Genomic DNA, 55,804 nt, shown 5'->3' on the forward strand with positions numbered 1-55,804 from the left:
AACGACGCCGTCTCCGAGGTGAACCTGTCACCCGTCAGCTGCATACCGTCACCGGAGTCACCGGCGAACCGGATGATCACCCGATCGAGTCGGCGGACTTCCTTCTCGTCGCCGTGGTGGGGCGCCGCCGGGGCTGTGCGCTGCTCCCCGACCAGGGCCTCACCGGCCTCGCTACTGACCTGGCTGGTCACTGAACTGGACCTCCCTCGCGGCAAGGGTCTCTCCGCCAGAGGCGGGAGAAGGCTCGCGGGGCGGACGGAGATCCGCCCGGCCCCGTGGCCCACCCTACGACGGTGGGATGGCCCTCCCCGGGACTTCTCGCATCGTGGACCTCGTTTTGAGATGCCGTTGTGCCATGAATCGTCACGTTCTGTCGCCCCCCAGAGCATTCCGGAAAGTCGCGTTCCGCTCGTTCTTCGGTCGTAGGTCCGAATCCAGCCATCTGACAGGGTGTCAGGTAATCAGGAATTCAGGTAGGTCAGCACGGCGAGTACCCGACGGTGATCCCCCTCACTCGGTGACAGGCCCAGCTTCAGGAAGATGTTGCTGACGTGCTTCTCCACCGCGCCGTCGCTCACCACCAGCTGCTTCGCGATCGCCGAATTCGTCCGGCCCTCCGCCATCAGGCCCAGGACCTCGCGCTCTCGCGGGGTCAGCTTCGCCAGGACGTCCTGCTTGCGGCTCCGGCCCAGCAGCTGCTGCACGACCTCCGGGTCGAGGGCCGTACCGCCCCGCGCCACCCGGACCACGGCGTCCACGAACTCGCGGACCTCGGCCACCCGGTCCTTCAGGAGATAGCCCACGCCCCGGCTGGATCCGGCCAGGAGCTCGGTGGCGTACTGCTCCTCCACGTACTGCGAAAGGACCAGGACACCCACTCCCGGGTAATCCTTGCGCAACCGCACCGCCGCCCGTACGCCCTCGTCGGTGTGCGTCGGGGGCATCCGTACGTCCGCGACCACCACGTCCGGCAGCGCGTCCTCGCCCGCCAGCTCGGCCACGGTCTTCACCAGGGCCTCTCCGTCGCCCACACCGGCGACGACCTCGTGCCCCAGGTCGGTCAGCAGTCGGGTCAGGCCCTCGCGGAGCAGCACTGAATCCTCGGCGATGACCACACGTACCCTGTCCGCCACGTCTTCCACGACCCTGAAGCCCCCATGTTCCGCTGATCGATGCGGGTTCCAGCATCGCATTCCACCGCCCAGTTGTGGGCAATCGCCGAGGTCGGGGCGACTCCCCGCCACCGCCCCCGCCGTGAGGGGGCAGCCGTCAGGCCGGGCGGATGACCCCGCCCGGCCTGACGACCGCCTCGGGCACCCCGGGACCGCCCCGTACCGCCCCCGACCGGAAGGCTCACGCCCTCCAGGGCAGCTCCGCCGTGATCGTCGTCGGGCCGCCCGCCGGCGAGTCGACGGCCAGGATGCCGTCGACCGCGTCGAGCCGCTCCGTGAGCCCGGCGAGCCCCCGGCCCGCCGCCACGTCCGCGCCGCCCCGGCCGTCGTCCCGTACCTGCAGCAGCATCCGGTCGCCCACCCGCCACACGTCCACCCACGCGCGCCGGGCCCCCGCGTGCTTGGACACGTTCTGGAGCAGCTCGGACACGGTGAAGTACGCGATGCCCTCGATCGCGGGCACGGGCCGGGACGGGAGGTCCACGTCCACGGAGACCGGGACCGCGCAGCGCGAGGCGACCGCCGAGAGCGCCGCGTCCAGACCCCGGTCGGTGAGGACCGCCGGGTGGATGCCCCGGGCCAGGTCCCGCAGCTCCTGCAGGGCGGTCTTCACCTCGCCGTGCGCCTCGTCGACCATCCGCGCCGCCGCCTTCGGGTCCTCCGCGAGCTTCTCCTTCGCGAGCCCCAGATCCATGGCGAGCGAGACGAGCCGGGCCTGCGCTCCGTCGTGCAGATCGCGCTCGATCCGGCGCAGATCGGCGGCGGCGGTGTCCACGACCACGCCCCGGTCCGACTCCAGCCGGGCGACGCGCGTCGCGAGCCGCGACGGGCCGAGCAGCCCGGAGACCATCAGCCGGTCCACCGAGGCCAGGGCGCGGATGACCCAGGGCCCGGCGAGCACGAAGAGCAGGCCGACGACGCTGGTGACGGCGATCTCGAAGGGGGAGTCCAGGTAGAAGGCGTGCGTCCGGTCCCCGTACAGCTGGATGCCGTCCTGCCCCGCGTACATGGGGAAGACCCACTGCCACAGCGGGTACGTGAACAGGGCCCAGCCCCACGCCCACAGTGCCACCGAGACCGTGAAGGCGAAGATCGCCCACGGCATGTGCAGGAGCGCGTACAGCAGGTGCCGCCAGGACGCGCCGCTCTTGAGCGTCGCCCCCATCCACGACATCGGCCCGCCGGTACGGCCCCGGGCCGGCTCGGGCGGCGCCACGTCGAGCCCGAGCAGCCCGCGCGCCCTGGCCCGCTCCACGGCGCCGAAGCCGCGGCAGAGCGCGAGGACGCCGGCCAGGACCGGGATGCCGAGGAAGGTGACGAGGAGACCGGCGCCCGCCGCGACGAGGGCGACGGAGAGGGAGAAGTAGACGCAGCTGAGCGGCAGTCCGAGCACCAGATAGCCGAACTCGCGCCAGGTGCGGCCCTCGAACGGCGCGCGGATCGCGGCGGGGAGGCGGGAGGAGGCGGCCATCGCGGTGGTCCGTTTCTGCTCGGGGAAGAGGGAGGAGATGGAGGGAGACAAGAGAAGAGGAAGGGCTACGACACAAGGTTTCCGCGTGGGCGGGCCCGCGACCATGAGGGAGGTGGGCCTCTCGTTCCGGGGGTTTTCCCTACCAGGGGTGCGGCTGGGGCACCGGAGACCGCAGACCGCAGACCGGAGACCGAAGGCCGTAGACCGGAGCCCGGAGACGCGGACAACGCAGCGGCCCGGACCCCGACGGAGCACCGCCGCTGCCCGGGCCCGGGCCACCACTCCTGCCTCGCGCTACGCCACCGCGGGCCGGGACCGCCACGGCAGTTCCGCCGTGACCGTCGTCGGGCCGCCCTCCGGCGAGTCGAGGACGAAGAGCCCGTCGACCGCACCGAGGCGCTCCGCGAGCCCCGACATTCCCGTACCGCCGTCGAGCCGCGCGCCGCCGCGCCCGTCGTCCTGCACCTGGAGCAGCAGCCGGTCCTCGCGCCGCCACACGTCCACGGAGGCGGAACGGGCCCGCGCGTGCTTGGACACGTTCTGGAGCAGCTCGGACACGGTGAAGTAGGCGATGCCCTCGATCGCCTCGGCGGGCCGCTCGGCCAGGTCGACCGTCACCTTCACCGGGACGGTGCAGCGCGCCGCGATCGACGAGAGCGCGGCGTCCAGGCCCCGGTCGGTGAGGACGGCCGGGTGGATGCCACGGGCGAGGTCCCGCAGCTCCTGCAGTGCGAGCTTCACCTCCCCGTGGGCCTCGTCGACCATCGTGGCCGCCGCCTCCGGGTCCTCGAGCAGCTTCTCCTTCGCCAGACCGAGCCCCATCGCGAGGGCGACGAGCCGGGCCTGCGCGCCGTCGTGCAGATCGCGCTCGATCCGGCGCAGGTCGGCGGCGGCGGTGTCCACGACCACGCCCCGGTCCGACTCCAGCTCGGCGATCCGCCGCTCCAGCTCGTCCGAGGGCGACAGCAGACCGCGCACCATGGCCCGGTCGGCCGTCGACAGACCGCGCGCCACGAACGGCAGCAGCGGCCAGAGCACGATCAGCGAGACGAGGGTGACGGTGAACGTCACGATGCCCCAGGGCAGTCGGATGAAGCCGTACAGCATCGTCCGCCACCCCACCGGGTCCTTCAGCGCCGTCCACAGCCAGTTGAAGAAGCCGTGGCTGCGCGGGAGCGGGCTGGGCTCCTCCACCCGTACGCCGAGCAGCGCACGGGCCCTCGCCCGCTCGGACCTGCCGATCCCGCGCGCCCCGGCGAGGCCGAGCGCGAGCAGCGGCAGACCGATCACGGTGACGGCAAGGCCCACGCCGATCGCGACCGCCACCACCGTGTACACGAAACCGACCAGGGTGGTCAGGAGGTTGGTGAGGAGGAAGGAGATCTCCTTCCAGGTCTGCCGGCCGTAGGCGGGGCGGACGGGCGGCAGCGGGGTCTCGGTGTCGACGCTCATGAGCCAAGCGTGCCGGTCGGGGGGCGCGGCACGCCATGGGGCTCGTAGGTGAAGGGGAGTAGGGATATCCCCACCGCTCAGTCCGTGACACACCGCTTACGGGATCTTTAGCAGGGCCTAGACTCCCGTGCGTACAGATCGTCGAAACGGGCAGGAAGCGAGGGGTGGACGTGCCGGATCCGACCGTGCGGGCGGGAATCGGACTCGCGGCGGACTACTTCGAGTCGTACTCCGTCGTCGGACTTCTCGCCGTCGTCGGCGTGCTCTTCGTCGCCGTGGCGTTCGGCGCGGGCCGGCTGCTGCGGCCGGTCGTCCCGACGCCCGAGAAGCTCCTGACGTACGAGTGCGGTGTCGACCCCGTGGGGGAGGGCTGGGCGCACACCCAGGTCCGCTACTACGTGTACGCGTTCCTCTACGTGATCTTCGCCGTCGACTCGATCTTCCTCTTCCCGTGGGCGACCGTGTTCGCCGCGCCCGGGTACGGCGCGACGACGCTGGTCGAGATGTTCATCTTCCTCGGCTTCCTGGCCGTGGGCCTGCTCTACGCGTACAAGAAGGGCGTCCTGACATGGACGTGACCCCGACCTCGAACCCGGCTTCCGCCCCGACGCCGCTCCCGGACCCGCTTCCGGCTCCGAAGCTCGGCCCGCTGGCCCGCCTCGCGCCCGAGCCGATGAAGGTGGTCCTGAACTGGGGCCGCCGCTACAGCCTCTGGGTCTTCAACTTCGGCCTCGCCTGCTGTGCGATCGAGTTCATCGCCGCGTCGATGGCCCGCCACGACTTCATCCGGCTCGGCGTGATCCCCTTCGCGCCGGGGCCGCGCCAGGCCGACCTGATGATCGTCTCCGGCACGGTGACGGACAAGATGGCGCCGGCGGTGAAGCGGCTGTACGAGCAGATGCCCGAGCCCAAGTACGTCATCTCCTTCGGCGCCTGCTCGAACTGCGGCGGGCCGTACTGGGACTCGTACTCGGTGACGAAGGGCGTCGACCAGATCATCCCGGTCGACGTGTACGTGCCGGGCTGCCCGCCGCGCCCGGAGGCGCTGCTGCAGGGCATCCTCAAGCTCCAGGAGAAGATCGCCCGCGAGTCGCTGGCGGCGCGCTACTCGGGGCCGTCGGTCGGCCAGTTGACCAGCGGTCTCGTGGAGCCGCCGAAGCCGGGCGGTGAGAAGTGACCGGGAACGCGTACGACACCCTCCCCGAGGCCGTGACCGAGGTCTTCGGCGAGGAGGCGACGGCGGAGCGGGCGTACGACCTGCTGACGGTGGACGTCCCGATCGGCTCGTGGATCGCCGCGCTGGAGATCGCGCGCGACAAGCTGGGCTGCACGTACTTCGACTGGCTGAGCGCGGTGGACGAGCCGGGCGTCGGCTTCCGGGTGTGCGCGCACGTGGTGGCCCTCGAGGGCGGCGCGGTGCGTCGGCTGCTCGTGCGGACGACGGTGAGCCACGAGGCGCCGGTGCTGCCGACGGCGATCCCGGTCTACGCGGGCGCGGAGTGGCACGAGCGGGAGACGCACGAGATGTTCGGCGTCGCGTTCACGGACCACCCGAACCTCGTACCGCTGCTTCTGCCGGAGAACTTCGAGGGCCACCCGCTACGGAAGGACTTCGTGCTCGCGGCGCGCGTCGCGAAGGCGTGGCCGGGCGCGAAGGAGCCGGGTGAGTCGGACCACGGCGGCCCGAAGCGCCGCCAGATGCTGCCCCCGGGCGTCCCCGACCCCAACGACTGGGGCCCGATGAAGGGCCAACTCCCGCCGGCCCCTGCCCGCCCGGCCCGGACGCCTCGTGCGGCTGGGGCGGCGGGTGCGGGTGGTGCGGCTGGCGCTGCTCGTGGTGCGGGTGCGGGTGCGGGTGCCGGTGCGGGTGCCGGTTCCGCCGTGGAGCGTCCGGTCCGCCGTGCTCGTACGGCCGCCGGGGGCTCGGCGAGCCAGGCACCCGAGGTGCCGACCCCGGAGACGCCGGCCCCGGAGACGCCGGCTCCGGAAACGCCGGCTCCGGAGGCGACCGCGCCCGCGCGCCCGCCGCGCCGGAGCCGCTCGGCGGCGGACGGCTCCGCGAGCCAGGCCGCGCCCGGTGTCGAAGCCGAGAGCGCCCCGCCGCCGCGGACCCGGAGTTCGGACGCCCCCTGGCACCACGCCCGCCCGGCGTTCGACGACGGCGCCGCCCCGGCCCCCGAAGCGGATGCCGAGGCACCGAAGGCGGCACCCGCCCCCGAGCCCACCGACACCGGCAGCGGCACCGAGCCCACCGAGACCGGCGAGGCCGGCGAGACCGGCGAGCCCACCGAGACCGGCGAGACCGACACCGACCCGACCCACCCCGCCGGAGGCGATCCCGCGTGAACGACGTACTTGACGTCGCCCTCCGGCTGCTCGTCGTCTTCGCCGTGTTCCTCGTGCTGCCCCTCGTCGTCGGGCAGACCGAGCACAAGGTCATGGCCCACATGCAGGGCCGCCTCGGGCCCATGTACGCCGGTGGGTTCCACGGGTGGGCCCAGCTCGTCGCCGACGGGGTCAAGTTCGCGCAGAAGGAGGACGTGGTCCCGGCCAACGCCGACCGCCGCGTCTTCCAGCTCGCCCCCGCCGTCGCCCTCCTCCCGTACCTGCTCGTCCTCGTCGCCATCCCCATCGGCCCGAGCGAAGGCGCCGTCGGTCAGGTCCTCGACGCCGGCATCTTCTTCGTGCTCGCCGTCATGGGCGTCGGCGTCCTCGGCAGCCTCATGGCCGGCTGGGCATCGGCCAACAAGTTCTCCCTGCTCGGCGGCCTGCGCACCGCCGCCCAGCTGCTCGCCTACGAGCTCCCGATGCTGCTCACCGCCGCCTCCGTTGCGATGGCCGCAGGCACGGTCTCCCTCCCCGGCATCCTGAACGCCTTCGAGTGGTGGTGGCTGCCCTGGCAGATCGTCGGCGCCCTCGTCTTCTTCGTCGCCGGTCTCGCCGAGCTCCAGCGCCCGCCGTTCGACATGCCCGTCGCCGACTCCGAGATCATCTTCGGCGCGTACACCGAGTACACGGGACTGCGCTTCGCGCTCTTCCTGCTCGCCGAGTACGCCGGCATCGTCGTCCTCTGCGGCCTCACCACCGTCCTCTTCCTCGGCGGCTGGCACGGCCCCTTCGGCGCCGAGGGGCTCGGCTGGGTCTGGACCCTCCTGAAGACCGCGGTCCTCGCCTTCGTCGTCATCTGGCTCCGCGTCAGCTACCCGCGGCTCCGCGAGGACCAGCTCCAGAAGCTCGCCTGGACGACCCTCGTCCCGCTCGCACTCGCGCAGATCGCGCTCACCGGCATCGTGAAGGTGGCGATCAACTGATGTCCCGCCCGTCGCCCGACCACCACCCCTCGACGACGCCCTCCGGGCGGCCCCGGTCATTCCCCGGCTCCGGCCTCGCCAAGGGCCTCGCCGTCACGCTCCGCACGATGACGAAGCGCTCGCACACCGCGCAATACCCCGACAAGCAGCCCGAACTCCCGCCCCGCACCCGCGGTGTCATCGGGCTCTTCGAGGAGAACTGCACCGTCTGCATGCTCTGCGCCCGCGAGTGCCCCGACTGGTGCATCTACATCGACTCCCACAAGGAGACCGTCCCGGCCGCCACACCGGGCGGGCGCGAGCGCAGCCGTAACGTCCTCGACCGCTTCGCCATCGACTTCTCCCTCTGCATGTACTGCGGTATCTGCATCGAGGTCTGCCCCTTCGACGCGCTGTTCTGGTCGCCCGAGTTCGAGTACGCCGAGACCGACATCCACGAACTCACCCACGAGCGCGACAAGCTCCGCGAGTGGATGTGGACCGTTCCGGAACCGCCCGCGCTCGACCCGCGCGCCGAGGAGCCGAAGGAGATCGCCGCGGCCCGCAAGGCGGCGGAGAAGGCCGCCGCCGCCGCGGTGGCGGAAGCGCAGGAGGGCCAGGAGTGAACCTCGCCGCCACCCACCTCGCCGCAGCCACCACCCCCGGCTTCCTCTCGCCCTCCGGCGTCGAGATCGCCTTCCTCCTCGTCGGCCTCGTCACCCTCGGGGCGGCCCTCGTCACCGTCACCACCCGCCAGCTCGTGCACGCCGCGCTCTGGCTGGTCGTGGCGCTCGGCGGGCTCGCCGTCGAGTACCTGCTCCTGACCGCCGAGTTCATCGCCTGGGTCCAGGTGCTGATCTACGTCGGTTCCGTCGTCGTCCTCCTCCTCTTCGGGCTCATGCTCACCAAGGCGCCCATCGGGCGCTCCCCGGACGCCGACTCGGGCAACCGGCCCGTCGCCCTCGCGGTCGCGCTCGCCGCGGCCGTCGCTCTCGTCTGGGTGGTCGTCGACGCCTTCCGTACGACCTGGATCGACCTGGACGGACCGGCCCAGGGCTCCACCGAGGTGACCGGCGAGATGCTCTTCCGGCACTGGGTGCTGCCCTTCGAGGCGCTCTCCGTCCTGCTGCTCGCCGCCCTCGTCGGCGCGATCGTCCTGTCCCGCAAGAACGCCAAGGAGGCCAGGGACTGATGCATCTCGCCTATCCCGCCGTCCTCGCCGCCCTGCTCTTCTGCGTCGGCCTCTACGGTGTTCTCGCCCGCCGCAACGCGATCCTGGTCCTGATGTCCGTCGAGCTGATGCTCAACGCCGTCAACCTCAACCTCGTCGCGTTCGACGTCTGGCTCCGCGACGCCCTGCACGCCGGCCAGGCGCTCACCCTCTTCACCATCGCCATCGCGGCGGCCGAGATCGGCATCGGTCTCGCGATCGTCCTGATGGTCTACCGCAACCGCGGCACCTCGGACGTCGACCGCCTCCGCGACACCGCGGAGGGGCCGGCCTCCGGCACGGACGCCGACACCGACGCCGAGCCCCGGACCGCCGGGACCGACGAGAAGGCCGAGGCCACCGCGTGACCACCACGACCCTCGCCGTCCTCGTCCCCCTCCTCCCCTTCCTCGGCTCGGCCGCAGGCCTGCTCCTCGGCCGGACCGCCCCCGGCTTCGTCCGCCCCCTCGCGGTCCTGCCGACGCTCGCCGCCGCCGTCCTGGCCGCGCTCGTCGCCGTCCGGCAGGGCGGCGGGGAGACCATCGAGGCCGCCACCCAGCTGACCCCCACCGGCTCGGTCTCCATCGACCTGGCTCTCTACATCGACGGCTTCGCCGCCCTCGTCGCCGTCCTCGTCGGCGTGGTCGCCACCTGCGTGCAGGTCTACTCGACCGGCTATCTCCGCGACGACCCGCGCTACCCCTCGTACGCCGCGCTCGTCTCCCTCTTCACCTCCGCGATGCTGCTCGTCGTCTACTCCGGCGACCTGATGGTGCTCCTGGTCGGCTGGGAGATCATGGGCATCTGCTCGTACTTCCTCGTCGGCCACTACTGGGAGACCCCCGAGGCGCGGGCCGCCTCCCTCAAGGCCTTCCTGGTCACCAAGCTCGGCGACGTCCCCTTCCTGATCGGCCTGTTCGCGCTCGCCACCGACGCGGGCACGTTCCGGATCGACGGGATCCTCGACGCCGTCGAGCGCGGCGCCCTGGACCACCCCACGCTCATCGCGCTGCTGCTCCTCGCGGGTGTCGCGGGCAAGTCCGCGCAGTTCCCGCTGCACACCTGGCTCCCCGACGCGATGGCCGGCCCCACCCCCGTCTCCGCGCTCATCCACGCGGCGACGATGGTCGCCGCCGGTATCTACTTCGTCGCCCGGCTGCTGCCCGTCTTCGCCCTGTCGGCCGCGGCGATGACCGTGCTCGCCGTGATGGCCGCCGTGACGATGGTCGGCTCGGCGCTCGCCGCGCTCGCCCAGGACGACATCAAGCGCGTCCTCGCCTACTCGACCATCGGCCAGCTCGGCTACATGGCCGGCGCCCTGGCCGTCGGCGACCGGGGCGCCGCCGTCTTCCACCTCCTCGCGCACGGCGCCTTCAAGGCCCTCCTCTTCCTCGCCGCCGGCGCCGTCATCCACGCCGCCGGTACGAACTCGCTCTCGGCCATGTCCCGGATGAGCGGCCTGACGAAGCGGATCCCCGACGCGTACTGGACGATGACCGTCGCCCTCCTCGCGCTGGCCGCCCTGCCCCCGTTCACCGGCTTCTTCTCCAAGGAAGCCGTCCTCGTGGCCGCCGAGCACACCGCCCTCGGGGACCGGACCGTCGCCCCCGCGGGGGCCGGCTGGACCGTCCTCGTCGCGGGCCTGCTCACCGCCCTGCTCACCGCCGCGTACGCGATGCGGCTCTGGCTCCTGGCCTTCCGCGGCCGCGGCGCCGAGGTCCCCGACCACGGTCGCCAGCCGCTCGCCATGACCGCCGTGCTGTGGGTGCTCGCCGTCCCCTCCCTCGGTTTCGGTCTGACCGTCACGTACCTGGACGACTGGTTCGACAGCCACGCCCTCACGCCGACCGTCACCACCGCCGTCCTCGGCACCGGCATCGCCCTCGTCGGCGCCGTCGTCACGTACGCGGTCTGGCGCACCCTCGCCACGAAGGCCGGCAAGGCCCCCGCCCCCGCCCGCGAGGCGGTCGCCGCGCACGTCGCCCACCCCGACGCCGAGGCCGGCCAGGTCGAGGCCGAGGCGCTGCACCTGCCGCACCCCGCCGAGGACCCGACCGACCCCGGTCGCGCCCTGCTCGGCCCCCTGCACCGCCCCGCGGCCGCCGGCTTCCACCTGGACGCCCTCTACGCCGCCGTGTTCGTCCGGCCCGTCCTGGCCGCGGCCTCCCTGGTCCGATTCCTGGACCGCGAGGTCGTCGACACCTACGTGCGCGGCGCGGGCACCGGCACCCAGTGGCTCGGCTGGCTCGTCCGGCGCGCCCAGACCGGCAACGTGCAGACCTACCTGAGCGCCCTGCTCGCCGGCTCCGTCGTCCTGGCGATCGCCGCCGTACTCGTCGCCGCCGGAGCGTGAGACGTGATCGATATCAGCGAATCCGTGATGCAGTTCCTTCTGGCGTTGATCGTCGCCGGCCCGCTCCTCGGTGCCGTCGCCGCTCTCCTCCCCGCCCCGCCCGGGCTGAAGGGGAAGTCGCCCGACCAGGCCGTGCTCCGCCACGGCGTGGTCGTCACCGGCGTGATCCTCGCCGCCGCGATCGTCCTCACCCTCGGCTTCGACCACGACCAGCCGTCGAGGATCCAGGCGAGCACGGACATCCAGTGGATCCCCGCACTCGACGTGCGGCTCCACCTCGGTGTCGACGGCATTTCCCTCCCCCTCCTGGTCATGACCGCGCTGCTGACCTTCCTCTGCGCGCTGTACAGCTACTTCAAGATGCCCAGCGGCCCTTCCCCCAAGGGCTTCGTGGCGCTCCTCCTCGTCCTCGAGTCCGGCACCCTCGCGACCTTCGCCGTCCTCGACCTCGTCCTGTTCTTCCTGGCCTTCGAGATGGTCCTCATCCCGATGTACTTCCTGATCGCCCGCTGGGGCGGGGCGGCCAGGCAGGCCGCCGCCTGGAAGTTCATCCTCTTCACGCTGCTCGGCTCGGTCGTCATGCTGCTCGGCCTGCTCCTCGTGGGACTGAAGGCAGGCACGTTCGACATGGTGGCACTGGCCACTGACAACGGCCGTGGACTCTCCACATCCGTGCAGGTCATGGCCGTTCTCGCGATCGGGATCGGGCTCGCGGTGAAGACCCCGATGTGGCCGCTGCACAGCTGGCTCCCGGACGCCCACACCGCCGCGCCCACGGTCGGCTCGGTCCTCCTCGCCGGCGTCCTGCTGAAGATGGGTACGTACGGATTCGTCCGGATCCTCCTGCCGATCACCCCCGACGGCATGCGGACCTTCGCCCCCTACCTCGCCGCCTTCGCCGCCGTCGGCATCATCTACGGGTCCCTCGCCTGCCTCGCCCTCACGCGCCCCGGTGTCAACGGCGACCTCAAGCGGCTGATCGCGTACTCCTCCGTCGGCCACATGGGCTTCGTGCTCCTCGGCATCGCGACCATGACCCCCACCGGCGTCAACGGCGCGCTCTTCGCCAACATCGCCCACGGCCTCATCACCGGCCTGCTGTTCTTCCTCGTCGGCGCGCTCAAGGACCGGTACGGCACCGCGGACCTCGACACCCTCGCCGGTGCCACCGGCGCCGCCCTCTACGGCCGCGCCCCGCGCCTCGGCGGACTGCTCGCCTTCGCCGCCGTCGCCTCCCTCGGGCTGCCAGGACTCGCGGGCTTCTGGGGCGAGATGCTCGCCCTGTTCGGCGCCTTCGAACCGGCCGAGGGCCTCAGCCGCCCCGCCTTCCTCACCTTCATGGTGATGGGCGGCATCGGCACCCTCCTCACCGCCGCGTACCTCCTCCTCGTCGTCCGCCGCGTCTGCATGGGCGGCCCCCGGCCGAGCGAGGAGAGCGCGATCGCCGACGTCCAGGGGTACGAGTTCGCCGCCTGGACCCCGCTCGTCGCCCTCACCGTCCTCGCCGGACTCTGGCCCGCGGTTCTCCTCGGCCTCACCGACCCGGCCGTGCAGCAGCTCCTCGCGGGAGGAAACTCGTGACCCCCACGACCCTCGTCCAGTCCGTCGACTGGCTCGCGATCGCGCCGCCCACCCTCACCGCCGTGGTCGCCCTGGCCGTGCTCGTCGCGGACCTGTTCGTCCCCGAGCGCCACAAGCAGCTCCTCGGCTGGACCGCGATCGCCGGGCTCGTCGCCTCGATCGCCCTGCTTGTCCCGCTGCGTGCCGGGGACCGCTCGACCTTCTGCCTCACCACCGAACCGGCCGCCACCGCCGCCTGCAGCTACACCGTCGACCGCTTCACCCTCGTCATCCAGTTCCTCGTCCTCGGCGGCGCGCTGCTCACGGCCCTGCTGTCGCTCGCGGACACGCGCGACAGGCTGCCTGCGGGGGAGTACTGGTTCCTGCTGCTCTCCTCGGCCGCCGGCGCGGCCCTGCTGCCCGCCTCCCGCGACCTCGCGACCCTCGTCGTCGCCCTCGAAGTGGCCTCGCTGCCCGCGTTCGCCCTCGTCGGCATGCGGCGCGGCGACCGGCGGTCCAGCGAGGCGGCGCTGAAGTTCTTCCTCTCCTCGGTCACCGCGACCGCCGTGACCCTGCTCGGCGTGAGCTTCGTGTACGCGGCGACCGGCACCCTCCACCTCACCGAGATCGCCCAGCGGCTCGACGACGTTCCCGCGGGCCTGGAGACCCTCGCCCAGGCCGGCGTGGCCCTCACGCTCGTCGGCTTCGCCTTCAAGACGGCCGCCGTTCCCTTCCACTTCTGGGTCCCCGACACCTACGTCGGCGCCCCGCTGCCCGTCGCCGGCTACCTCTCGGTGGTCGGCAAGGCCGTCGGCTTCACCGGCCTCATCCTGGTGACGGTCGTCGCCTTCCCCTCGTACGCCGACATCTGGGGCCCCGCGCTCGCGGTGCTCGCCGCGCTCACGATGACCGTCGGCAACGTGGCCGCGCTGCGCCAGGTCTCCACGCGCGCGTGGAGCGCGGTCCGGCTGCTCGCCTGGTCCTCCGTGGCCCAGGCCGGCTACCTCCTGGTCCCGATCGCCGCCGCCGCGTACTCCAGCGACGACCAGGTCGGCGCCACCCTCGCGTACGCCCTGATGTACGCCGTCGTGAACCTCGGCGCCTTCGCCGTCGCCGTCCTGGTCTCCCGTACGCACCCTGAGAACCGGATCGCCGACTACCGCGGCCTCTACGCGGCCAGTCCCCTCCTGGCGCTCACCATGGGCTTCTTCCTGCTCAATCTGGCGGGTCTGCCCCCCGGTATCATCGGCCTCTTCGCCAAGGTCACCGTCTTCTCGGCGGCGGTCGACGCCGGCCTCGGCTGGCTGGCCGTGATCATGGGCGTGAACGTCGTGATCGGCCTCTACTACTACCTGCGGTGGACAGCGCTGCTGTTCCGCGAGCCGGTGGGGGAGCGGGCCCACGCGCGCGTGCCCGCCGCGGTCACCCTGGCGATCGGCCTCGCGGCCTTCGCCGGTGTCGTGCTGTCGGGCTACCCGCAGTTCGCCCTGCGCTTCGCGGCGGAGAGCCTGTTCTGACCCGCCGTACCCCCACACGTACCCCCACAGAGAATTGCGTCAAGGAGCTTCACCCGTGCTGACCGGTTTCAAGGACTTCATACTTCGCGGGAACGTCATCTCGATGGCCATCGGTCTGGCCGTCGGATCCGCGTTCACGGCCGTCGTCACCGGCTTCAGCAAGGCCTTCATCACCCCGCTGATCGGTCTCGCCACCGGCTCGGTCGGCGACTTCAGCGAGGCGAAGTTCAAGGTCGGGCAGACGATCTTCCCGTACGGCCTGGCCATCTCCGCCGCCATAGCCTTCGCGATCACCGCCGCGGTGCTCTACTTCTTCATCGTCGTCCCCATGACGAAGGTCCAGGAGAGGTTCGCCAAGGAGGAGGCCGACGGGAAGTCCGAGAAGCGCGACTGCCCCCACTGCTTCTCCGAGATCCCGGCCGTCGCCACCCGCTGCGCCCACTGCACCAGCGAGGTCGAGCCCGTCGCCACCGCGCTGGAGAACCTCCCGGCTCCGCGCTGACACACTCCCGGCTCCGCGCTGACACACCGCGCGGACCGTACGGATCCGCAGGCTTCACCCGTACGGCCCACGCCGGCCCCCGTGGGGGCAGGGGAACCGGAGCCTTCCGCCTGGCGTTGACCAGTACGGGAGGGTCCACTGGACGAGGTGGACCACCACCGAGCAAAGGGTTCCCCTGCCGCACCACTTGGAGGGCGTACCGTGCACCGCCGGCACAACGGGCTGAGGACCGCCGTACTCCTCGGAGGGCTCTCGGCCCTCATCATCGTCATCGGCAGCTTCTTCGGACGTACGGGTTTGATCGTCGCGCTCTTCGTGGCGCTCGGCACCAACGCGTACGCCTACTGGAACAGCGACAAGCTGGCCCTGCGGGCCATGCGCGCGCGCCCGGTGAGCGAGTTCGAGGCCCCCGCGCTCTACAAGATGGTGCGCGAGCTCTCCACCCAGGCCCGGCAGCCGATGCCCCGGCTCTACATCTCGCCCACCCAGGCGCCGAACGCCTTCGCGACCGGTCGGAACCCGCGCAACGCGGCGGTGTGCTGCACCGAGGGGATCCTCGCGATCCTGGACGAGCGCGAGCTGCGCGGGGTCATCGGCCACGAGCTCAGCCACGTCTACAACCGGGACATCCTGATCTCCTCGGTCGCCGGAGCGCTCGCCTCCGTGATCATGTTCCTGGTCAACTTCGCCTGGCTGATCCCGGTCGGCCGCTCCAGCGACGACGACGGCCCCGGTCTGCTCGGTATGCTCCTGATCATGATCCTCGGCCCGGTCGCCGCCTCGGTGATCCAGCTGGCGATCAGCCGGTCCAGGGAGTACGAGGCGGACGCCTCGGGCGCCCAGCTCACCGGCGATCCACTGGCCCTGGCCAGCGCACTTCGCAAGCTCGACGCGGGTACGAAGCAGCTTCCGCTGCCGCCGGAGCCGAAGATCGAGACCGCGAGCCACATGATGATTGCGAACCCCTTCGGAGCGGGCAAAGGCGTTTCGAAGATGTTCTCGACGCACCCGCCGATGGCGGAGCGCATCGCCCGACTCGAACAGATGGCAGGTCACCGCCCGTGAAAACAATCCTGAACGTCATATGGCTCGTCCTGTGCGGCTTCTGGATGTTCCTCGGCTACATGCTGGCGGGCATCCTGCTGTGCATCACGATCATCGGCATCCCCTTCGGCCTCGCCGCCTTCCGCATCGGCGTCTACGCCCTCTGGCCCTTCGGCTACACGGTCGTGGACCGCCGGGACGCGGGCGCGCCGTCCTGCGTGGGCAACGTCCTCTGGCTGATCCTCGCGGGCTGGTGGCTCGCGCTCGGCCACATCACGACGGGCATCGTCCTCTGCATCACGATCATCGGCATCCCGCTGGGCATCGCCAACTTCAAGCTGATCCCGGTCTCGCTGCTGCCCCTGGGCAAGGAGATCGTCCGCACGAACGAGGCCGCCTACCCGTACACGGCCCACTGACCCGCGCTTCACGCGGTCGCTAAGGCCGCGGGTGGTGCTCGCGCCGCCCACGGCCTCGGCTGACCGCGTAGGCGACCGTGCCGGCCGCCAGGACGCCGAGGCCCGCCAGGACGGCGCCGGGGGGCAGGGCGAAGGCCAGGGCCGCGCAGCCGGCCAGGCCCAGGGCGGCCAGGGGGCGGTGCGAGCGGCCCAGGGTCCACGCGGAGGCGTTGGCGATGGCGTAGTAGACGAGGACGCCGAAGGACGAGAAGCCGATCGCGCCCCGCACGTCCGCCGTGGCAGCCACCACGGCCACCACCGCGCCCACCGCGAGCTCCGCCCGGTGCGGCACCTGGAAGCGGGGGTGGACGGCGGCGAGCGCCGTCGGCAGATGGCCGTCCCGGGCCATCGCCAGTGTCGTACGGGACACCCCGAGGATCAGCGAGAGCAGCGAGCCGAGCGCGGCGACCGCCGCGCCGACCACGACGACGGGGACCAGCCACCCCGCGCCCGCCGCCCGGGCCGCGTCGACCAGCGGGGCGGGGGAGGCCGCGAGGGCCTGCGGCCCGAGGACGGCCAGGACGGCCACGGCCACCGCCGCGTAGACGGCCAGCGCGATGCCGAGGGCGAGCGGCACGGCCCGGGGGATGGTCCGGGCCGGATCGCGTACCTCCTCGCCGAGCGTGGCGATCCGCGCGTACCCGGCGAACGCGAAGAAGAGCAGCCCCGCCGCCTGGAGCACGCCGCCCGCCGTCACCTCGGCGTCGGGCGCGAGCCGCCCGAAGTCGGCCTCTCCCGTGCTCAGGGTCGTGACGATCAGGGCCGCGAGGACGGCGAGCACCAGCGCGACGACCACGCGTGTCAGGAGCGTGGACTTCCGTACACCGCCGTAGTTCACCGCCGTCAGCGCCACCACGGCCGCGACCGCCACCGCGTGCGCCTGCTCCGGCCACACGTACGCCCCGACGGTGAGGGCCATCGCCGCGCAGGAGGCCGTCTTGCCGACGACGAACGCCCAGCCCGCGAGGTACCCGAAGAACGGCCCGAGGCGTTCGCGACCGTACACATACGTGCCGCCCGAGGCCGGGTAGCGCGCGGCGAGCCGGGCCGAGGCCATCGCGTTGCAGTACGCGACGAGCCCGGCCAGCCCGAGCGCCGGCAGCAGCCCCGCACCGGCCGCCCCGGCCGCGGGGCCGAGGGCGACGAAGATCCCGGCGCCCACCATCGAGCCGAGCCCGATGACGACGGCGTCGAAGACGCCGAGGGAGCGGCGCAATTCGTGTGTCATGCACGGCACACTACGGGTGGGCCCAGGGGCCCGTCGCAACCGCTCCCGCCGCTCCCGCGTCCTTCCGGACATGAACGTCATCAGCTGGATCGTCCTGGGCCTGCTCGCGGGCGTCGTCGCCAAGGTCCTGCTCCCCGGCCGCGACCCGGGCGGCCTCATCGGCACGACCCTCATCGGCATAGCCGGCGCCTTCACCGGTGGCTGGATCTCGTCCACCTTCCTGGACCGCCCGATCGCCACCGGCTTCTACGACACGGCCACCTGGATCTCGGCGATCGGCGGCGCTTTGGTGCTGCTGATCGCGTACCGGATCCTCTTCGGCCACTCGCGCTCGCGCTAGAGACCTCGCGCCAGAGACTCAGAGCCCGGTCTCGCGGAGGGTGATGTTGAGCCGTCCGACGAGCCCCAGCTCCGGATCGCCGCTCCCGGCAAGGACTTTGGGAACGCCGTGGTACGCGAACCGCGACGCCCCGCCGAAGACGAAGAGATCCCCGGACGCCAACTCGACATCCGTGTACGGCTTTCCCCGGTTCTCGGTGTTCCCGAACCGGAAGACGCAACGGTCGCCGAGACTCAACGACACCACCGGCGCCCCGGACCGCTCCTCCTTGTCCTGGTGCAGCCCCATCTTGGCGCCGGCGCCCGCGTCGTAGAAGTTCACGAGGGCGGTGTCGGGCGCGAAGTCCAGGTCCTCCCCATAGGCTTCGCGGACCCCGGCACGCCCCAAGTCGCAGAGCCACCGGGGTATTTCGAGGTCCACGGCATCGAGATACCGATAGGGAACCCAGCGCCGCCCCAGGCAGAGCGACCGCACCGACATGACTCCGCCGCCCGGCAGCACGGTGTGCCGGTACGTCACGGGCCCGCGCCCCCACTCCCGGCACGCGGCCACCAACTCCCGCTGCCGGTCGGGGGAGAGCCACCCGGGCACGTGCACGGCGCCGGGGGCGACGACGGCCCGTTCGCGCGGGAAGAGCCCGTCCGGCGTCCCGTCCAGTGCCTCCATCGCCCCGTCCATCACATCGCCCGCTCCAGGCCGAGCAGCCGCTCCTTGCGCTCCAGGCCCGCCGCGTACCCGCGCAGACTCCCGTCCGCGCCGACCACCCGGTGGCACGGCCGCACCACGAGCAGCGGATTGCGCCCGATGGCGGTGCCGACGGCGCGGACGGCGGCCCCCGAGGAGCCGACCTTCCGGGCGATGTCGCCGTACGAGACGGTGCTGCCGTACGGGATCTCCTCCAGGGCCCGCCAGACGCGCCGCTGGAACTCCGTACCGCCGTCCGCGAACGGGATGTCGAAGTCCTCGCGGCGCCCGGCGAAGTACTCCTCCAGCTGGCCGGCGACCTCCTCGAAGGCCTCGGGCGCGTGCCGCCAGCCGTCCTCGACGGCGGCACCGCCCTTCTGCCCGGGCAGCGACAGCGAGACGAGCTCGACCGGGCCCGCCTCGCCGGCGGCGGTCCGCCCGACGAGCAGCATCCGGCCCAGGGGCCCGTCGACGTACGCGTACACCGTCATGGCGGTTCCTCTCCTCGCGCTCACTTCTCGTCCAGTGTGCGAGGCCCGCCGGCTCCGGGCTGGCGGTTTTCGGACACGCAGCTGGGGTGGACTACCGGTAGTTCACGAACTGGATCGCGAAGTCGAAGTCCTTGCCCTTGAGCAGCGCCTGCACGGCCTGCAGGTCGTCCCGGCTCTTCGAGCTGACCCGCAGCTCGTCGCCCTGGACCTGCGCCTTGACGCCCTTGGGGCCCTCGTCGCGGATGGCCTTCGCGACCTTCTTGGCGTTCTCCTGGGAGATGCCCTCGGTGACCGACGCGAAGAGCTTGTACTCCTTGCCGGACAGCTGCGGCTCGCCCTCGACGTCCAGCGACTTCAGCGAGATCCCGCGCTTGATCAGCTTGGTCTGGAAGATGTCGAGGATCGCCATGACGCGCTCCTCGCCGTTCGCCTGCATGAGGATCTTCTCGCCCGACCACGAGATCGAGGCGTTGGTTCCCTTGAAGTCGTAGCGCTGGGAGATCTCCTTCACGGCCTGGTTGAGGGCGTTGTCGACCTCCTGCCGCTCGACCTTGGACACGATGTCGAAACTGGAGTCGGCCATGACGTGTGGCTCCTTGCGTCGAATGCGTTGCGGTTGCGTTGGCGTACGGGGCAAGCCTAGTCATCCGATCACCCCCGAACCGCTGATCAATCCGGTGGCGAAGCACCCCCGGTCATCGGGTATCGTTTACGTCGTTGCCACGGAGCACCGCCGAAAAGCGGCTCCGAGCAGCGACATCCCATGGCGGTGTGCCCGAGTGGCCAATGGGAACGGACTGTAAATCCGTCGGCTCTGCCTACCCAGGTTCGAATCCTGGCGCCGCCACGCGATAGAGAAGGTCCCCGGTGTTCGCACCGGGGACCTTTTTCGTTGTTCGTCGGCAGGTCAGTTGCCCGCGACGTCCTTCACCGCGACCGAGACCGGGGTCGAGCCGCTGATCAGTTCCAGGGTCAGGCCCGCCGTCGCCGGGGTGTCCAGGAGTTCCGCGAGGGTCGCCGCCACGTCGTCGCGGGAGATCGGGCCGCGGCCCGTCGAGGCCCCCAGGCGGACCAGGCCCGTGCCCGCGTCGTTCGTCAGCATGCCCGGGCGCAGGATCGTCCAGTCCAGGGCCTCACGCGCGCGTACGTCGTCGTCCGCCGCGCCCTTGGCGCGCAGGTAGGCGTCGAAGACCTCGTCGCCCGGGTGGCTGGAGTCCGCGCCCATCGAGGAGACCACGATGTAGCGGCGCACGCCCGCTCGTTCCGCCGCCTCGGCGAAGAGGACCGCCGCACCGCGATCCACCGAGTCCTTGCGGCCCACGCCGCTGCCCGGGCCCGCGCCCGCCGCGAAGACCGCCGCGTCCGCGCCCTGCAGGACCGCGGCGACCATCTCCACCGTGGCCGACTCCAGGTCCAGGACGATCGGTTCCGCGCCGGCCGCCCGCAGGTCGTCGGCCTGGGCCGGGTTTCTGATGAGCCCCGCGGGCTCGTGCCCCGCCGCCGAGAGCAGCCGCTCCAGACGCAGGGCGATCTGACCGTGTCCTCCAGCGATGACAATGCGCATACTCACGACCGTACGACGGGACCGGCCGGAGGGCTTCCCGGCTCCGGACGTTCGGGCCGCGCCTGGCGCGGCAGATCCAGCGCCGCCGCCGAGTCGCAGTACTCCCGTACGGCGCTGGTGCGCGCCACCACCCGGCCCCGGTGCACCACGATCCGGCTGTACGCAAGCGACAGCACGCCCGAGAGGCGTTCTCCGCGCACCGCGAGCAGCTCGGCCGGGAACCCGGCCTCCACCCGTACCTCCGCAAGCCCCATCGCCGTGCGCGCCGCCGCGCTCACCGCCCCGTACGCGTCCTCGGCCGGCAGCCCGCCGAGCGAGGCGAGCAGGTACGCGGCCTCCAACGGATCCCCGCGCCCCACCGGGTTGGAGACGTCCCGCAGCGCCCCGCTGCCCGCCGCGAGCCGCACTCCCGCCGACCGCAGCAGCCGGACCGGCGCCGCGCCGCGCCGGCCGGCCGCCTCGCAGCCGCCCTGCGGCAGGCAGACCACCGTCACACCGGCCGCCGCCAGCTGGTCCGCGGCCCGCCGCGCCGCGTCCGAGGGCAGCCGGGAGAGCCCCGCGCACGGGCCGATCGTCACCCCGGGCCGCAGCCCGCCCGCCATGGCCGCGAACCGCGCGAGCCGCGCCGGGTCGTCCGCGTCGGTGTGCAGGTCGACCGGGCAGCCCTGCTCGGCCGCCACCTCGAGGACCGCCTCCACGTACCCCGCCGGGTCCGGATCGAGGTCCGGGCAGCCGCCCACCACGCTCGCGCCCATCTTCACGGCGTCCCGCAGCATCGCGAGCCCGTCCGCGCCCGCCGTGCCGGTCAGCAGCCGCGGCACCGCGACCGTGGTCAGGTCCACCAGGCCGCGCAGCGAGCGCCGGGCCTGGAGGACGGCCTCCAGCGGGCCGAGCCCGTGCACGTCGCCGATCCGCACATGGGCGCGCTGCGCGGTCGCGCCGTGGCCGAGCTGGAGCAGCGCGGCCTCGGTGGCCCGCCGCTGCACCTCGTCGGTGGCGTACGAGACGGGGCCCGGGGAGTCGGCGCTGAGCGCGGTGTCGGCGTGGGCGTGCGGCTCGGCGGGGGCGGGGAGCAGCAGATAGCCGGCGAGGTCGACGCGGGCGCCGACGGCGGTGAGGCTGCCCGCAGTGCCGACGGCCTCGATCCGCCCGCCGACGAGGCGGACGTCGACCGTCCGCCCGTCGGTGAGCCGGGCGTTGGAGAGCAGGAGCGAGGTGGAGTCGGCGGTGGCAGCGGACCGGTCGTCAGGTGGCTGGGGCTGCTTGCTGTCGGCTGACATCGGCCTCCTCAAGGCTCCTCGAGCTCACGGTCAGGTTCAGCTCAAGATCAAGATCACGCAGCGTGGGGCCGAGCCTAGGGGCGGTCCGCCCGCCCTTCGAGGAGGTGGGCAATAGTCGTACTGATGAGTCCACGTGTGGCGTACGAGACGGGCGTGGCGGACACGCGCGCGTGGCCGCCCGCAGGGGCTCCGAAACGGATTTGGGCGATCGGCGGAGGACCGTGTAATGTCTTCATCGCTCGCCCCAATAGCTCAGTCGGTAGAGCGTCTCCATGGTAAGGAGAAGGTCTACGGTTCGATTCCGTATTGGGGCTCTGGTGAGAAGGACCCCGCCCTCGGGCGGGAACCAGATCATCAAAGCGGTGTAGCTCAGTCGGTAGAGCAAGCGGCTCATAATCGCTGTGTCACCGGTTCAAGTCCGGTCACCGCTACACACGGTAGCCGATTGTGGGGTCGGTCCTTCGATCGGCTACTCTTTTATGCGTTCATCCGTCCATCGTCCGTCCAAGGAGCACTCACGTGGCTGCCACCGACGTCCGCCCGAAGATCACGCTGGCCTGCGTGGAGTGCAAGGAGCGGAACTACATCACCAAGAAGAACCGGCGTAACAACCCGGATCGCATGGAGATGAAGAAGCACTGCCCTCGCTGCAACTCGCACACTGCGCACCGCGAGACGCGCTAATCAGGCTCGTTCACGAGGCCGTCCCCGCCAGGGGGCGGCCTCGTGTCGTTTGTCGGCAACAAATCCAGGAGGTATCGAGTCCATGGCGCTCGACCAGTCCTTCGTGGGCCGGACCTATCCGCCCACCGCGCCCTACGAGGTCGGCCGCGAAAAGATCCGCGAGTTCGCCGATGCGATCGGTGACGCGAATCCGGCCTACGTCGACACGGAAGCGGCGAAGGCCCTCGGCCACCCCGATGTGATCGCCCCGCCGACCTTTGTGTTCGCGATCACGTTCAAGGCGGCCGGTCAGGTCATCGAGGACCCGCAGCTCGGCCTGGACTACAGCCGCGTCGTGCACGGCGACCAGAAGTTCGTCTACACCCGACCGGTGCGGGCGGGCGACCGGCTCTCGGTCACCTCGACCATCGAGGCGATCAAGTCGATGGCGGGCAACGACATCCTGGACATCCGCGGTGAGGTCCACGACGAGTCCGGCGAGCACGTCGTGACCGCCTGGACCAAGCTCGTGTCCCGCGCGCCCGAGGAGGCCTGAGCCATGACCGCGAAGATCGCTTACGACGAGGTCGAGGTCGGCACCGAACTGCCGGCGTGCTCCTTCCCGGTGACGCGCGCCACGCTGGTGCAGTACGCCGGTGCCTCCGGGGACTTCAACCCGATCCACTGGAACGAGAAGTTCGCCCGCGAGGTCGGCCTGCCGGACGTCATCGCGCACGGCATGTTCACCATGGCCGAGGCCGTCCGCGTCGTCACCGACTGGGCCGGCGACCCGGCCGCCGTCGTCGAGTACGGCGTCCGCTTCACCAAGCCCGTGGTCGTCCCGAACGACGACAAGGGCGCGCTCATCGAGGTCAGCGCCAAGGTCGCGGCGAAGCTGGACGACGGTCTGGTCCGGGTTGACCTGACCGCGATGTCGGCGGGCCAGAAGGTCCTGGGCATGTCCCGGGCCGTGGTCAGGCTCGCGTAGCCCCCGTAGCGCCTCGTAGCTCGTACTTCGTACCGACGGAGAAGGGGCGGTCGCCAGTGTGCGGCCGCCCCTTCTCCGCGCTTGCCTGGTTAGTGATTGAGTACTAACTTTGAAATATGGCCAGGATGAGTGCGGAGGAGCGACGCGAGAGCGTGATCCGTGCCGCGATGAGCGAGTTCAGTCGCGGCGGGTACTACGGCACGTCCACCGACGCCATCGCCAAGCGCGTCGGCGTCTCGCAGCCGTACCTCTTCCGGCTCTTCCCCGGAAAGAAGGCGATCTTCCTCGCCGCCTCCGAACGCTGCATCGCCGACACCGTCAAGGTCTTCGTGGATGCCGCCGAAGGGCTGTCGGGCGAGGAGGCCATGCGCGCCATGGCCAACGCGTACACCAGGATCATCGCGGAGGACCCGGATCGGCTCCTGATGCAGATGCAGGTGTACGCGACGGTCGCCGCCGCCGAGGCGGCCGGTGACCACGAGTTCGGCGAGGCCGTGCGAGCGGGCTGGATGGAACTCTGGGAGACCGTCCATCTCGCGCTCGGCGCCGACGCGAACGAGACCACGACCTTCCTGGCGTACGGGATGCTCATCAACACCCTCGTCGCCATGGGCTTCCCGCCCGAGCACCGGGTCTGGGAGGGGTTCTACCCCTCCGCCCGGAGCCTCGGCCGACTGGAGAAGTAGCGCCACGCGTCGCCAGGCATCGCCACACATCGTCCGCCCGCCGCGGTTTCTCATGATCGCGGAAGTTAGTAATCAATAACTAACTGGAGTTTCGAGAGGTAGAGCCATGAACCAGCCCGCAGCCCGCCGCGGTTCGACCGTCTGGGCCCTCGTCATCACCAGCGTCGCCGGATTCATGGCGGCCCTCGACAACCTCGTCGTCACCACGGCCCTGCCCTCGATCCGCGAGGACCTCGGGGGAGCGCTGCACGACCTCGAGTGGACCGTGAGCGCGTACACCCTCACGTTCGCCGTCCTGCTGATGTTCGGTGCCGCCCTCGGCGACCGCTTCGGCCGCCGCCGGCTCTTCGTCGTCGGAGTGGCGATCTTCACCCTCGCCTCCGCCGGCGCCGCGCTCGCGCCGGACATCGACGCGCTGATCGCCGCCCGCGCCGTCCAGGGCGTCGGCGCCGCGATCATGATGCCGCTCACCCTCACCCTGCTCACCGCGGCCGTCCCGGCCGCCAAGCGCGGCATGGCGTTCGGCATCTGGGGCGCCGTCAACGGACTCGCCGTCGCCTCCGGGCCCCTCATCGGCGGCAGCCTCACCGAGCACATCTCCTGGCAGTGGATCTTCTGGTTGAACGTTCCGCTCGGCCTCGTCCTGCTGCCGCTCGCCCGGCTCCGCCTGGCCGAGTCGTACGGCACCGGTGCCCGCCTCGACATCGTCGGCACGCTCCTCGCCAGCGGCGGCCTCTTCGGCATCGTGTACGCGCTGATCCGCGGCCCGATCGACGGCTGGACCTCCGGCACCGTGCTCACCGGACTCGTCGTCGGCGGCGCGCTCCTCGTCGGCTTCGTCCGCCACGGCATACGCGGCAAGGCGCCGATGCTGCCCATGCGGCTCTTCCGCAACCGCGCCTTCGCCGGGATCAACGCGGCGAGCCTGCTGATGTTCCTCGGCATGTTCGGCTCGATCTTCCTGCTCAGCCAGTACATGCAGGGCGTCCTCGGGTACTCGCCGACCGAGGCGGGGCTGAGGATGCTGCCCTGGACCGGCATGCCGATGATCGTCGCGCCGCTGGCGGGCGCGCTGTCCGACCGGATCGGCGGCCGCCCGGTGGTCGCGGTGGGGCTCGCCCTCCAGGCCCTGGGCCTCGCCTGGTTCGCGCTCGTCGTCACCTCCGACGCCTCGTACGCCGCCCAGCTCCCCGCCCTGATCATCAGCGGCGTCGGCATGGCGCTCTACTTCGCCCCGGCGGCCAACCTGGTCATGTCGAGCGTCCGCCCGTCCGAGCAGGGCATCGCGTCCGGCGCGAACAACGCCCTCCGCGAGGTCGGCGGCGCGCTCGGCGTCGCCGTGATGGCCTCGATCTTCGCCGCGCAGGGCGGTTACGGATCGGCACAGCAGTTCGTGGACGGCCTGCAGCCCGCGCTCTGGGTCGGCTCCGGCGCGGTCGCGCTCGGCGCGGTGGCGGTCCTCTTCGCCCCGTCCCGGCGCCGGCAGGCCCGGGAGACGGCGAAGGCGGAGGGGGCCGAGGCGGAGAAGCGTGACGCCGTTCCCGCGTGACGCCACCGTTCCGTGGCGGGCCCCGTCGGCAGCGGCGGGGCCCGTCGCGTTTCTCGTGCGGCAGCCGAGGATGGTCCGCCGCGTTTCTCGTGCGGCTGTCGAGGGTGGCCCGCCGCTCTCCTGCGGCAGTCGAGGGTGGCCCGTCACGTTTCTCGTCCGGCAGCCGAGGGTGGCCCGTCACGTTTCTCCTGCGGCAGTCGAAGGCCCGTACTCTTGAGCCCGTGCAGGAACTCCACGACGCCCCCCTCGCCCCCCTGACCACCTTCCGGCTCGGCGGCCCCGCCGCCCGGCTCGTCACGGCCGTCACCGACGACGAGGTGGTCGCCGCTGTCCGCGAGGCCGACCGCGCGGGCACCCCGCTGCTGGTCATCGGCGGTGGATCCAACCTGGTCATCGGCGACAAGGGCTTCGACGGAACCGCCCTGCGCATCGCCACCACCGGCTTCACGCTCGACGGTACGAAGCTGGAGCTGGCCGCCGGCGAGGTCTGGACGGACGCCGTCGCGCGCACCGTCGAGGCCGGGCTCGCCGGGATCGAGTGCCTGGCCGGGATCCCCGGCTCCGCCGGCGCGACCCCGATCCAGAACGTGGGCGCGTACGGGCAGGACGTCTCGTCCACGATCACCGAGGTCGTCGCGTACGACCGCCGGAACGACGAGACCGTCACCCTCACCAACGCCGACTGCGTCTTCTCGTACCGCCACAGCCGCTTCAAGGCCGACCCGGAACGCTACGTCGTGCTGCGGGTCCGCTTCGAGCTGGAGGACGCGGACGGGCTGTCCGCGCCGATCAAGTACGCGGAGACCGCCCGCGCCCTCGGTGTCGAGGCCGGTGACCGCGTCCCGCTCGCGCGGGCCCGCGAGACGGTCCTGAGCCTGCGCGCGGGGAAGGGCATGGTCCTGGACCCGGCCGACCACGACACCTGGTCCGCCGGCTCCTTCTTCACCAACCCGATCCTGACGGCGGGGGAGTACGAGACGTTCCTCACGCGCGTCGCCGAGCGGCTCGGCACGGACGTGGCCGCGCCCGCCTACCCGGCGGGCGAGGACGGGCAGGTCAAGACCTCGGCCGCCTGGCTCATCGACAAGGCCGGCTTCACCAAGGGGTACGGCTCAGGACCCGCCCGTATCTCCACCAAGCACACCCTCGCGCTCACCAACCGGGGCGAGGCCACCACCGAGGACCTCCTCGCGCTCGCCCGCGAGGTCGTCGCAGGCGTCCGGGACGCCTTCGGGGTCACCCTCGTCAACGAGCCGGTGACGGTCGGCGTCAGCATCTGAATCCGAGCCTTCGGAGTGCTCGGAGGGCGTCAGCATCTGAGCCTTCGGAGTGCTCGGAGGTGTCAGCGTCTGAGCCTTCGGAGTGCTCGGCCGAGGCCTCCGAGGCTTCCGTAGGACTTCCGTGGAACCCTTCGGGTCGCCCAGGTTGTCGAGTTGGGTGACAGGCTCCCGGGAAGCGGGGCCGCACGCTCGTCGAGGGGGGAGCCGTGGAGGGGACCGGCCCACCGGACTTCGCGGACTTCGCGGAGTCGGCGTACGCCTCACTCCTGCGCACCGCCCGGCTCCTGACCGGGGACCCGCACGCCGCCGAGGACCTCGTCCAGGCCGCGCTGGTCAAGGTCTACCTGCGCTGGGGCGGCGCGGACCGCTGGGACTCGCCCCAGGCGTACGCCCGCAAGGTCGTCGTCAACCTCTACGCGACCTGGCGCCGCCGCCGCTGGCACACCGAGGTCGTGCGGTCAGGGGGCGACTCGGCGCCCGCGCCCGACACCCACGACATGGCCGGTGGCGCCGACGCGCGCCTCGAACTGGCCCGTGCGCTCGCCGGGCTGCCGCGCGGGCAGCGCGCGGTGGTGGTGCTCCGCTTCTACGAGGACCTGTCCGTGGAACAGACGGCCGCACTGCTCGGCTGCTCGCCCGGGACGGTCAAGAGCCGGACCAACAGGGCCCTGGAACGGCTGCGCGCCACCGGCGCGCTCGCCGGTTACGCGGGAGACGGACGCGCTGGGGACGGACGCGCGGGAGACGGACGCGCGGGAAGCGGCTACGCGGGAACGGGAAGGGGCGCGTGATGGACGACTCCGAGGACTCCCTGCGGCGCGGACTGCGCGACCTGGCCGAGGGGCGGGGCGAGGGGGAGACGGGGGCCGCCCCCCTCGGCGCGGTCGTCGCGCGCGGGCGGCGGGTCAGGCACCTGCGGCGCTCCCTCGCGGCGGGCGCGGCGACGCTCGCGGTCGCGGGCGGCTCGGTCCTGGGCGTCCGCTGGACCGACCCGGCCCCGCCCGCCCTGCCCTCGGGCCCGACCTCCGGGCCCGCCACACCCTCGTACCCGTACGAAGGGAAGTACCGGCCCCAGCCCCCGTCGGGACCCGACGACCCGCTGGACACCGGGCCCCGCGCGCCGGTCGAGAACACGCGCTACCGCTACGACCTCTCCGCCGTCTGCGACCTGCGGTACGCCGTCTTCGGCGGGCGCGTCTGGGAGCGGACCGACGGCGGGTCCTCGGCCACCGTGCGGTGGGCGGGGGACCGCATGCGGGGCTATATGAGCTGGTCGGACGGCCGACTCGCCCGCTCCGAACCGGACACGGCCGTCTTCGAGACGGACACACCCGCCCTGCCCGAGCTCCGCTTCCGCCCGCTCGCCGGGCCCGCCCCGGAGTGCCTCGGCCAGGAGCCCGGGCGGCGGTACGGGAACGCCCCTGCCGCCACGCTCGGCCCGGAGCGGCCGGAGCGGGGCGTGAGGTACCCGTACGACATGACCAAGGAGTGCGGGATGCGCTACGCGGTCTTCGGGGGGCGGCTCTGGCGGGCCGAGAGCGACGAAAGGACCCAGACGATCATCGACTGGGTGAACGACCTCCCGCTGGCGGCCTTCATGACCCTGACCTCCGAGCGGACCGCGGTCCTCGAGTGGCCGGCCGGGGCGGAGGAGACCCCGCGGACGACTACGTACCGCCCGGTGGAGGCGCCGGGCGACGACTGTACGTAGGGCCTCCCGCCCCGGCCTCGGTGGGCCTCGGTCTCAGTACGCCACCCCCACGCCCTGGCCGACCGTCGCAGGGTCGTCGATCATCGCCAGCATGGCGTGGGCGACGTCGGCGCGGGCGAGGGAGCGGCCCCGGGGCGGGGTGCCGCCGACGACCGAGCGGTAGCGGCCGGTGACGGGCTTGTTCGTCAGCTTGGGCGGGCGTACGGACGTCCACTCCGTGGCGCTCGCCGCCACCTCGGCCTCCATCACGCGCAGGTCGTCGTAGATGTCCTTGAGGACCGAGTTGATGATCGCGAGCACGGCCTTGTCGACGACGGTCTGGCCGTCCGGGACGGGGCCGAGCGGGGCGGCGCTGACGACAAGCAGGCGCCGGACGCTCTCGGCGTCCATCGCGGCGAGGACCGAGCGCGTCAGTTTCGCGGCGATCCCGGCGTCCGCGCGGCTGCGCGCGCCGATGCCGGAGAGCACGGCGTCCTTGCCCGTGACCGCGCCGCGCAGCGCGCCGGGGTCCGTGAGGTCGGCGCGGAAGACCTCCAGGCGCTCGCCCGTGACGGTGAGCCGCGCCGGGTCCCGGACGACGGCCGTCACGTCGTGGCCGGCGTCGAGTGCCTGCCGGACGATCTCCCGGCCGATTCCGCCGGTCGCTCCGAAGACGGTGAGCTTCATGACACACCTCGCTGTGGATGGGGTGGGTAAGTGTTCACTCACCGACTAGAGTGGGTGAGTATTCACTCACCCGTCAAGTGTGGTTGGAGCCTGCATGGACCAGAAGCCGACCCGCGTCCGGATCATCGACGCGGCCCACAGCCTCATGCGCACCGCAGGCCTGGCCCGCACCACGACGAAGGAGATCGCCAAGGAGGCGGGCTGCTCGGAGGCGGCGCTCTACAAGTACTTCCCGAGCAAGGAAGACCTGTTCGTCACCGTCCTCAACGAGCGGCTGCCCCAGCTCGGCGGACTCCTCGGCACCCTCGTCGTCGACCCCGGCGGCCGGGGTGTGGAGGAGAACCTCACGGAGATCGCCCGCCAGGCCGCGCTCTTCTACGAGCAGACCTTCCCGATCGCCGCCTCGCTCTACGCCGAACCGCGCCTCAAGCGCCGCCACGACGACGTCATGCGCGAACTCGGCGTCGGCCCCCACCGCCCGATCGAGGGCCTCGCCGCCTACCTCCGCGCCGAACAGCAGCACGGCCGCATCGGCCCCACCGCCGACCCGCTGGCCGCCGCGTCGCTGCTCCTGGGCGCCTGCGTCCAGCGCGCCTTCGCCTGGGAGATGACCGGCGACGGCCGGCCCCCGCAGGACCTCGACACCTTCGCGAGCTCCCTCGCCCGCACCCTCATGGCCGGGATCGGCTAGGCCGCCGGCGTCGCCAGCCAGTCGTCGACGCCCGAGAGGAGCTTCTGCCGTACGTCCTCCGGAGCCGCCGACGCGCGGATCGACTGACGGGCCAGCTCGGCCAACTCCGCGTCCGTGAAGCCGTGGTGGCGGCGGGTGATCTCGTACTGGGCGGCAAGGCGCGAGCCGAAGAGCAGCGGGTCGTCGGCGCCCAGGGCCATCGGCACGCCGGCGTCGAAGAGCGTCCGCAGCGGGACGTCCTCGTGCTTCTCGTAGACCCCGAGGGCCACGTTGGACGCCGGGCACACCTCGCAGGTCACACCCTTCTCGGCGAGCTTGCGCAGCACCCGCGGGTCCTCCGCCGCCCGGACCCCGTGGCCGATCCGCGCCGCCCTGAGGTCGTCCAGACAGTCCCGCACGGACGAGGGGCCCGTCAGCTCGCCGCCGTGCGGGGCCGCCAGCAGACCGCCCTCGCGGGCGATCGCGAACGCCCGGTCGAAGTCGCGGGCCATGCCCCGGCGCTCGTCGTTGGAGAGCCCGAAGCCGACCACGCCCCGGTCCGCGTACCGCACGGCGAGCCGGGCGAGCGTACGGGCCTCCAGCGGGTGCTTCATCCGGTTCGCCGCCACCAGGACCCGCATCCCGAGCCCGGTCTCCCGCGCGGCCGAGTCGACCGCGTCCAGGATGATCTCCATGGCCGGGATCAGACCGCCGAGCAGAGGGGCGTACGAGGTCGGGTCGACCTGGATCTCCAGCCAGCCCGAGCCGTCCCGCACATCCTCCTGGGCCGCCTCGCGGACCAGGCGCTGGATGTCCTCGGGCTCCCGCAGGCAGGACCGGGCGATGTCGTACAGCCGCTGGAAACGGAACCAGCCGCGCTCGTCGGTGGCCCGCAGCTTCGGCGGGGTGCCGCTGCTCAGGGCCTCGGGGAGATGGACGCCGTACTTGTCGGCCAGCTCGATGAGGGTCGTGGGCCGCATCGAACCCGTGAAGTGCAGGTGCAGATGGGCCTTGGGCAGCAGAGTGATGTCGCGGGAAACGTGCTCGGAAACGTGCTCCATTGAAGGATCTTGCCGCACCCGAATGGACGAACACAGCCCCTTTCCCCGATCGGGACCTTGCTAGAACGTAAAAACGGGCCCCCGGTTCCGGAGAACCAGGGGCCCCTCACACTTCAACGTTCAGGTGTGGTCAGTCGCGGGCCTCGGCCAGCAGCTTCTGGATCCGGGACACGCCCTCCACCAGGTCCTCGTCACCGAGGGCGTACGAGAGCCGCAGGTAGCCGGGGGTGCCGAAGGCCTCGCCGGGGACGACCGCGACCTCGGCCTCGTCCAGGATCAGCGCGGCCAGCTCGACCGAGTCCTGCGGGCGCTTGCCGCGGATCTCCTTGCCGAGCAGCGCCTTCACCGACGGGTACACGTAGAACGCGCCCTCGGGGGTCGGGCACAGGACGCCATCGATCTCGTTGAGCATCCGTACGATGGTCTGGCGGCGCCGGTCGAAGGCGCGCCCCATCTCCTCGACCGCGTCCAGGTTGCCCGAGACGGCGGCGAGGGCTGCGGCCTGCGCCACGTTGCTCACGTTCGACGTGGCGTGCGACTGCAGGTTCGTCGCGGCCTTCACGACGTCCTTCGGGCCGATGATCCACCCCACGCGCCAGCCGGTCATCGCGTACGTCTTGGCGACGCCGTTGACCACGATGCACTTGTCGCGCAGCTCCGGCATGACCGACGGCAGGGAGACGGCGGAGGCGCCGCCGTACACCAGGTGCTCGTAGATCTCGTCCGTCAGCACCCACAGACCGTGCTCGACGGCCCAGCGGCCGATCGCCTCGGTCTCGGCCTCGCTGTACACGGCGCCGGTCGGGTTGGACGGGGAGACGAAGAGGACGACCTTCGTCTTCTCCGTGCGCGCCGCCTCCAGCTGCTCCACGGAGACGCGGTAGCCGGTGGTCTCGTCGGCGACGACCTCGACCGGGACACCGCCCGCGAGCCGGATCGACTCGGGGTACGTCGTCCAGTACGGGGCCGGGACGATGACCTCGTCGCCCGGGTCGAGGATCGCGGCGAACGCCTCGTAGATGGCCTGCTTGCCGCCGTTGGTCACCAGGACCTGCGAGGCGTCGACCTCGTAGCCGGAGTCGCGCAGCGTCTTGGCGACGATCGCGGCCTTCAGCTCGGGCAGACCGCCGGCCGGCGTGTAGCGGTGGAACTTCGGGTTCTTGCACGCCTCGACGGCGGCTTCGACGATGTAGTCGGGCGTCGGGAAGTCGGGCTCACCCGCGCCGAAGCCGATCACCGGACGCCCGGCGGCCTTGAGGGCCTTGGCCTTGGCGTCGACGGCGAGGGTCGCGGACTCGGAGATCGCACCGATGCGGGCGGAGACCCGGCGCTCGGTCGGAGGGGTAGCAGCGCTCATGAGGCCCATGCTCCCAGACCGCCTTCCCACGCGGCACACAGGTTTCAGGGAGCGGACAGGAACGGTCATTCCTGGTCGTAGGTGGGTCGGCCGGGACTCCCGGCTGCTTTCTGTTCGACGCGGGGCTCATGAACACGTACACTCACTGCTCGTTGGCCCTCACCGACCACATCTCACGATGCGGTAGGTTGGGGAAGCCACAAAGGGTCGTAGCTCAATTGGTAGAGCACCGGTCTCCAAAACCGGCGGTTGGGGGTTCAAGTCCCTCCGGCCCTGCTACACACACCGCCAGGATGTGTGCGCATGTACGTACTTCTATGCACCGCCGTGCGGATCCACCCGGCACGGCACTGCCATGACCCGGGATCAGGTGAGAAGCGTGACGGACGCCGTGGGCTCCATCGACATGCCTGATGCCGAGGACGAGGCTCCGGACTCGAAGAAGAAGGCCCGCAAGGGCGGCAAGCGCGGCAAGAAGGGCCCCCTGGGCCGTCTCGCGCTCTTCTACCGCCAGATCGTCGCGGAGCTTCGCAAGGTCGTCTGGCCCACTCGCAGCCAGCTGACGACGTACACCACGGTAGTGATTGTCTTCGTTGTCATCATGATCGGCCTTGTGACCGTGATTGACTATGGCTTCCAGGAAGCAGTCAAGTACGTCTTCGGCTGACTTCTTGTTCCACCCCATCTGTATCCAGGAAGAAGCAGCCACCGTGTCTGACCCGAACCTGAACGAGTCTGTTTCCGAGGACGAGCTCGACATCCTCGAGGCGGCCGACGAGGACCAGGCTGAGGCTGCTGACGCCGCTGCGGGCGAGGCTGCCGAAGAGGCCGCCCTGCACATCGAGGACGAGGTCGAGGAGTCCGAGGACGCCGACGATGACGTCGCCGATGTCGAGGACGCCGACGCCGAGGACGAGGCTGACGACGCCGACGAGGACACCGACGTCGAGGCCGAGGTAGAGGTCGACGAGGTCGAGGAGGAGCCCGCCGCTCCCGTCGACCCGATCCAGGCGCTGCGTGACGAACTCCGCGGCCTGCCCGGCGAGTGGTACGTGATCCACACCTACGCGGGCTACGAGAAGCGCGTGAAGGCCAACCTCGAGCAGCGTGCCGTCTCGCTGAACGTCGAGGAGTTCATCTACCAGGCCGAGGTGCCCGAGGAAGAGATCGTCCAGATCAAGAACGGCGAGCGCAAGAACGTCCGGCAGAACAAGCTGCCCGGCTACGTGCTCGTCCGCATGGATCTGACGAACGAGTCCTGGGGCGTCGTCCGCAACACCCCCGGCGTCACCGGCTTCGTGGGCAACGCCTACGACCCGTACCCGCTGACCCTGGACGAGATCGTCAAGATGCTCGCCCCCGAGGCCGAGGAGAAGGCCGCCCGCGAGGCCGCCGAGGCCGAGGGCAAGCCGGCTCCGGCCCGCAAGGTCACCGTCGAGGTCCTCGACTTCGAGGTCGGCGACTCGGTCACCGTCACCGACGGCCCCTTCGCCACCCTGCAGGCCACGATCAACGAGATCAACGCCGACTCGAAGAAGGTCAAGGGCCTCGTCGAGATCTTCGGTCGCGAGACTCCGGTCGAGCTCAGCTTCGACCAGATCCAGAAGAACTGACCCACCCGGTTCACAGGTTTCCGACCCAGGTCAGAGTGGCTCTCACAGCCGCTCTGACCTGCTCGGTTTTTAGCCGCACGTCTATACCCGTTATCGTTGTGCGGTATGCCTCCATCCGGATGACCGGATGGCGGGCTGAACACTCTCACTAGGACCCGGAGAGAGCAATGCCTCCCAAGAAGAAGAAGGTCACGGGGCTTATCAAGCTCCAGATCAACGCCGGCGCGGCCAACCCGGCCCCGCCGGTCGGCCCCGCGCTGGGCCAGCACGGCGTCAACATCATGGAGTTCTGCAAGGCCTACAACGCCGCGACCGAGTCGCAGCGTGGCATGGTCGTGCCGGTGGAGATCACGGTCTACGAAGACCGTTCCTTCACCTTCATCACCAAGACTCCGCCGGCCGCCAAGCTGATCCTCAAGGCCGCGGGTGTGGACAAGGGCTCCGGCGAGCCGCACAAGACCAAGGTCGCCAAGCTGACGGCCGCCCAGGTCCGCGAGATCGCCACGGTCAAGCTTCCCGACCTGAACGCCAACGACCTTGACGCCGCGTCGAAGATCATCGCCGGCACCGCCCGTTCCATGGGCATCACGGTCGAGGGCTGATCACCCCCCTCGTGACCTCAGTGGTAGGGCCGGCGCGGCCCGCACCACGACTCCATACCTGAACCAACAGGAGCAGAAGTGAAGCGCAGCAAGGCTCTCCGCAGCGCGGACGCCAAGATCGACCGGGAGCGTAACTACGCCCCCCTCGAGGCCGTCCGTCTCGCCAAGGACACCGCCGCCACCAAGTTCGACGGCACCGTCGAGGTCGCCTTCCGCCTGGGCGTCGACCCGCGCAAGGCCGACCAGATGGTTCGTGGCACCGTGAACCTCCCGCACGGCACCGGTAAGACCGCCCGGGTCCTGGTCTTCGCGACCGGTGACCGTGCCGAGGCCGCAGTTGCCGCTGGCGCCGACATCGTCGGTTCCGACGAGCTCATCGACGAGATCTCCAAGGGCCAGCGCCTGAACGAGTTCGACGCCGTCGTCGCCACCCCGGACCTCATGGGCAAGGTCGGCCGCCTCGGCCGCGTCCTCGGCCCGCGTGGTCTCATGCCGAACCCGAAGACCGGCACCGTCACCCCCGATGTCGCCAAGGCTGTCAACGACATCAAGGGCGGCAAGATCGAGTTCCGCGTCGACAAGCACTCGAACCTGCACTTCATCATCGGCAAGGTCTCCTTCGACGAGACGAAGCTGGTCGAGAACTACGCCGCGGCTCTGGATGAGATCCTCCGTCTGAAGCCGTCCGCCGCCAAGGGCCGCTACATCAAGAAGGCGACCCTGACGACGACGATGGGCCCCGGCATCCCGCTGGACTCCAACCGCACCCGCAACCTCCTCGTCGAGGAGGACCCGGCCGCGGTCTGAGCCCCCAAGGCTCGCTGAGTGGTCGAACCGGCCCCCAGCCCCTCTTCGGAGGGGCCGGGGGCCGGTTTTTTCGTACGGAGCCGTCGGTGCGGTGGGTTACCGTTCCTTGGACCGACGAACTGAAGATCAAGGGGTGGGGACTCATGGGCAGGACCTCGTGGAAGCGCGCCGGTGTCTCGCTGGTCGCCGTGGCCGTCGTGGCCGGTGTCGCGGGCTGTGAGGGCGGCGGCGGGGGCGGCGGGGGCAAGAAGGCCGCCGACGCGCCCGCGAAGCCGCAGCTCCAGACGCACGCGGCGGTCACCAAGGTCATCCAGGCCGCGTACGAGAAGACCTCGGCCGCCAAGTCCGCGAAGGTCAAGATGACCATGACGATGCCGGCCGGCCTGGAAGGCGGCGGCACGATGGAGATGACCGGCGTCCAGGGCTGGGACCCCGCGGTCATGGACATCACCATGAAGGGCTCCTCGTTCGCGCTCGCGGATCCCGAGGGCCCCTCCGAGATCCGCATGATCATGCTCGACGGCGTGATGTACATGGACGGCGGCGCGAAGGCGGCCGCCGAGATGGACGGCAAGCGCTGGATGAAGCTCGACTTCCAGGCCGCCGCGGAGATGTCCGGGGACAAGGACTTCCAGAAGTCGATGACCGGTGGCCTGGAGAACATGAACCAGGACCCGGCCAAGCAGATCGCCCTGATGCTGGACTCGCCGAACCTGAAGCACGTGGGCCCGGAGAAGGTCGACGGCGTGGAGGCGCAGCACTACAAGGGCTCGCTGACCCTGGAGCAGATGGTCGCGACGAACAAGTCGCTCGACGTGCTCCCCGAGAAGGACCGCAAGGAACTGATCGCCAACATCAAGAAGTCCGGCATCACCGGGTACGACACCGAGCTCTGGGTGAACGGCGACGGCTACCCGGTGAAGATGGACATCGGCATGAAGACGCCCCAGGGTGCCGTCAAGATCGTTGCCCACTACTCGGACTACGGCGCCAAGGCAGCCGTCCAGGCCCCGCCCGCCAAGGACACCGTCGACCTCTTCGAGATGCTGAAGGGCCTCGGCGAGGGCCTCGGCGAGGGCGCCGGTCAGGCCTGAGCCGGCTGAGCCGTACGGGCGGATTTGCTCCCCGCCGCCCCGGTCGCGTACTCTTCCACAGAAGCCAAAGACCGCTGGTCGTTGCCGTGCTCTCGTCAGAGGGTCCGGTGGCCGAAGGTTCGCTGAGACGCGAACGGCCCGCGCAGGTGTCGTGGAAGAGTTCCCGGATCTTGATCCGGTCGAGCTGAGCCCCGTGCGCCTGCGCCGGGGCGTTTTGTTTTGTTCAGCCCCTTCCGAGCGGTCCTCATCACCCGGAAGGAGGCCGACGCTCTATGGCAAGGCCCGACAAGGCTGCCGCGGTAGCCGAGCTTGAGGACAAGTTCCGCAGCTCGAACGCCGTCGTGCTGACCTCGTACACGGGGCTCACCGTGGCGCAGCTCAAGACGCTGCGTCGTTCGCTCGGTGAGAACGCCCAGTACGCCGTGGTGAAGAACACGCTGACCAAGATTGCGGCCAACCAGGCCGGGATCGCGTCGCTCGACGACCAGCTCGCTGGTTCGACCGCGGCCGCCTTCGTCACCGGTGACCCGGTGGAGTCGGCGAAGGCTCTGCGTGACTTCGCCAAGGACAACCCGAACCTCGTCATCAAGGGCGGTGTCCTTGATGGCAAGGCGCTGTCCGCCGACGAGTTCAAGAAGCTTGCGGACCTCGAGTCCCGCGAGGTTCTGCTCAGCAAGCTGGCCGGTGCCTTCAAGGGCAAGCAGTCCCAGACTGCTTCGCTCCTCCAGGCGCTGCCGTCGAAGTTCGTCCGCACCGCGGAGGCGCTTCGCGTCAAGCTCGCCGAGCAGGGCGGTGCCGAGTAATTCGGCTCGCGCACTGATCCACGCCGCCTAGTGCGTGGGTCGTAGCGGGCCGTTACGCCCGCCTCTATATACATCCGGCACCTGCCGAATTAGTGGAAGGATCGCCCATCATGGCGAAGCTCTCTCAGGACGACCTCCTCGCCCAGTTCGAGGAGATGACCCTCATCGAGCTCTCCGAGTTCGTGAAGGCCTTCGAGGAGAAGTTCGACGTCACCGCCGCCGCGGCCGTCGCCGTTGCCGGCCCGGCCCAGGGTGGCCCGGCCGCCGAGGTCGCCGAGGAGCAGGACGAGTTCGACGTCATCCTCGAGGGCGCCGGCGACAAGAAGATCCAGGTCATCAAGGTCGTGCGTGAGCTCACCTCCCTGGGTCTGAAGGAGGCCAAGGACCTCGTCGACGGCACCCCGAAGCCGGTTCTCGAGAAGGTCGCCAAGGAGGCCGCGGAGAAGGCTGCCGAGTCCCTCAAGGCCGCCGGCGCCTCCGTCACGGTCAAGTAAGACCCTGCGGGTCTCCTGACTCGCTCAGGCGCCTCTCAGGCGCTTCGCCAAGGGCGATCACCCATCCGGGTGGTCGCCCTTCGGCGTACCCGGGAACGGGCGTGGCGACGGGTGGGAGAGCCGCCCCTGGCGGAGTATGGTGATCTTCGCCGTGCGCCCCCGCTGACGGGGGGCCTTGACGAACCGCACGCAGCGCGCAATTCTCAGGACGCGTCGTCACAACGATCCGTATCCGAGGCATGGATCGACGGCGGAACGGGCAGTATCGAGGTGCGCCGCACGGCGCGAGGTACCGCGGAGTTGAGAACAACGAGGGTCGCGAAAAACTCGCCCTGGACATCAGTGGGCCAAGTGGCTACACTGACCCTTTGCGCTGCCTGTTAGCTGCCCCCTGCCCGTCACCTGGGGCATACCCTCGCGAGAGCATTGTCGGCAGACCTGACCTGACCTGGGCTTTTGGCCATATCGGGAATTGTCTGTCCCTCTGCGTCGCTGGGGACCGGTACGCGCGTAGTGAGTCCGAGCCCTCGGAAGGACCCCCTCTTGGCCGCCTCGCGCAACGCCTCGACCAATACGAACAACGGCGCCAGCACCGCCCCGCTGCGCATCTCCTTTGCAAAGATCAAGGAGCCCCTCGAGGTTCCGAACCTCCTCGCGCTGCAGACCGAGAGCTTTGACTGGCTGCTCGGTAACGCCGCCTGGAAGGCTCGCGTCGAGGCAGCTCTCGAGTCGGGACAGGACGTCCCCAGGAAGTCGGGTCTGGAAGAGATCTTCGAGGAGATCTCTCCGATCGAGGACTTCTCCGGGTCGATGTCGCTGACCTTCCGCGACCACCGCTTCGAGCCCCCGAAGAACTCGATCGACGAGTGCAAGGACCGTGACTTCACGTACGGCGCCCCGCTCTTCGTCACGGCCGAGTTCACCAACAACGAGACCGGCGAGATCAAGTCCCAGACGGTCTTCATGGGCGACTTCCCGCTCATGACGAACAAGGGCACCTTCGTCATCAACGGCACCGAGCGTGTCGTGGTCTCGCAGCTGGTCCGTTCGCCGGGCGTCTACTTCGACTCCTCGATCGACAAGACGTCCGACAAGGACATCTTCTCCGCCAAGATCATCCCGTCCCGGGGTGCCTGGCTGGAGATGGAGATCGACAAGCGCGACATGGTCGGTGTCCGCATCGACCGCAAGCGCAAGCAGTCCGTCACCGTCCTCCTCAAGGCTCTCGGCTGGACGACCGAGCAGATCCTGCAGGAGTTCGGCGAGTACGAGTCCATGCGCGCCACCCTGGAGAAGGACCACACCCAGGGCCAGGACGACGCGCTGCTCGACATCTACCGCAAGCTCCGTCCGGGCGAGCCGCCGACCCGTGAGGCCGCTCAGACGCTGCTCGAGAACCTCTACTTCAACCCGAAGCGCTACGACCTCGCGAAGGTCGGCCGCTACAAGGTGAACAAGAAGCTCGGCGCGGACGAGCCGCTGGACGCCGGTGTCCTGACCACCGACGACATCATCGCCACGATCAAGTACCTCGTGAAGCTCCACGCGGGCGAGACCGAGACGATCGGCGAGTCGGGCCGGGACATCGTCGTCGAGACCGACGACATCGACCACTTCGGCAACCGTCGTCTGCGCAACGTCGGCGAGCTCATCCAGAACCAGGTCCGTACGGGTCTGGCTCGTATGGAGCGCGTCGTGCGTGAGCGCATGACCACCCAGGACGTCGAGGCGATCACGCCGCAGACCCTGATCAACATCCGGCCGGTCGTCGCCTCCATCAAGGAGTTCTTCGGCACCAGCCAGCTGTCGCAGTTCATGGACCAGAACAACCCGCTGTCGGGTCTGACGCACAAGCGTCGTCTCTCGGCGCTGGGTCCCGGTGGTCTGTCCCGTGAGCGGGCCGGCTTCGAGGTCCGAGACGTGCACCCGTCCCACTACGGACGCATGTGCCCGATCGAGACCCCCGAAGGCCCGAACATCGGTCTGATCGGTTCGCTCGCCTCGTACGGCCGCGTCAACGCGTTCGGCTTCATCGAGACGCCGTACCGCAAGGTCGTCGACGGTCAGGTCACCGACGAGGTCGACTACATCACCGCCGACGAGGAGGACCGCTTCGTCATCGCCCAGGCGAACGCGACCCTGAACGACGAGCTCCGCTTCACCGAGCCGCGCGTTCTGGTCCGCCGCCGTGGTGGCGAGGTCGACTACGTCCCGCCGACCGAGGTCGACTACATGGACGTCTCGCCGCGCCAGATGGTGTCGGTCGCGACGGCCATGATCCCCTTCCTCGAGCACGACGACGCCAACCGTGCCCTCATGGGCGCGAACATGATGCGTCAGGCGGTGCCGCTGATTAAGTCCGAGGCCCCGCTCGTCGGTACCGGCATGGAGTACCGCTGTGCCACCGACGCCGGTGACGTGCCGAAGGCCGACAAGGACGGTGTCGTCCAGGAGGTCTCGGCCGACTACATCACCGTCGCCAACGACGACGGCACGTACACCACGTACCGGATGGCCAAGTTCTCCCGCTCGAACCAGGGCACCTCGGTCAACCAGAAGGTCGTCGTCTCCGAGGGCGACCGGGTCATCGAGGGCCAGGTCCTCGCCGACGGTCCGGCCACCGAGAACGGTGAGATGGCGCTCGGCAAGAACCTGCTCGTGGCGTTCATGCCGTGGGAGGGTCACAACTACGAGGACGCGATCATCCTGTCGCAGCGCCTCGTGCAGGACGACGTCCTCTCCTCGATCCACATCGAGGAGCACGAGGTCGACGCCCGTGACACCAAGCTCGGCCCGGAGGAGATCACCCGGGACATCCCGAACGTCTCCGAGGAGGTCCTCGCCGACCTCGACGAGCGCGGCATCATCCGTATCGGTGCCGAGGTCGTCGCCGGCGACATCCTCGTCGGCAAGGTCACGCCCAAGGGTGAGACCGAGCTGACCCCGGAGGAGCGTCTGCTCCGCGCGATCTTCGGTGAGAAGGCGCGTGAGGTCCGTGACACCTCGCTGAAGGTGCCGCACGGCGAGACCGGCAAGGTCATCGGCGTCCGCGTCTTCGACCGCGAGGAGGGCGACGAGCTTCCCCCGGGCGTGAACCAGCTGGTCCGCGTCTACGTCGCCCAGAAGCGCAAGATCACCGATGGTGACAAGCTCGCCGGCCGTCACGGCAACAAGGGTGTCATCTCGAAGATCCTTCCGATCGAGGACATGCCGTTCCTCGAGGACGGAACTCCGGTCGACATCATCCTGAACCCGCTGGGTGTCCCGTCCCGAATGAACCCGGGACAGGTCCTGGAGATCCACCTCGGCTGGCTCGCCAGCCGTGGCTGGGACGTCTCCGGTCTCGCGGACGACTGGGCGAAGCGCCTGCAGGCCATCGGCGCCGACCAGGTCGCCCCGGGCACCAACGTCGCCACCCCCGTCTTCGACGGTGCGCGTGAGGACGAGCTCGCGGGTCTGCTGCAGCACACGATCCCGAACCGCGACGGCGAGCGCATGGTGCTCCCCTCCGGCAAGGCGCGTCTGTTCGACGGCCGCTCCGGCGAGCCGTTCCCGGACCCGATCTCGGTCGGGTACATGTACATCCTCAAGCTCCACCACCTGGTCGACGACAAGCTGCACGCCCGGTCGACCGGTCCGTACTCGATGATCACCCAGCAGCCGCTGGGTGGTAAGGCCCAGTTCGGTGGCCAGCGCTTCGGTGAGATGGAGGTGTGGGCGCTGGAGGCTTACGGCGCCGCGTACGCCCTCCAGGAGCTGCTGACGATCAAGTCCGACGACGTGACCGGCCGCGTGAAGGTCTACGAGGCCATCGTCAAGGGCGAGAACATCCCTGAGCCCGGCATCCCCGAGTCCTTCAAGGTGCTCATCAAGGAGATGCAGTCCCTGTGCCTCAACGTGGAGGTGCTGTCCTCGGACGGCATGTCCATCGAGATGCGCGACACCGACGAGGACGTCTTCCGCGCAGCGGAGGAGCTCGGTATCGACCTGTCCCGGCGCGAGCCGAGCAGCGTCGAAGAGGTCTGACGGGAGTCCGGTACGGGGACTCGGTGCAACCCACTGAGTCCCCGGCCGGCCCCAGGACCCCCGTTTCAGACCCCAAGACTTACAACCCTGAGAGGGATTGACGCATAGTGCTCGACGTCAACTTCTTCGATGAGCTCCGGATCGGTCTGGCCACCGCTGACGACATCCGTCAGTGGAGCCACGGCGAGGTCAAGAAGCCCGAGACCATCAACTACCGCACGCTCAAGCCCGAGAAGGACGGACTCTTCTGCGAGAAGATCTTCGGTCCGACCCGGGACTGGGAGTGCTACTGCGGCAAGTACAAGCGTGTCCGCTTCAAGGGCATCATCTGTGAGCGGTGTGGCGTCGAGGTCACCCGCGCCAAGGTGCGCCGTGAGCGGATGGGCCACATCGAGCTCGCCGCTCCCGTCACCCACATCTGGTACTTCAAGGGCGTCCCGTCGCGCCTCGGATACCTGCTCGACCTCGCGCCGAAGGACCTCGAGAAGGTCATCTACTTCGCCGCTTACATGATCACGTTCGTCGACGACGAGCGTCGTACGCGTGACCTGCCCTCGCTGGAGGCGCACGTCTCCGTCGAGCGTCAGCAGATCGAGAACCGTCGCGACTCCGACCTGGAGGCCCGCGCCAAGAAGCTCGAGACCGACCTGGCCGAGCTCGAGGCCGAGGGTGCCAAGGCCGACGTGCGCCGCAAGGTGCGCGAGGGCGCCGAGCGTGAGATGAAGCAGCTGCGCGACCGTGCGCAGCGCGAGATCGACCGTCTCGACGAGGTCTGGAACCGCTTCAAGAACCTCAAGGTCCAGGACCTGGAGGGCGACGAGCTCCTCTACCGCGAGCTGCGTGACCGCTTCGGCACGTACTTCGACGGTTCGATGGGTGCCGCGGCGCTGCAGAAGCGCCTGGAGTCCTTCGACCTGGACGAGGAGGCCGAGCGCCTCCGCGAGATCATCCGTACCGGCAAGGGCCAGAAGAAGACCCGTGCGCTCAAGCGCCTCAAGGTCGTCTCCGCGTTCCTGCAGACCGCGAACAGCCCCAAGGGCATGGTTCTCGACTGCGTGCCGGTGATCCCGCCGGACCTGCGTCCGATGGTGCAGCTGGACGGTGGCCGCTTCGCGACCTCCGACCTGAACGACCTGTACCGCCGTGTGATCAACCGCAACAACCGTCTGAAGCGTCTGCTCGACCTCGGTGCCCCCGAGATCATCGTGAACAACGAGAAGCGGATGCTCCAGGAGGCGGTCGACGCCCTCTTCGACAACGGCCGTCGTGGTCGCCCGGTCACGGGCCCCGGCAACCGTCCGCTGAAGTCCCTCAGCGACATGCTGAAGGGTAAGCAGGGTCGATTCCGTCAGAACCTGCTCGGTAAGCGTGTGGACTACTCCGCGCGTTCCGTCATCGTCGTCGGTCCGCAGCTGAAGCTGCACCAGTGTGGTCTGCCGAAGGCCATGGCGCTGGAGCTCTTCAAGCCGTTCGTGATGAAGCGCCTGGTCGACCTGAACCACGCGCAGAACATCAAGAGCGCCAAGCGGATGGTCGAGCGCGGCCGCACGGTCGTGTACGACGTCCTCGAAGAGGTCATCGCCGAGCACCCGGTTCTGCTGAACCGTGCGCCCACGCTGCACCGCCTCGGCATCCAGGCCTTCGAGCCCCAGCTGGTCGAGGGCAAGGCCATCCAGATCCACCCGCTCGTCTGCACCGCGTTCAACGCGGACTTCGACGGTGACCAGATGGCCGTGCACCTGCCGCTCTCCGCGGAGGCGCAGGCCGAGGCCCGCATCCTGATGCTGTCCTCGAACAACATCCTGAAGCCGGCCGACGGCCGTCCGGTCACGATGCCGACCCAGGACATGGTCCTCGGTCTGTTCTTCCTGACCACCGACGGCGAGCTGCGCGACACCAAGGGCGAGGGCCGTGCGTTCGGCTCCACCGCGGAGGCCACCATGGCCTTCGACGCCGGCGAGCTCGCGCTGCAGTCCTCGGTCGACATCCGCTTCCCGATCGGCACCGTTCCGCCGCGTGGCTGGGTTCCCCCGGTCGCGGAGGAGGGCGAGCCGGAGTGGCAGCAGGGTGACTCGTTCCGTCTGCGTACGTCGCTGGGCCGCGCGCTCTTCAACGAGCTGCTGCCCGAGGACTACCCCTTCGTCGACTACTCGGTCGGCAAGAAGCAGCTCTCCGAGATCGTCAACGACCTCGCCGAGCGCTACCCCAAGGTCATCGTGGCGGCGACGCTCGACAACCTGAAGGCGGCGGGCTTCTACTGGGCGACCCGTTCCGGCGTCACCGTGGCCATCTCCGACGTCGTCGTGCCCGAGGCCAAGAAGGCCATCGTCAAGGGCTACGAGGAGCAGGACGAGAAGGTCCAGAAGCAGTACGAGCGCGGTCTGATCACCAAGGAAGAGCGCACTCAGGAGCTCATCGCGATCTGGACCAAGGCGACCAACGAGGTTGCCGAGGCGATGAACGCGAACTTCCCGAAGACGAACCCCATCTTCATGATGGTTGACTCGGGTGCCCGAGGAAACATGATGCAGATGCGTCAGATCGCCGGTATGCGTGGTCTGGTGTCGAACGCCAAGAACGAGACGATCCCGCGTCCCATCAAGGCGTCCTTCCGTGAGGGCCTCACCGTCCTCGAGTACTTCATCTCGACGCACGGTGCCCGTAAGGGTCTCGCCGACACCGCCCTGCGTACCGCCGACTCGGGTTACCTGACCCGTCGTCTGGTGGACGTCTCGCAGGACGTGATCATCCGCGAGGAGGACTGTGGCACGGAGCGCGGTCTGAAGCTGAAGATCGCCGAGAAGGGTGCCGACGGCATCCTGCGGAAGACGGACGACGTCGAGACCTCCGTGTACGCGCGGATGCTCGCCGAGGACGTCGTCGTGGACGGCAAGGTCATCGCGCCGGCCAACGTCGACTTGGGTGACGTGCTCATCGACGCCCTCGTGGGCGCCGGCGTGGAGGAGGTCAAGACCCGCTCGGTCCTGACCTGTGAGTCCGCCGTCGGTACCTGTGCCTTCTGCTACGGCCGTTCGCTGGCCACCGGCAAGCTGGTCGACATCGGTGAGGCGGTCGGCATCATCGCCGCCCAGTCCATCGGTGAGCCCGGTACCCAGCTGACGATGCGTACCTTCCACACCGGTGGTGTGGCCGGTGACGACATCACCCAGGGTCTGCCCCGTGTCGTCGAGCTCTTCGAGGCTCGTCAGCCCAAGGGTGTCGCCCCGATCTCGGAGGCGGCCGGCCGCGTCCGTATCGAGGAGACCGAGAAGACCAAGAAGATCGTCGTCACCCCGGACGACGGCAGCGACGAGACGGCGTTCCCGATCTCGAAGCGTGCCCGTCTGCTGGTGGGCGAGGGCGACCACGTCGAGGTGGGCCAGAAGCTCACCGTGGGTGCCACCAACCCGCACGACGTGCTGCGGATCCTCGGTCAGCGCGCGGTCCAGGTCCACCTGGTCGGCGAAGTCCAGAAGGTCTACAACTCGCAGGGTGTGTCGATCCACGACAAGCACATCGAGATCATCATCCGGCAGATGCTGCGCCGCGTGACGATCATCGAGTCCGGCGACGCGGAGCTGCTGCCGGGCGAGCTCGTCGAGCGCTCGAAGTTCGAGACCGAGAACCGTCGTGTGGTCACCGAGGGCGGTCACCCCGCCTCCGGCCGTCCGCAGCTGATGGGTATCACCAAGGCCTCGCTGGCGACGGAGTCCTGGCTGTCGGCCGCCTCCTTCCAGGAGACGACCCGAGTCCTGACGGATGCGGCGATCAACGCCAAGTCCGACAGCCTCATCGGCCTCAAGGAGAACGTCATCATCGGTAAGCTCATCCCGGCCGGTACGGGTCTCGCCCGCTACCGCAACATCCGGGTCGAGCCGACCGAGGAGGCCAAGGCCGCGATGTACTCGGCCGTCGGCTACGACGACATCGACTACTCGCCGTTCGGCACCGGCTCCGGCCAGGCCGTTCCGCTGGAGGACTACGACTACGGTCCGTACAACCAGTAAGCGAGTCGCTTGATCGACCGAAGGGCGGTCACCCCGTTTCGTACGGGGTGGCCGCCCTTCGGCGTTTCATCGGCTCGCGATCTCCCAGAGGGCGAAGCCGAGGCCTGCCGTGGCCGTGAGGGTGGCGATCGAGGCCAGGGGCCAGCGGGTGCGTTCCAGGGCGTCGAGGCGGGCCTCGTGGTCGGCGAGCTGTTTGTCGGTCTGGTCGCTGCGCTGGACGAGCAGCGCGAGGGAGCCGTCGACGCGGGCGAAGCCGGCCTCCAGCGTGCCGCGCAGCCGTTCCAGTTCCAGCGCCACCGCCACCGGGTCGTTCGGGTCAGATTCGGTCATCCGCCGCCCCCGGGGTGGTGCGCAGCCAGGAGGGCAGCAGGTTCTGTACGGCCGGTACCGCCATCACCCGGGTCAGGGCGGCGGCCACGGCGAGCGCCCCGGCGACCCAGGGGAGGGTCGCCGGGAGCCCGGAGGCGTCGACGATCGCGGGGAGCACGACGGCGATGCCGACGGCGCTCTGCAGGACGGTGCGGGCGGTCCGCTTGGTGTTCTCGGACAGGGCCATGGGGGCTCCTCAGAGGGTGTGGGGGACTTTGAGCGCGTTCCAGGAGGTGGCACCGGGCCAGCCGTCGGCGTCGGAGCCGCGGAAGCCGAGCTTGCGCTGCCAGGCGGCGTACGACTGGCGGTCGGACTCGGACCAGCGGGGGCTCGGGCCGACCGTGTAGCGGCCGCAGCCCTCGGCGACCAGCCGGCGGCCCATCGCGGTGACGATCGGGGAGCTGGGGTTGGTCTTGAAGAACGCGGTGCCGGGGAAGCGCTGGTAGCGCGGCGGGGCGGGCTTCTGCGGGGCCGGGGGCTGCTTGGACGGGGCCGCGCCGAGCCGCTTCTGTACCCGGTCGCGCATGCCCGGCATGGCGAAGCCGCGCGGGTCGCTCTTCCAGTCGGACCACTCCAGGTGGCCGATGACGGACTTGGCGCCCCAGCCGTGGGCCCGGCAGAGCGCGGCGGAGGTCCGCTCGATGGCGTCGAGCTGGGCGGCGGGCCAGGGGTCGTCGCCGTTGCCGAGGTTGATGCACTCGAAGCCGTAGAAGCGGGAGTTGCCGTCGACGGCGCCCGCGCTGCCCTGGTGCATGCGCGGGGCCGGCGGCCTGGCCCCGTACGTCTCGGTGATCACGGCCTGGAGGACCGAGGGATCACCGCCGCCCGCGTGGTTGGCGCGGCCGTTGGCGACCAGATGGACCGTGCCGTCCTTGGCGATCACGCCGTGGCAGAGCGGGCCCGGCAGGCCGGTGTAGCCGTTGTAGCAGAGCTCGACGGACGAGGCGGTGCCGCTGGAGACGGTGTGGTGGATCATCACGCCGACGACGGGGCCCCAGGCTCCCGCCTGGTTGCGGTGGTGGGTGCGCCAGCCGTCGTGTTCGACGACCTTGACGCCTTCGGCGCGGAGCGCGGCGACGAGCCGGTCCGCGGTGAGGGGAGTGGCCATCCGGTGTCCTCCAGACATGCGAAAGCCCCGGCCTTCGGGGCACGGGGCGGGCGTACGGGTGGGGCGTGGTGCGCGTTTCTGTCTACGGGGTGGGTTCCGGCTGGGGGGAGGGAGTCGGGGTCGGCTCGGGCGTCGGCTGCGCCGGGGCCCAGGTCGCGCAGAGGGCGGCGTAGGCGGTGCGGCGGTTCTCGAAGTCGGCGAGGGCGGTGGTGACGGCGCTCTGGACGGCGGTCGGGTCGGGGGTGACCGGTTCGCCGTCCAGGCCGTTGACGACCACCGTCGCGTAGCCGCGCAGGCTGGCCTCCCCGACGCCGCTCTTGCTGGTCTGGGCGGTGACGTACACCGACGGGTACTGGCCGGTGACCGGGTCCCGCTCCAGCGTGTTGCCGAGGGTGTTGTCGTAGACGCGGATGTCGAGGGTGTGGCTGCCCTCGGTGACGACGGCGCGGCCCGCGTAGTCGATGGCCACGCCCCAGGGCTGTGCGGGGTCGATGATCATGGTGTGCTCCTCAGCATCAGGTCTGGGTGCCGTAGATCAGGACGGGCTGGGCGTAGACGGTGCCGCCGCCGGCCAGGGCCTGGATCTCGATCAGCATGGTCTGGCCGAACCTGGTCTTCATGTCGCCGGGGATCAGGCCGGTGTGGTCGTAGGTCGTGCCCGCGGTGACGATGGGGCCGAACTGCTGGCCGTCGACCAGGACCTTCACCTGGCCGGTGGCGCCGGAGGACACCGCCGTGTTCACGGACAGCCGCAGCTTCGGCTGCCAGATGGGGTTGAAGGACCTGGCGACCGTGGTGAAGGCGGCGCTGGTGGTGGAGGGCCAGTGGGCCTTGTCGACGTTCATCGGCGGCATCAGCTGCAGCCAGGGCCGGGCGAGGCCGCCGGTCATGATGTCGTCCGCGAAGATCTCGTGGCCGTAGCCGTCGAAGATCCGGAACAGCGGCCGGTTGATGGTGACGCTGCCGGTCTGCGCGGGCGGGCGGATCTCGCTGACCGCCGGCCGGGTGTTCACGGCCGTGGACAGGGCCTTGAGCCGGCGTTCCATCTGGTTGAGCCGGTCGATGATGTCCTCGGGCAGCTGGGGCATCAGGCCTCCTCAAGGTAGAGCTCGGCGGTGTCGGGGCGGCCGCGCTCGGGGGGAGTGACCTTGACGCCGATGATGCGGTAGCGGGCGTCGAGGCCCTGGGAGTACCACTCGTCCGTGATCCGGATGCGGGCGATGCGGCCGATGAGCGCCGGTGGGACGACCCCGCCGAGGTGGATGCTGATCGAGGGGATCACGACGGCGCCCTGGGCCTCGGCGAGTTCCCGCTTGGCCAGCGAGTCGAGGGTGAGCGTGTCGGTGACCTCGTTGTGGTCGGAGGACAGGTCGATCAGCGGCCAACCGTCCGCGAGCAGATCGCTGGCGACCTGCTGGGTGGAGTGGATCGGCCGGGATTCGGTACCGGCGTTGGAGTTCGTCGACGCCCCGCGGGCCATCGCGGTGGTGCCGCCGCGGGTCGCGTCGTACGGGAAGGAGTACGACAGGATGACGCCGGGCCGGTCGAAGAGCAGATCGGTGGCGCCGTTGACGATCTTGGGCCAGCCGAGCCGGAGCTGCCGGACCCGCTTGCCGTCGGCCGGGTCGCGGTAGACCAGGATCTGGTGCTCGAAGCCGTTCTGCAGCGAGGCCAGTTGGTCGAGCGCCTCCAGATAGACGGTCTCGTCGCCGTTGCGCCAGGAGGCCGTCCGCAGGACCTCGGACTCCTCCGTGCCGTAGGTGATCCCGAGGCGGCGCGGCTGCTTCCCCTCCGGCAGGGGCACCGTGGGGTCGTCCTGGACGTCGAGTTCCTTCCACAGCCGGCGTGCGATCTCCAGCTGGTCGGTCGGGGTCGTGAACGAGATGTCCGTACGGATGCGGCGGCGGCTCGCGTACGAGTCGAAGGTGGCGGCCTGGACGCCGAGGGTCAGCACCCCGCGCCCGCTGGACTGCAGGGTGGCGGTCCACACGATGCCGCCCCACCACAGGTCGCCGCCGCGCTCCAGGTAGACCGCGGTGCGGCCCTCCTGGACCTTCTTGACCCGATCGGCGATGTCCTTGTTGGGGATCGGGATGGTGCCGGAGAGCGAGCCGGCCTTGCCGATGTAGTCGTCGAAGGAGACGTCCCGCAGGGGCAGGATGTCGAGGGTCTGGTCGGTGATCAGGTCGCAGAAGATCGCCCGGTAGGGCGTTTCGAGTGCCATGGCGGCCCCCTTACAGGACGTAGGTGGCGGAGACCCACACGGTCCGGCCGTTGGGGATGGTCGCGTTGGGGCTCCAGTCGCGCAGGGTGACCAGAGAGCTGGTGGCCGCGATCGTGGCGGCCCCGGAGCCGTCGGTGTCGGAGGCCGTCGTCTCGAAGGACATGGCCGGAGACCAGCCGGCCGGCAGGTTGCCCAGGGGCGTGTCGGCGATGCGGCCGTCGGCAGCGGCGGTGATCGTCCCGCCGGTGCGGGTGACGCCGAAGCGCACCATGACGACGCCGGCGCGGGTGCGCCGGGCGGAGAAGGACGGGCTGCCCCAGCCGGTGGCCGCGGTCGCGCCGTTGCTGGCGACCTCGATGTCGTACGGCGGGTGGTAGTTCACCCACGCCGTTCCGTTCCAACGCTGGAGCGTGCCGGCTGCGTCCCGGAACTGCCCGACGTAACCGCCGGTGGACACCGTGCCGCTGGGCGCGATGCCGCCGATCTCCTTCGGGTACGCGACCCAGGCGGTGCCGTCCCAGCGCTGCAGGAAGTGGGCGTTGTCGTTGTCCTGGTACTGGCCCGGGTAACTGCCGGGTACCGCACCGTTGTTGTAGACCGGCAGGATGCCGCCGACGCCCGCGGTCGTGACGCGCAGGTCGGAGACGGTCCCCGTCGTGGTCCAGGGGATGCCGCCGGTGCCGGCGGAGGCCGTGGCGGGGACCTTGACCGAGAACAGCGTGAGCGAGAGGCCCGGCGCGGCCGGCGGCTCCGGTACGGCCTTCGCCTCTCCCTGGATGATCTCGATCGTGGCCTCGCTCTTCTGCGAGCCGTCGAACTGGTCGTCGTACACGCGCAGGACGACGAGGTCGATGCGCGGATGGAGCGGGGCGCCGTCCGCGAAGGTGAGGACGGTGTCCGAGTCGAGCGTGACGTGGTACGGGCCCTGGGCGACCGGGCCCTGGATCACTGCCCGGCCGTGGAAGAGGGTGGCGGTCATCGGCCCGTTGCCGCTCAGCCACAGGCCGCCGACGCGGAACTTGCCGTCGTACGTGCCGGGCACGATGCCGGAGCGGGCGCTGAGGGGTCCGGCGGGGGTGGTCGCTCCTATGTCGGTGTGGCGGGTGTCGATACGGGTCTGCCCGGTGGGGGACAGCCAGCCGCTGCGAAGGGCCATGGTGGTCTCCAGGTGGTCGGTCGGGTCACGCCTGCAGGTCGACGCGCATGAAGGAGTTGTCGAACCAGGCCTTCAGGCCCGCGTCGCTGGACCGGTAGTAGGCGGTGACGGTGTAGCTCGCGCCCGCGGTCAGGTTGTAGAGGCGCTGCGTGGTCGAGGCGGAGAAGCCGTCCACGTGCTCGGTCGGCCGCGCCGCCTTCACGGACAGCTCGTCCTCCAACTCGCGCACCACGGTGGTCCCCTGGGTGAGGCGTACGCCCATCCAGCCCGTGCCCTTGATGCCCGCCGTGCCGGAGGCGATGTGCAGCTCGATGCGCGAGCCGAAGGTCAGCAGGACGGCCCTGGACGGCGGCGCGGTGAAGGTGAGCTTCATAGGGTTGGCCGTCCGCTCGACCAGCGCGTCCACGTACGTCGTGGACGTGGTGTACCCCGCGTCGAGGGAGTCGATGAAGAGCGGCCCCGGCACGGCCGGCGCCCAGGCCGAACCGTTCCAGCGCTGGAGCTGACCGCCGGTGCTGTCCCGGTACTGACCGATGTAGCTGGCCGCGGTGGTGGAGAAGGAGTTCGGGACGATGCCGCCGACGGCCGCGGGGTACGAGACCCACTTGCCGCCGTCCCAGCGCTGGAACTGGCCGTCCGCGGTGTCCTGGTACTGGCCCGGGTACGCACCGGGGGCCACCTGCCCCTCGACCGGAATGATGCCGCCGACGGCCACGACCGGGGTGCGCAGGTCCTTGAGCGCGGTGGCCCACGGGATGCCGCCGTTGCCCGCGCTGACACCGGCCGGCACGGTCACCTCGTACAGCGGGAGGCTGCGCGGCGGGACGGGCATCGCCTTCGGCGTCTGCTCGGGCACGCCCTCGATGACCTCGATCACGGCCTCGTTGCGCTGACCCTCGTAGAGCCGGTCGTAGATCCGCAGGACGACGAGGTCGACCCGGCCGTACTGGGGGTTGCCCGGGGCGAAGGTGACGGTCTCGGAGGTCGGCAGGGTCACCGGGTAGACGCCCTGGGAGATCTCGCCCTGGATGACCGCCCGCCCCTCGGAGACGGTCGCCGCCATGGCGGAGGCGTTCGTCATCCAGAAGCCGGAGAGCCGGTACTGGCCGGTGTAGGAGCCCGGCAGGATGCCGGAGCGGACCTGGACGGGGTTGAGCATGGTGGTGGCACCGGTCTGGGTGAGCCGGGTGTCCTCACGGGTCTGGCCGGTCTCGGCGACCCAGCTGCTGCGCAGGTTCATGGGGTTCTCCAATCGGGGGAGGGGACGACGTCAGGACGGGTGTCGGGGCGTGCGACGGCGTCGGGGTGTGGGGCGACGTCAGGGCGTGTGGCGACGTCAGGACCTCGCGGAGTCAGGGCGTGTGGCGACGTCAGGCAGGGGACGGCGTCAGGCGGGGGACGGCGTCAGGCGGGGTACGGCGTCAGGACTTCAGCCACTCGGCGGTCAGGGCGCAGGCGTAGCCGGAGCCGCCGAGGGTCTTGATCGCGGCGGTGTGGCTGTGGAGGCCCGACAGCTGGATCGTGTTGCCGGCGGTGAGCCTGATCAGGCCGGAGCCGCCGATGGAGACGGCGCCGTTGCCGGCGGGACCGAGCCAGGTCAGCCGTGACTGCCCGACGCCGCCGACGGTGACGCGGGCGCCGCGCATGCCGCTCTGGCCGTCGTTGGCCCAGGTGACGTGTCCGGCGATCCGCCACATGCCGCTGCGCGGCACGACGTACGTGTGGGTCCCGTTCCAGCTGTTGGTGTCGTCGGCCTCGACGGTCGGCAGGTTGATCGGGGTCCAGGTGTTGGCCTGGATGGTCTGCTGCTGGGCGGAGAGCCACTGCGTGGCGGCGAACAGGATCTTCCCCGTGCCCTCGACGTACTGCCAGGCGGAGCCGTCCCAGCGCTGCAGGATCCCCGAGTCGTCCCGGAACTGCCCGGGGTAGCCGCCGGTCGAGACCTGGGTGCCGGGCGCGATGCCGCCGATCGCCTTCGGGTACGAGACCCAGGCCGTGCCGTCCCAGCGCTGGAGCATGCCGCCCGCGTCGCGGTACTGCCCGACGTACGCACCCTTGAAGCCGCTCGTCGGCATGATGCCGCCGAGCGCCACCACCGGCCAGTGCTGGGTGGTGACCGCGGTGGTCCAGGCGATGCCGCCGTTGCCGGCCGATATGCCCTTGGGGACCTTGACCGTGTAGAGCGGCAGGGTGCTGCCCGGGCCGGAGGCCGGCGCCACGGGGTTGGCGTGCGGGGCGCCCTTGACCAGGCGGATGACGGCATCGGTGGTGCCGGTCTTGTCGTAGGCGTCGTCGACGACGGCCAGTTCGATCAGATCGATCCGGTCGTACTGCGGATCGCCGTCCTCGATGGTGAGCGTCTCCGGCGAGATCGCGCTGACCAGGTACGCGCCCTGACGGGTGTCCTTGCCCTGGACGATCGCGCGGCCGCTGCCGATGGTGCACTGCATCGCGGCGGTCCCGGTCAGGACGAAGCCGCCCGGCACGATGCCGGCCCGGGAGCGCAGCGGGGTCTCCTCGGGGGACTGACCACTGGGAGTGAGCAGGGCGGCCAGGGTGAGGCGGGTGTCCTCACGGGTCTGACCGGTCGACTGCAGCCAGGCGGCCCGTACAGTCATGGTTCACCTCTTTCGGTGGAGGGGACGGGGGCGGATCACCACTCGGCGCTGCGCCAGCGGACCGTCATCAGGGCGTCCTCGGTGGCCTCGTCGGGCCGGAAGGACAGCTCGGTGCGCCCCGGTTCGAGCAGGAACAGCTCCTCCGGGCTGGAGTCCGCCATCGCGGTGTGCCGGCGGGAGGCGGTGCCGTTGAGCGTGACCGTGCCCCCGGCGGTGTCGACGACGAGCTCCTCGCCCGCGGCCAGGTCGATCGCGTACCGCAGACGGCGCCGGCTGCCCCGCTCGGTGACGGTCGGCATGGAGCACGGGCCGCGGAAGGTGATCACCGGGTGGGTGGCGGCGGAGCCGGTGTTCTCGGCGACGGCGTCGCCGGTCGACTTGGCCTCGCCCCAGTTGAGCGGCCAGGTCAGCGGCCAGGTGAGGCCGGACTCGGGCTGCGGGGCGGTGGTGGTGGCGACCTGCTCGTTGACGGCGTAGCGGCGCGGGTCGGCCGCGAGCCACTGGATCGACATCTTCGAGCTGCCCTGGGTGGCGAAGCCCTGGTCGGCGGGGACCACGCGCTGGGCGATCCGGGCGCGTACGGCGAGCAGTTCGCCGTGCAGCCGGATGGTGAGCCAGCGCTCCTCGTCGAGCAGGGCGAGGGCCTGCCGCAGGGCGCGGATGGCCTGGGGGGCCGCGCTGTACTCAGGCATCAGCACGATCGTGCCGCCGACCTTGCGCGGCTTGGCGTACCGGGAGCCCGGCCAGGCGCCGTGCGAGGTGGGGCGGTCGGCGTCGGAGGAGTCGTACTCGGGCAGGTCCTCCCACCCGGTCAGACCGGAACGGTCGACGGCGAACGGGGTGCCGGGGCCGATGAGAAGCCCGGCCCACTGGATCTGCCCGTCCTGGGTGATCAGTGAGCCGGGCGCGAGGTCGGCCGTGTAGGTGTTTCCGGCGTATGCGGTTGTGGTCTCGGCCATGGGGGCCGTCACCTCACTTCTGAGAGGCTGTCAGGTGGGCGGTCGGCGCTGGGTGGTCAGTGGTGCGAGGCCGCGAGGAAGAGCAGGTCCTCGGCGGTGGACCGGGGTCCGGCGCCGGGCTTCTCGTAGAAGTCCCGTATCCGGTGCGGCGGTCGGGGCGGCCCGTCGGCGGCCTGGACGCGGCGGTTCTCAAGCACGGTGAGCGGGTCGATGCGCGGGGCGTCCGTGGCGCCGGGGAAGACGACACCGCCCTCGGCGAGCATCGGGATCTTGTCGAGGTCGACGCCGAACTTCTTGCCGAGCAGGTTGAAGCTCAGCTTGTTGAGGCCGTCGATGATCCAGTTGGCGAAGGCGATGAGACCGTTGATCGGTCCCTTGACGACGCCGACGACGCTGCTGAGCGCGCCCTTGATCAGATCGCCGATTCCGCGCATGGCCCCGCTGACCGCGTCCTTGGCGGTGCGGAAGAAGCCGGGGATCTTGTCGGTGACGAAGGTCAGGATCGGCTTGACGGCGTTCTTGATCCCGCCCATGGAGCCGGAGGCGATCCCGCGCAGGGCGTTGGAGGCGGAGGTGACGGAGGAGCGGACGTTGGAGAACCCGTTGATGGCGGATCCGATGATCTTCAGGGCGGAGGTGAACAGGGTCAGATACGCCTTGAAGTAGGTCCCGACGGCCTGGCCGAGCAGCTTCATGATCGGCTGGAGGAAGGTCCACACGGACTGGAAGCCCTTGAGGACCTGCTGGAAGACCTGGTTCATGATCCGCTGGCCGGTCTCGCTGTTCATCGCGTACGTGATGAGAGCCGCCGCGACGGGCAGGATGACGCCGATGAGGAACCCGAGCGGGTTTCCCCGCATGACGACATTGATGACCATCATGACGCCGGCGGCGATGGTCATGGCGGTCCCGTAACTGGCCATCAGACCGACGAGGACGTCGGTGAAGGGGAGCAGCGGCATCAGGATGGTGAGGATCGCCGTGACGCCCGCACCGACTTTGGCGAGTACCGACTTGGCCCTGCCGGCCCGGTCGCCGAAGGACTTCACGCCGCGCTGGGCCGACGACCGGCTCAGCTTCGTGACCGAGCCGCCCGCCGAGGTCGCATCGGTACGGAAACGTCCGACGGCGGTGCTGGCGCCACGGGCTTCCGAAGCGAGGCGACCGACCTTGCCCGTGCCACCGCGGAGTGCTCGCGTGAGCTTGCCCAGCGCGGTGTTGGCCGGCTTGATGTTGCTGCGCATGGTGCGGATGGCGGCGGGGACACCGGCGAGCAGCCGGTTGCTGTAGATCGGTGTCAGCGCGACGGCACTCATCCGCGCGCCTTGGCCAGGTACATCAGCGCGTCCGCCGTCGACTGCGGGTCACTGCCCCGGGCCGCGTGGTAGTGCTCGATGTGCAGCCCGGCACCCGCGGCCCCGACCAGGCCGGTACGGGCCGTCATCTGGGCGCGGCGGGCGGTGAGGGCGAGCAGCCGGTCCAGCTTGGAGAGCGGGAGGACGGCCTCGGCCTCGCCGGCCTCGGCGAGGATCGCCGGGACACCGCCGCTCCGGGGCATGACGACACCACCCGTGGCGAGCATGGGGATGGTCGGGATGTTGACGCCGAAGGTCTTGCCGCCGACGAGCGGCACCCAGCCGGGGACGCTGACCTTGACCCGGTTGAGGCTGCCGATCA

Annotated in this window: 57 protein-coding genes and 4 tRNA genes (1 of these 61 cut by a window edge); 36 read left to right on the forward strand and 25 right to left on the reverse strand. The window is 70.3% G+C overall.

Annotation, left to right across the window (positions count from 1 at the left end; translation table 11 throughout):
• The 4 genes from ACGFYP_RS32105 to ACGFYP_RS32120 form a co-directional block, all read right to left on the reverse strand.
• The coding region (locus ACGFYP_RS32105; protein WP_393501162.1) for a hypothetical protein at positions 1-191 on the reverse strand (191 nt) is incomplete at its 3' end.
• A 270-nt stretch (positions 192-461) separates the two neighbouring features.
• Positions 462-1,133: a response regulator transcription factor gene (locus tag ACGFYP_RS32110; RefSeq protein ID WP_361970274.1), complete on the reverse strand. Its 672-nt coding sequence runs from the start codon at positions 1,131-1,133 to the stop codon at positions 462-464.
• A gap of 220 nt (positions 1,134-1,353) precedes the next feature.
• A complete protein-coding gene (locus tag ACGFYP_RS32115; protein ID WP_393501442.1) occupies positions 1,354-2,643 on the reverse strand; it encodes a sensor histidine kinase in 1,290 nt (429 codons plus the stop codon).
• A 294-nt stretch (positions 2,644-2,937) separates the two neighbouring features.
• Positions 2,938-4,095, reverse strand: coding sequence for a sensor histidine kinase (locus tag ACGFYP_RS32120; RefSeq protein WP_393501165.1), 1,158 nt, complete (start codon positions 4,093-4,095; stop codon positions 2,938-2,940).
• 170 nt (positions 4,096-4,265) lie between these two features.
• Here ACGFYP_RS32120 and ACGFYP_RS32125 point away from each other — a divergent pair, with 170 nt between their 5' ends.
• The 13 genes from ACGFYP_RS32125 to ACGFYP_RS32185 all read left to right on the forward strand — a co-directional run bounded on the left by ACGFYP_RS32125 (position 4,266) and on the right by ACGFYP_RS32185 (position 15,990).
• Entirely contained in the window at positions 4,266-4,673 is a 408-nt protein-coding gene (locus ACGFYP_RS32125) for an NADH-quinone oxidoreductase subunit A (protein ID WP_361967877.1), read from the forward strand.
• Positions 4,664-5,272: an NADH-quinone oxidoreductase subunit B gene (locus ACGFYP_RS32130; RefSeq protein WP_393501169.1), complete on the forward strand. Its 609-nt coding sequence runs from the start codon at positions 4,664-4,666 to the stop codon at positions 5,270-5,272. Before ACGFYP_RS32125 ends, ACGFYP_RS32130 begins: the two co-directional genes overlap by 10 nt.
• Positions 5,269-6,441: an NADH-quinone oxidoreductase subunit C gene (locus ACGFYP_RS32135; RefSeq protein ID WP_393501172.1), complete on the forward strand. Its 1,173-nt coding sequence runs from the start codon at positions 5,269-5,271 to the stop codon at positions 6,439-6,441. Before ACGFYP_RS32130 ends, ACGFYP_RS32135 begins: the two co-directional genes overlap by 4 nt.
• On the forward strand, positions 6,438-7,406 hold the full coding sequence (locus ACGFYP_RS32140) for an NADH-quinone oxidoreductase subunit H (RefSeq protein WP_393501176.1): 969 nt from the start codon (positions 6,438-6,440) through the stop codon (positions 7,404-7,406). The genes ACGFYP_RS32135 and ACGFYP_RS32140 overlap by 4 nt, the downstream gene beginning before the upstream one ends.
• Before the next feature lie 107 nt (positions 7,407-7,513).
• Positions 7,514-8,011 (forward strand): 4Fe-4S binding protein, encoded by a 498-nt coding sequence (locus ACGFYP_RS32145; RefSeq protein WP_393501445.1) that lies wholly within the window; start codon positions 7,514-7,516, stop codon positions 8,009-8,011.
• Positions 8,008-8,577 carry an NADH-quinone oxidoreductase subunit J gene (locus ACGFYP_RS32150; RefSeq protein ID WP_393501179.1) on the forward strand — a complete coding sequence of 190 codons (570 nt, stop codon included), beginning with the start codon at positions 8,008-8,010 and terminating at the stop codon, positions 8,575-8,577. The genes ACGFYP_RS32145 and ACGFYP_RS32150 overlap by 4 nt, the downstream gene beginning before the upstream one ends.
• The gene (gene nuoK / locus ACGFYP_RS32155) at positions 8,577-8,963 is read left to right on the forward strand and encodes an NADH-quinone oxidoreductase subunit NuoK (RefSeq protein ID WP_361967867.1); all 387 of its coding nucleotides are present in this window, start codon (positions 8,577-8,579) and stop codon (positions 8,961-8,963) included. Before ACGFYP_RS32150 ends, nuoK begins: the two co-directional genes overlap by 1 nt.
• Positions 8,960-10,948 (forward strand): NADH-quinone oxidoreductase subunit L, encoded by a 1,989-nt coding sequence (locus tag ACGFYP_RS32160; protein ID WP_393501184.1) that lies wholly within the window; start codon positions 8,960-8,962, stop codon positions 10,946-10,948. Before nuoK ends, ACGFYP_RS32160 begins: the two co-directional genes overlap by 4 nt.
• A 27-nt stretch (positions 10,949-10,975) precedes the next feature.
• Positions 10,976-12,529 carry a NuoM family protein gene (locus ACGFYP_RS32165; protein WP_393501448.1) on the forward strand — a complete coding sequence of 518 codons (1,554 nt, stop codon included), beginning with the start codon at positions 10,976-10,978 and terminating at the stop codon, positions 12,527-12,529.
• Positions 12,526-14,025: an NADH-quinone oxidoreductase subunit N gene (locus ACGFYP_RS32170; RefSeq protein ID WP_393501187.1), complete on the forward strand. Its 1,500-nt coding sequence runs from the start codon at positions 12,526-12,528 to the stop codon at positions 14,023-14,025. The genes ACGFYP_RS32165 and ACGFYP_RS32170 overlap by 4 nt, the downstream gene beginning before the upstream one ends.
• A 55-nt stretch (positions 14,026-14,080) precedes the next feature.
• Entirely contained in the window at positions 14,081-14,527 is a 447-nt protein-coding gene (locus ACGFYP_RS32175) for an MscL family protein (RefSeq protein ID WP_361967861.1), read from the forward strand.
• A 201-nt stretch (positions 14,528-14,728) separates the two neighbouring features.
• The gene (gene htpX / locus ACGFYP_RS32180) at positions 14,729-15,592 is read left to right on the forward strand and encodes a zinc metalloprotease HtpX (RefSeq protein ID WP_393501190.1); all 864 of its coding nucleotides are present in this window, start codon (positions 14,729-14,731) and stop codon (positions 15,590-15,592) included.
• Positions 15,589-15,990 (forward strand): YccF domain-containing protein, encoded by a 402-nt coding sequence (locus tag ACGFYP_RS32185; RefSeq protein ID WP_361967857.1) that lies wholly within the window; start codon positions 15,589-15,591, stop codon positions 15,988-15,990. Before htpX ends, ACGFYP_RS32185 begins: the two co-directional genes overlap by 4 nt.
• A gap of 19 nt (positions 15,991-16,009) precedes the next feature.
• On the opposite strand, the gene ACGFYP_RS32190 is transcribed toward ACGFYP_RS32185, so the two are convergent.
• A complete protein-coding gene (locus tag ACGFYP_RS32190; RefSeq protein WP_393501193.1) occupies positions 16,010-17,257 on the reverse strand; it encodes an APC family permease in 1,248 nt (415 codons plus the stop codon).
• Between the two features lie 70 nt (positions 17,258-17,327).
• Here ACGFYP_RS32190 and ACGFYP_RS32195 point away from each other — a divergent pair, with 70 nt between their 5' ends.
• Positions 17,328-17,597: a GlsB/YeaQ/YmgE family stress response membrane protein gene (locus ACGFYP_RS32195; protein ID WP_361967855.1), complete on the forward strand. Its 270-nt coding sequence runs from the start codon at positions 17,328-17,330 to the stop codon at positions 17,595-17,597.
• Positions 17,598-17,615: 18 nt separating this feature from the next.
• Here ACGFYP_RS32195 and ACGFYP_RS32200 read toward each other — a convergent pair whose 3' ends face one another.
• The 3 genes from ACGFYP_RS32200 to ACGFYP_RS32210 form a co-directional block, all read right to left on the reverse strand.
• A complete protein-coding gene (locus ACGFYP_RS32200) occupies positions 17,616-18,263 on the reverse strand; it encodes an alpha-ketoglutarate-dependent dioxygenase AlkB family protein (RefSeq protein ID WP_393501196.1) in 648 nt (215 codons plus the stop codon).
• Between the two features lie 11 nt (positions 18,264-18,274).
• Positions 18,275-18,772, reverse strand: coding sequence for a methylated-DNA--[protein]-cysteine S-methyltransferase (locus ACGFYP_RS32205; protein WP_393501199.1), 498 nt, complete (start codon positions 18,770-18,772; stop codon positions 18,275-18,277).
• Positions 18,773-18,863: 91 nt separating this feature from the next.
• Entirely contained in the window at positions 18,864-19,355 is a 492-nt protein-coding gene (locus ACGFYP_RS32210) for a YajQ family cyclic di-GMP-binding protein (protein WP_015035522.1), read from the reverse strand.
• Between the two features lie 182 nt (positions 19,356-19,537).
• On the opposite strand from ACGFYP_RS32210, the gene ACGFYP_RS32215 reads away from it, so the two are divergent.
• Positions 19,538-19,619: transfer RNA gene (locus tag ACGFYP_RS32215), tRNA-Tyr, on the forward strand.
• Positions 19,620-19,679: 60 nt separating this feature from the next.
• Here the strand turns inward: ACGFYP_RS32215 and ACGFYP_RS32220 are convergent.
• Positions 19,680-20,336, reverse strand: a complete 657-nt coding sequence (locus ACGFYP_RS32220) for an SDR family oxidoreductase (RefSeq protein ID WP_393501203.1) — start codon at positions 20,334-20,336, stop codon at positions 19,680-19,682.
• A 2-nt stretch (positions 20,337-20,338) separates the two neighbouring features.
• On the reverse strand, positions 20,339-21,616 hold the full coding sequence (locus ACGFYP_RS32225) for an amidohydrolase family protein (RefSeq protein ID WP_361967847.1): 1,278 nt from the start codon (positions 21,614-21,616) through the stop codon (positions 20,339-20,341).
• Positions 21,617-21,857: 241 nt separating this feature from the next.
• On the opposite strand from ACGFYP_RS32225, the gene ACGFYP_RS32230 reads away from it, so the two are divergent.
• The 10 genes from ACGFYP_RS32230 (at position 21,858) to ACGFYP_RS32275 (ending at position 28,493) form a co-directional block, all read left to right on the forward strand.
• Positions 21,858-21,930 (forward strand) — tRNA-Thr (locus ACGFYP_RS32230).
• Positions 21,931-21,974: 44 nt separating this feature from the next.
• A tRNA-Met gene (locus tag ACGFYP_RS32235) sits at positions 21,975-22,047 on the forward strand.
• An 88-nt stretch (positions 22,048-22,135) separates the two neighbouring features.
• Positions 22,136-22,300 (forward strand): 50S ribosomal protein L33, encoded by a 165-nt coding sequence (rpmG, locus tag ACGFYP_RS32240; RefSeq protein WP_007265873.1) that lies wholly within the window; start codon positions 22,136-22,138, stop codon positions 22,298-22,300.
• Positions 22,301-22,382: 82 nt separating this feature from the next.
• Positions 22,383-22,835: a MaoC family dehydratase N-terminal domain-containing protein gene (locus ACGFYP_RS32245; protein ID WP_393501207.1), complete on the forward strand. Its 453-nt coding sequence runs from the start codon at positions 22,383-22,385 to the stop codon at positions 22,833-22,835.
• Positions 22,836-22,838: 3 nt separating this feature from the next.
• Entirely contained in the window at positions 22,839-23,267 is a 429-nt protein-coding gene (locus ACGFYP_RS32250; RefSeq protein ID WP_393501210.1) for a MaoC family dehydratase, read from the forward strand.
• 116 nt (positions 23,268-23,383) lie between these two features.
• The gene (locus ACGFYP_RS32255) at positions 23,384-23,953 is read left to right on the forward strand and encodes a TetR/AcrR family transcriptional regulator (protein WP_393501213.1); all 570 of its coding nucleotides are present in this window, start codon (positions 23,384-23,386) and stop codon (positions 23,951-23,953) included.
• A 106-nt stretch (positions 23,954-24,059) separates the two neighbouring features.
• Complete coding sequence (locus ACGFYP_RS32260; protein WP_393501216.1) at positions 24,060-25,502, forward strand: MFS transporter; 1,443 nt, start codon at positions 24,060-24,062, stop codon at positions 25,500-25,502.
• 188 nt (positions 25,503-25,690) lie between these two features.
• A complete protein-coding gene (locus ACGFYP_RS32265; protein ID WP_393501451.1) occupies positions 25,691-26,782 on the forward strand; it encodes a UDP-N-acetylmuramate dehydrogenase in 1,092 nt (363 codons plus the stop codon).
• 206 nt (positions 26,783-26,988) lie between these two features.
• Entirely contained in the window at positions 26,989-27,573 is a 585-nt protein-coding gene (locus ACGFYP_RS32270; protein WP_393501220.1) for a SigE family RNA polymerase sigma factor, read from the forward strand.
• Positions 27,573-28,493, forward strand: a complete 921-nt coding sequence (locus ACGFYP_RS32275) for a hypothetical protein (RefSeq protein WP_393501223.1) — start codon at positions 27,573-27,575, stop codon at positions 28,491-28,493. Before ACGFYP_RS32270 ends, ACGFYP_RS32275 begins: the two co-directional genes overlap by 1 nt.
• Before the next feature lie 33 nt (positions 28,494-28,526).
• Here ACGFYP_RS32275 and ACGFYP_RS32280 read toward each other — a convergent pair whose 3' ends face one another.
• On the reverse strand, positions 28,527-29,159 hold the full coding sequence (locus ACGFYP_RS32280) for an NAD(P)-dependent oxidoreductase (protein ID WP_393501226.1): 633 nt from the start codon (positions 29,157-29,159) through the stop codon (positions 28,527-28,529).
• A 94-nt stretch (positions 29,160-29,253) separates the two neighbouring features.
• On the opposite strand from ACGFYP_RS32280, the gene ACGFYP_RS32285 reads away from it, so the two are divergent.
• Positions 29,254-29,850: a TetR/AcrR family transcriptional regulator gene (locus ACGFYP_RS32285; RefSeq protein WP_393501229.1), complete on the forward strand. Its 597-nt coding sequence runs from the start codon at positions 29,254-29,256 to the stop codon at positions 29,848-29,850.
• Here ACGFYP_RS32285 and ACGFYP_RS32290 read toward each other — a convergent pair.
• Together ACGFYP_RS32290 and ACGFYP_RS32295 are read right to left on the reverse strand one after the other, a co-directional pair.
• Entirely contained in the window at positions 29,847-30,890 is a 1,044-nt protein-coding gene (locus ACGFYP_RS32290) for an adenosine deaminase (RefSeq protein ID WP_393501231.1), read from the reverse strand. The two genes, ACGFYP_RS32285 and ACGFYP_RS32290, sit on opposite strands and share 4 nt — an antisense overlap.
• Before the next feature lie 130 nt (positions 30,891-31,020).
• Entirely contained in the window at positions 31,021-32,247 is a 1,227-nt protein-coding gene (locus ACGFYP_RS32295) for a pyridoxal phosphate-dependent aminotransferase (protein ID WP_361967825.1), read from the reverse strand.
• A 203-nt stretch (positions 32,248-32,450) separates the two neighbouring features.
• Between ACGFYP_RS32295 and ACGFYP_RS32300 the strand changes: the two genes are divergently transcribed.
• The 10 genes from ACGFYP_RS32300 to ACGFYP_RS32345 all read left to right on the forward strand — a co-directional run bounded on the left by ACGFYP_RS32300 (position 32,451) and on the right by ACGFYP_RS32345 (position 45,693).
• Positions 32,451-32,523 (forward strand) — tRNA-Trp (locus ACGFYP_RS32300).
• 103 nt (positions 32,524-32,626) lie between these two features.
• Entirely contained in the window at positions 32,627-32,914 is a 288-nt protein-coding gene (secE, locus tag ACGFYP_RS32305) for a preprotein translocase subunit SecE (RefSeq protein ID WP_137993978.1), read from the forward strand.
• A 43-nt stretch (positions 32,915-32,957) separates the two neighbouring features.
• Entirely contained in the window at positions 32,958-33,860 is a 903-nt protein-coding gene (nusG, locus tag ACGFYP_RS32310) for a transcription termination/antitermination protein NusG (RefSeq protein WP_393501235.1), read from the forward strand.
• 167 nt (positions 33,861-34,027) lie between these two features.
• Positions 34,028-34,462 (forward strand): 50S ribosomal protein L11, encoded by a 435-nt coding sequence (rplK, locus tag ACGFYP_RS32315; protein ID WP_030318720.1) that lies wholly within the window; start codon positions 34,028-34,030, stop codon positions 34,460-34,462.
• 78 nt (positions 34,463-34,540) lie between these two features.
• Entirely contained in the window at positions 34,541-35,269 is a 729-nt protein-coding gene (rplA, locus tag ACGFYP_RS32320; RefSeq protein WP_384515136.1) for a 50S ribosomal protein L1, read from the forward strand.
• A gap of 143 nt (positions 35,270-35,412) precedes the next feature.
• Positions 35,413-36,363, forward strand: coding sequence for a hypothetical protein (locus ACGFYP_RS32325; protein ID WP_393501240.1), 951 nt, complete (start codon positions 35,413-35,415; stop codon positions 36,361-36,363).
• 272 nt (positions 36,364-36,635) lie between these two features.
• Positions 36,636-37,166 (forward strand): 50S ribosomal protein L10, encoded by a 531-nt coding sequence (gene rplJ, locus ACGFYP_RS32330; RefSeq protein ID WP_361667498.1) that lies wholly within the window; start codon positions 36,636-36,638, stop codon positions 37,164-37,166.
• Between the two features lie 110 nt (positions 37,167-37,276).
• Positions 37,277-37,660, forward strand: a complete 384-nt coding sequence (rplL, locus tag ACGFYP_RS32335; RefSeq protein WP_383179440.1) for a 50S ribosomal protein L7/L12 — start codon at positions 37,277-37,279, stop codon at positions 37,658-37,660.
• A gap of 543 nt (positions 37,661-38,203) precedes the next feature.
• On the forward strand, positions 38,204-41,686 hold the full coding sequence (rpoB, locus tag ACGFYP_RS32340; protein ID WP_361445298.1) for a DNA-directed RNA polymerase subunit beta: 3,483 nt from the start codon (positions 38,204-38,206) through the stop codon (positions 41,684-41,686).
• 107 nt (positions 41,687-41,793) lie between these two features.
• Entirely contained in the window at positions 41,794-45,693 is a 3,900-nt protein-coding gene (locus ACGFYP_RS32345; RefSeq protein ID WP_393501246.1) for a DNA-directed RNA polymerase subunit beta', read from the forward strand.
• A gap of 66 nt (positions 45,694-45,759) precedes the next feature.
• Here the strand turns inward: ACGFYP_RS32345 and ACGFYP_RS32350 are convergent, their stop codons facing one another.
• The 12 genes from ACGFYP_RS32350 to ACGFYP_RS32405 form a co-directional block, all read right to left on the reverse strand.
• Positions 45,760-46,023 carry a hypothetical protein gene (locus tag ACGFYP_RS32350; RefSeq protein ID WP_361967807.1) on the reverse strand — a complete coding sequence of 88 codons (264 nt, stop codon included), beginning with the start codon at positions 46,021-46,023 and terminating at the stop codon, positions 45,760-45,762.
• A complete protein-coding gene (locus tag ACGFYP_RS32355; protein WP_361967881.1) occupies positions 46,010-46,243 on the reverse strand; it encodes a hypothetical protein in 234 nt (77 codons plus the stop codon). Before ACGFYP_RS32355 ends, ACGFYP_RS32350 begins: the two co-directional genes overlap by 14 nt.
• A gap of 15 nt (positions 46,244-46,258) precedes the next feature.
• Positions 46,259-47,170 (reverse strand): peptidoglycan-binding protein, encoded by a 912-nt coding sequence (locus tag ACGFYP_RS32360; RefSeq protein ID WP_393501250.1) that lies wholly within the window; start codon positions 47,168-47,170, stop codon positions 46,259-46,261.
• Between the two features lie 82 nt (positions 47,171-47,252).
• A complete protein-coding gene (locus tag ACGFYP_RS32365) occupies positions 47,253-47,669 on the reverse strand; it encodes an ATP-binding protein (protein WP_393501253.1) in 417 nt (138 codons plus the stop codon).
• Positions 47,670-47,685: 16 nt separating this feature from the next.
• The gene (locus tag ACGFYP_RS32370) at positions 47,686-48,258 is read right to left on the reverse strand and encodes a hypothetical protein (RefSeq protein ID WP_361967801.1); all 573 of its coding nucleotides are present in this window, start codon (positions 48,256-48,258) and stop codon (positions 47,686-47,688) included.
• Positions 48,258-49,394, reverse strand: coding sequence for a hypothetical protein (locus tag ACGFYP_RS32375; protein ID WP_393501257.1), 1,137 nt, complete (start codon positions 49,392-49,394; stop codon positions 48,258-48,260). Before ACGFYP_RS32375 ends, ACGFYP_RS32370 begins: the two co-directional genes overlap by 1 nt.
• Before the next feature lie 10 nt (positions 49,395-49,404).
• The gene (locus ACGFYP_RS32380) at positions 49,405-50,550 is read right to left on the reverse strand and encodes a hypothetical protein (RefSeq protein ID WP_393501260.1); all 1,146 of its coding nucleotides are present in this window, start codon (positions 50,548-50,550) and stop codon (positions 49,405-49,407) included.
• Between the two features lie 25 nt (positions 50,551-50,575).
• Positions 50,576-51,790, reverse strand: a complete 1,215-nt coding sequence (locus ACGFYP_RS32385) for a hypothetical protein (protein ID WP_393501263.1) — start codon at positions 51,788-51,790, stop codon at positions 50,576-50,578.
• Positions 51,791-51,971: 181 nt separating this feature from the next.
• The gene (locus ACGFYP_RS32390) at positions 51,972-53,168 is read right to left on the reverse strand and encodes a hypothetical protein (RefSeq protein WP_393501266.1); all 1,197 of its coding nucleotides are present in this window, start codon (positions 53,166-53,168) and stop codon (positions 51,972-51,974) included.
• 35 nt (positions 53,169-53,203) lie between these two features.
• Positions 53,204-54,127 (reverse strand): phage distal tail protein, encoded by a 924-nt coding sequence (locus ACGFYP_RS32395; RefSeq protein WP_361967792.1) that lies wholly within the window; start codon positions 54,125-54,127, stop codon positions 53,204-53,206.
• Positions 54,128-54,183: 56 nt separating this feature from the next.
• Positions 54,184-55,443: a tape-measure protein gene (locus ACGFYP_RS32400; RefSeq protein WP_393501270.1), complete on the reverse strand. Its 1,260-nt coding sequence runs from the start codon at positions 55,441-55,443 to the stop codon at positions 54,184-54,186.
• Positions 55,440-55,804, reverse strand: the 3' portion of a protein-coding gene (locus tag ACGFYP_RS32405) for a phage tail protein (RefSeq protein WP_393501272.1). Its footprint extends 838 nt past the window's final position; only the last 365 of its 1,203 coding nucleotides appear in the window; its start codon lies beyond the right edge, outside the window; it ends in the stop codon at positions 55,440-55,442. Before ACGFYP_RS32405 ends, ACGFYP_RS32400 begins: the two co-directional genes overlap by 4 nt.

The sequence above is a fragment of the Streptomyces sp. NPDC048370 genome (assembly GCF_043200825.1).
In the GTDB taxonomy this organism is placed as follows: domain Bacteria; phylum Actinomycetota; class Actinomycetes; order Streptomycetales; family Streptomycetaceae; genus Streptomyces.

Coding starts and splice junctions, on each gene's coding strand:
- rplL (WP_383179440.1), top strand. CDS start 37,277: ATGGCGAAGCTCTCTCAGGACGACCTCCTCGCCCAGTTCGAGGAGATG.
- ACGFYP_RS32145 (WP_393501445.1), top strand. CDS start 7,514: ATGACGAAGCGCTCGCACACCGCGCAATACCCCGACAAGCAGCCCGAA.
- ACGFYP_RS32285 (WP_393501229.1), top strand. CDS start 29,254: ATGGACCAGAAGCCGACCCGCGTCCGGATCATCGACGCGGCCCACAGC.
- ACGFYP_RS32195 (WP_361967855.1), top strand. CDS start 17,328: ATGAACGTCATCAGCTGGATCGTCCTGGGCCTGCTCGCGGGCGTCGTC.
- ACGFYP_RS32275 (WP_393501223.1), top strand. CDS start 27,573: ATGGACGACTCCGAGGACTCCCTGCGGCGCGGACTGCGCGACCTGGCC.
- ACGFYP_RS32350 (WP_361967807.1), bottom strand. CDS start 46,023: ATGACCGAATCTGACCCGAACGACCCGGTGGCGGTGGCGCTGGAACTG.
- ACGFYP_RS32245 (WP_393501207.1), top strand. CDS start 22,383: ATGGCGCTCGACCAGTCCTTCGTGGGCCGGACCTATCCGCCCACCGCG.
- ACGFYP_RS32255 (WP_393501213.1), top strand. CDS start 23,384: ATGGCCAGGATGAGTGCGGAGGAGCGACGCGAGAGCGTGATCCGTGCC.
- ACGFYP_RS32220 (WP_393501203.1), bottom strand. CDS start 20,336: ATGCGCATTGTCATCGCTGGAGGACACGGTCAGATCGCCCTGCGTCTG.
- ACGFYP_RS32165 (WP_393501448.1), top strand. CDS start 10,976: ATGCAGTTCCTTCTGGCGTTGATCGTCGCCGGCCCGCTCCTCGGTGCC.
- ACGFYP_RS32295 (WP_361967825.1), bottom strand. CDS start 32,247: ATGAGCGCTGCTACCCCTCCGACCGAGCGCCGGGTCTCCGCCCGCATC.
- ACGFYP_RS32390 (WP_393501266.1), bottom strand. CDS start 53,168: ATGACTGTACGGGCCGCCTGGCTGCAGTCGACCGGTCAGACCCGTGAG.
- ACGFYP_RS32260 (WP_393501216.1), top strand. CDS start 24,060: ATGAACCAGCCCGCAGCCCGCCGCGGTTCGACCGTCTGGGCCCTCGTC.
- ACGFYP_RS32120 (WP_393501165.1), bottom strand. CDS start 4,095: ATGAGCGTCGACACCGAGACCCCGCTGCCGCCCGTCCGCCCCGCCTAC.
- ACGFYP_RS32385 (WP_393501263.1), bottom strand. CDS start 51,790: ATGAACCTGCGCAGCAGCTGGGTCGCCGAGACCGGCCAGACCCGTGAG.
- rplK (WP_030318720.1), top strand. CDS start 34,028: ATGCCTCCCAAGAAGAAGAAGGTCACGGGGCTTATCAAGCTCCAGATC.
- ACGFYP_RS32115 (WP_393501442.1), bottom strand. CDS start 2,643: ATGGCCGCCTCCTCCCGCCTCCCCGCCGCGATCCGCGCGCCGTTCGAG.
- ACGFYP_RS32400 (WP_393501270.1), bottom strand. CDS start 55,443: ATGAGTGCCGTCGCGCTGACACCGATCTACAGCAACCGGCTGCTCGCC.
- ACGFYP_RS32380 (WP_393501260.1), bottom strand. CDS start 50,550: ATGGCCCTTCGCAGCGGCTGGCTGTCCCCCACCGGGCAGACCCGTATC.
- ACGFYP_RS32395 (WP_361967792.1), bottom strand. CDS start 54,127: ATGGCCGAGACCACAACCGCATACGCCGGAAACACCTACACGGCCGAC.
- nuoK (WP_361967867.1), top strand. CDS start 8,577: ATGCATCTCGCCTATCCCGCCGTCCTCGCCGCCCTGCTCTTCTGCGTC.
- ACGFYP_RS32375 (WP_393501257.1), bottom strand. CDS start 49,394: ATGGCACTCGAAACGCCCTACCGGGCGATCTTCTGCGACCTGATCACC.
- ACGFYP_RS32365 (WP_393501253.1), bottom strand. CDS start 47,669: ATGATCATCGACCCCGCACAGCCCTGGGGCGTGGCCATCGACTACGCG.
- ACGFYP_RS32225 (WP_361967847.1), bottom strand. CDS start 21,616: ATGTCAGCCGACAGCAAGCAGCCCCAGCCACCTGACGACCGGTCCGCT.
- ACGFYP_RS32370 (WP_361967801.1), bottom strand. CDS start 48,258: ATGCCCCAGCTGCCCGAGGACATCATCGACCGGCTCAACCAGATGGAA.
- ACGFYP_RS32360 (WP_393501250.1), bottom strand. CDS start 47,170: ATGGCCACTCCCCTCACCGCGGACCGGCTCGTCGCCGCGCTCCGCGCC.
- ACGFYP_RS32250 (WP_393501210.1), top strand. CDS start 22,839: ATGACCGCGAAGATCGCTTACGACGAGGTCGAGGTCGGCACCGAACTG.
- ACGFYP_RS32190 (WP_393501193.1), bottom strand. CDS start 17,257: ATGACACACGAATTGCGCCGCTCCCTCGGCGTCTTCGACGCCGTCGTC.
- ACGFYP_RS32325 (WP_393501240.1), top strand. CDS start 35,413: ATGGGCAGGACCTCGTGGAAGCGCGCCGGTGTCTCGCTGGTCGCCGTG.
- ACGFYP_RS32130 (WP_393501169.1), top strand. CDS start 4,664: ATGGACGTGACCCCGACCTCGAACCCGGCTTCCGCCCCGACGCCGCTC.
- ACGFYP_RS32210 (WP_015035522.1), bottom strand. CDS start 19,355: ATGGCCGACTCCAGTTTCGACATCGTGTCCAAGGTCGAGCGGCAGGAG.
- ACGFYP_RS32290 (WP_393501231.1), bottom strand. CDS start 30,890: ATGGAGCACGTTTCCGAGCACGTTTCCCGCGACATCACTCTGCTGCCC.
- ACGFYP_RS32200 (WP_393501196.1), bottom strand. CDS start 18,263: ATGGAGGCACTGGACGGGACGCCGGACGGGCTCTTCCCGCGCGAACGG.
- rplJ (WP_361667498.1), top strand. CDS start 36,636: ATGGCAAGGCCCGACAAGGCTGCCGCGGTAGCCGAGCTTGAGGACAAG.
- ACGFYP_RS32205 (WP_393501199.1), bottom strand. CDS start 18,772: ATGACGGTGTACGCGTACGTCGACGGGCCCCTGGGCCGGATGCTGCTC.
- ACGFYP_RS32280 (WP_393501226.1), bottom strand. CDS start 29,159: ATGAAGCTCACCGTCTTCGGAGCGACCGGCGGAATCGGCCGGGAGATC.